The sequence below is a fragment of the Streptomyces sp. NPDC127098 genome (assembly GCF_042722465.1).
Lineage (GTDB): Bacteria > Actinomycetota > Actinomycetes > Streptomycetales > Streptomycetaceae > Streptomyces > Streptomyces millisiae.
On record NZ_JBHXFJ010000062.1, the window covers coordinates 1 to 45,761 of the forward strand.

General features: G+C 74.5%; 43 protein-coding genes and 1 riboswitch. Of the genes, 37 read left to right on the forward strand and 6 right to left on the reverse strand.

Features of this window, described 5'->3' with window-relative positions; translation table 11 throughout:
* Positions 1–91: 91 nt before the first annotated feature.
* A complete protein-coding gene (bldD, locus tag ACFWI8_RS29000; protein ID WP_113685051.1) occupies positions 92–592 on the reverse strand; it encodes a transcriptional regulator BldD in 501 nt (166 codons plus the stop codon).
* A gap of 196 nt (positions 593–788) precedes the next feature.
* Here bldD and pyrR point away from each other — a divergent pair, with 196 nt between their 5' ends.
* The 14 genes from pyrR (at position 789) to ACFWI8_RS29070 (ending at position 17,304) form a co-directional block, all read left to right on the forward strand.
* Complete coding sequence (gene pyrR, locus ACFWI8_RS29005) at positions 789–1,367, forward strand: bifunctional pyr operon transcriptional regulator/uracil phosphoribosyltransferase PyrR (protein ID WP_387097500.1); 579 nt, start codon at positions 789–791, stop codon at positions 1,365–1,367.
* Between the two features lie 87 nt (positions 1,368–1,454).
* On the forward strand, positions 1,455–2,444 hold the full coding sequence (locus tag ACFWI8_RS29010) for an aspartate carbamoyltransferase catalytic subunit (protein ID WP_387097503.1): 990 nt from the start codon (positions 1,455–1,457) through the stop codon (positions 2,442–2,444).
* On the forward strand, positions 2,441–3,739 hold the full coding sequence (locus ACFWI8_RS29015) for a dihydroorotase (RefSeq protein ID WP_387097506.1): 1,299 nt from the start codon (positions 2,441–2,443) through the stop codon (positions 3,737–3,739). The genes ACFWI8_RS29010 and ACFWI8_RS29015 overlap by 4 nt, the downstream gene beginning before the upstream one ends.
* A complete protein-coding gene (locus tag ACFWI8_RS29020) occupies positions 3,736–4,368 on the forward strand; it encodes a hypothetical protein (RefSeq protein ID WP_387097509.1) in 633 nt (210 codons plus the stop codon). Before ACFWI8_RS29015 ends, ACFWI8_RS29020 begins: the two co-directional genes overlap by 4 nt.
* A complete protein-coding gene (gene carA / locus ACFWI8_RS29025; RefSeq protein ID WP_387097511.1) occupies positions 4,365–5,507 on the forward strand; it encodes a glutamine-hydrolyzing carbamoyl-phosphate synthase small subunit in 1,143 nt (380 codons plus the stop codon). The genes ACFWI8_RS29020 and carA overlap by 4 nt, the downstream gene beginning before the upstream one ends.
* A complete protein-coding gene (gene carB, locus ACFWI8_RS29030; protein WP_387097514.1) occupies positions 5,500–8,820 on the forward strand; it encodes a carbamoyl-phosphate synthase large subunit in 3,321 nt (1,106 codons plus the stop codon). The genes carA and carB overlap by 8 nt, the downstream gene beginning before the upstream one ends.
* Positions 8,817–9,944, forward strand: a complete 1,128-nt coding sequence (locus ACFWI8_RS29035) for a quinone-dependent dihydroorotate dehydrogenase (RefSeq protein ID WP_387097517.1) — start codon at positions 8,817–8,819, stop codon at positions 9,942–9,944. Before carB ends, ACFWI8_RS29035 begins: the two co-directional genes overlap by 4 nt.
* Positions 9,941–10,798, forward strand: coding sequence for an orotidine-5'-phosphate decarboxylase (pyrF, locus tag ACFWI8_RS29040; protein ID WP_387097520.1), 858 nt, complete (start codon positions 9,941–9,943; stop codon positions 10,796–10,798). The genes ACFWI8_RS29035 and pyrF overlap by 4 nt, the downstream gene beginning before the upstream one ends.
* 229 nt (positions 10,799–11,027) lie before the next feature.
* Positions 11,028–11,348 (forward strand): integration host factor, encoded by a 321-nt coding sequence (locus ACFWI8_RS29045; protein WP_311594474.1) that lies wholly within the window; start codon positions 11,028–11,030, stop codon positions 11,346–11,348.
* Positions 11,349–11,386: 38 nt separating this feature from the next.
* Positions 11,387–11,938 carry a guanylate kinase gene (gmk, locus tag ACFWI8_RS29050; protein ID WP_387097524.1) on the forward strand — a complete coding sequence of 184 codons (552 nt, stop codon included), beginning with the start codon at positions 11,387–11,389 and terminating at the stop codon, positions 11,936–11,938.
* 55 nt (positions 11,939–11,993) lie between these two features.
* Positions 11,994–12,266 (forward strand): DNA-directed RNA polymerase subunit omega, encoded by a 273-nt coding sequence (rpoZ, locus tag ACFWI8_RS29055; protein WP_132931393.1) that lies wholly within the window; start codon positions 11,994–11,996, stop codon positions 12,264–12,266.
* 151 nt (positions 12,267–12,417) lie between these two features.
* Positions 12,418–13,623, forward strand: a complete 1,206-nt coding sequence (gene coaBC / locus ACFWI8_RS29060) for a bifunctional phosphopantothenoylcysteine decarboxylase/phosphopantothenate--cysteine ligase CoaBC (RefSeq protein ID WP_387097527.1) — start codon at positions 12,418–12,420, stop codon at positions 13,621–13,623.
* A 237-nt stretch (positions 13,624–13,860) separates the two neighbouring features.
* Positions 13,861–15,069: a methionine adenosyltransferase gene (gene metK / locus ACFWI8_RS29065; RefSeq protein WP_387097530.1), complete on the forward strand. Its 1,209-nt coding sequence runs from the start codon at positions 13,861–13,863 to the stop codon at positions 15,067–15,069.
* Between the two features lie 102 nt (positions 15,070–15,171).
* Positions 15,172–17,304 carry a primosomal protein N' gene (locus ACFWI8_RS29070; RefSeq protein WP_387097533.1) on the forward strand — a complete coding sequence of 711 codons (2,133 nt, stop codon included), beginning with the start codon at positions 15,172–15,174 and terminating at the stop codon, positions 17,302–17,304.
* A gap of 24 nt (positions 17,305–17,328) precedes the next feature.
* On the opposite strand, the gene ACFWI8_RS29075 is transcribed toward ACFWI8_RS29070, so the two are convergent.
* Complete coding sequence (locus ACFWI8_RS29075; RefSeq protein WP_311594479.1) at positions 17,329–17,859, reverse strand: hypothetical protein; 531 nt, start codon at positions 17,857–17,859, stop codon at positions 17,329–17,331.
* A gap of 248 nt (positions 17,860–18,107) precedes the next feature.
* Here ACFWI8_RS29075 and fmt point away from each other — a divergent pair, with 248 nt between their 5' ends.
* The 7 genes from fmt to ACFWI8_RS29110 all read left to right on the forward strand — a co-directional run bounded on the left by fmt (position 18,108) and on the right by ACFWI8_RS29110 (position 25,395).
* Positions 18,108–19,058, forward strand: coding sequence for a methionyl-tRNA formyltransferase (gene fmt, locus ACFWI8_RS29080; protein ID WP_387097536.1), 951 nt, complete (start codon positions 18,108–18,110; stop codon positions 19,056–19,058).
* Positions 19,059–19,124: 66 nt separating this feature from the next.
* Positions 19,125–20,549 (forward strand): RsmB/NOP family class I SAM-dependent RNA methyltransferase, encoded by a 1,425-nt coding sequence (locus ACFWI8_RS29085; RefSeq protein WP_387097539.1) that lies wholly within the window; start codon positions 19,125–19,127, stop codon positions 20,547–20,549.
* Positions 20,550–20,614: 65 nt separating this feature from the next.
* The gene (gene rpe, locus ACFWI8_RS29090; RefSeq protein WP_387097542.1) at positions 20,615–21,298 is read left to right on the forward strand and encodes a ribulose-phosphate 3-epimerase; all 684 of its coding nucleotides are present in this window, start codon (positions 20,615–20,617) and stop codon (positions 21,296–21,298) included.
* A gap of 162 nt (positions 21,299–21,460) precedes the next feature.
* Entirely contained in the window at positions 21,461–22,450 is a 990-nt protein-coding gene (locus ACFWI8_RS29095; RefSeq protein ID WP_387097545.1) for a sugar-binding transcriptional regulator, read from the forward strand.
* Between the two features lie 138 nt (positions 22,451–22,588).
* Positions 22,589–24,028: a GuaB1 family IMP dehydrogenase-related protein gene (locus ACFWI8_RS29100; RefSeq protein WP_387097547.1), complete on the forward strand. Its 1,440-nt coding sequence runs from the start codon at positions 22,589–22,591 to the stop codon at positions 24,026–24,028.
* Positions 24,029–24,086: 58 nt separating this feature from the next.
* Positions 24,087–24,779: a class I SAM-dependent methyltransferase gene (locus tag ACFWI8_RS29105; protein WP_387097550.1), complete on the forward strand. Its 693-nt coding sequence runs from the start codon at positions 24,087–24,089 to the stop codon at positions 24,777–24,779.
* Positions 24,780–24,939: 160 nt separating this feature from the next.
* On the forward strand, positions 24,940–25,395 hold the full coding sequence (locus tag ACFWI8_RS29110) for a phospholipase (protein WP_387097554.1): 456 nt from the start codon (positions 24,940–24,942) through the stop codon (positions 25,393–25,395).
* Between the two features lie 37 nt (positions 25,396–25,432).
* Here ACFWI8_RS29110 and ACFWI8_RS29115 read toward each other — a convergent pair whose 3' ends face one another.
* The gene (locus tag ACFWI8_RS29115) at positions 25,433–26,671 is read right to left on the reverse strand and encodes an MFS transporter (RefSeq protein WP_387097557.1); all 1,239 of its coding nucleotides are present in this window, start codon (positions 26,669–26,671) and stop codon (positions 25,433–25,435) included.
* Between the two features lie 141 nt (positions 26,672–26,812).
* Here ACFWI8_RS29115 and ACFWI8_RS29120 point away from each other — a divergent pair, with 141 nt between their 5' ends.
* The 9 genes from ACFWI8_RS29120 (at position 26,813) to ACFWI8_RS29160 (ending at position 34,338) form a co-directional block, all read left to right on the forward strand.
* Entirely contained in the window at positions 26,813–28,003 is a 1,191-nt protein-coding gene (locus ACFWI8_RS29120) for an ROK family transcriptional regulator (protein ID WP_387097560.1), read from the forward strand.
* Positions 28,004–28,087: 84 nt separating this feature from the next.
* A riboswitch (FMN riboswitch) is annotated at positions 28,088–28,218 on the forward strand.
* 172 nt (positions 28,219–28,390) lie between these two features.
* On the forward strand, positions 28,391–29,473 hold the full coding sequence (gene ribD / locus ACFWI8_RS29125; protein WP_387097604.1) for a bifunctional diaminohydroxyphosphoribosylaminopyrimidine deaminase/5-amino-6-(5-phosphoribosylamino)uracil reductase RibD: 1,083 nt from the start codon (positions 28,391–28,393) through the stop codon (positions 29,471–29,473).
* Positions 29,474–30,079, forward strand: a complete 606-nt coding sequence (locus tag ACFWI8_RS29130; protein ID WP_387097563.1) for a riboflavin synthase — start codon at positions 29,474–29,476, stop codon at positions 30,077–30,079.
* Complete coding sequence (locus ACFWI8_RS29135) at positions 30,076–30,738, forward strand: nicotinamide riboside transporter PnuC (RefSeq protein ID WP_387097566.1); 663 nt, start codon at positions 30,076–30,078, stop codon at positions 30,736–30,738. Before ACFWI8_RS29130 ends, ACFWI8_RS29135 begins: the two co-directional genes overlap by 4 nt.
* Positions 30,735–32,039, forward strand: coding sequence for a bifunctional 3,4-dihydroxy-2-butanone-4-phosphate synthase/GTP cyclohydrolase II (locus tag ACFWI8_RS29140; protein WP_387097569.1), 1,305 nt, complete (start codon positions 30,735–30,737; stop codon positions 32,037–32,039). Before ACFWI8_RS29135 ends, ACFWI8_RS29140 begins: the two co-directional genes overlap by 4 nt.
* Before the next feature lie 61 nt (positions 32,040–32,100).
* Complete coding sequence (ribH, locus tag ACFWI8_RS29145) at positions 32,101–32,589, forward strand: 6,7-dimethyl-8-ribityllumazine synthase (RefSeq protein ID WP_311594492.1); 489 nt, start codon at positions 32,101–32,103, stop codon at positions 32,587–32,589.
* Between the two features lie 30 nt (positions 32,590–32,619).
* A complete protein-coding gene (locus ACFWI8_RS29150; protein ID WP_311594493.1) occupies positions 32,620–32,892 on the forward strand; it encodes a phosphoribosyl-ATP diphosphatase in 273 nt (90 codons plus the stop codon).
* 67 nt (positions 32,893–32,959) lie between these two features.
* Entirely contained in the window at positions 32,960–33,814 is an 855-nt protein-coding gene (hisG, locus tag ACFWI8_RS29155) for an ATP phosphoribosyltransferase (protein ID WP_387097574.1), read from the forward strand.
* Between the two features lie 14 nt (positions 33,815–33,828).
* Positions 33,829–34,338, forward strand: a complete 510-nt coding sequence (locus ACFWI8_RS29160) for a PH domain-containing protein (RefSeq protein ID WP_387097577.1) — start codon at positions 33,829–33,831, stop codon at positions 34,336–34,338.
* Between the two features lie 41 nt (positions 34,339–34,379).
* Here ACFWI8_RS29160 and ACFWI8_RS29165 read toward each other — a convergent pair whose 3' ends face one another.
* Together ACFWI8_RS29165 and ACFWI8_RS29170 are read right to left on the reverse strand one after the other, a co-directional pair.
* The gene (locus ACFWI8_RS29165) at positions 34,380–36,257 is read right to left on the reverse strand and encodes an AAA family ATPase (protein WP_387097580.1); all 1,878 of its coding nucleotides are present in this window, start codon (positions 36,255–36,257) and stop codon (positions 34,380–34,382) included.
* 51 nt (positions 36,258–36,308) lie between these two features.
* A complete protein-coding gene (locus tag ACFWI8_RS29170; protein ID WP_387097583.1) occupies positions 36,309–36,896 on the reverse strand; it encodes a uridine kinase in 588 nt (195 codons plus the stop codon).
* A 182-nt stretch (positions 36,897–37,078) separates the two neighbouring features.
* Between ACFWI8_RS29170 and ACFWI8_RS29175 the strand changes: the two genes are divergently transcribed.
* From ACFWI8_RS29175 to ACFWI8_RS29185, 3 genes are all read left to right on the forward strand, one after another.
* Positions 37,079–38,452 (forward strand): peptidase C39 family protein, encoded by a 1,374-nt coding sequence (locus ACFWI8_RS29175; protein ID WP_387097586.1) that lies wholly within the window; start codon positions 37,079–37,081, stop codon positions 38,450–38,452.
* Positions 38,449–38,916, forward strand: a complete 468-nt coding sequence (locus ACFWI8_RS29180; protein ID WP_387097589.1) for a cupin domain-containing protein — start codon at positions 38,449–38,451, stop codon at positions 38,914–38,916. Before ACFWI8_RS29175 ends, ACFWI8_RS29180 begins: the two co-directional genes overlap by 4 nt.
* 141 nt (positions 38,917–39,057) lie before the next feature.
* Positions 39,058–40,194, forward strand: a complete 1,137-nt coding sequence (locus ACFWI8_RS29185; RefSeq protein ID WP_387097607.1) for an acyl-CoA dehydrogenase family protein — start codon at positions 39,058–39,060, stop codon at positions 40,192–40,194.
* Positions 40,195–40,201: 7 nt separating this feature from the next.
* Here ACFWI8_RS29185 and ACFWI8_RS29190 read toward each other — a convergent pair whose 3' ends face one another.
* Positions 40,202–40,606 carry a hypothetical protein gene (locus ACFWI8_RS29190; protein WP_387097592.1) on the reverse strand — a complete coding sequence of 135 codons (405 nt, stop codon included), beginning with the start codon at positions 40,604–40,606 and terminating at the stop codon, positions 40,202–40,204.
* A gap of 214 nt (positions 40,607–40,820) precedes the next feature.
* Between ACFWI8_RS29190 and ACFWI8_RS29195 the strand changes: the two genes are divergently transcribed.
* From ACFWI8_RS29195 to fxsA, 4 genes are all read left to right on the forward strand, one after another.
* Positions 40,821–41,261, forward strand: a complete 441-nt coding sequence (locus ACFWI8_RS29195; protein ID WP_311594502.1) for an Lrp/AsnC family transcriptional regulator — start codon at positions 40,821–40,823, stop codon at positions 41,259–41,261.
* A 60-nt stretch (positions 41,262–41,321) separates the two neighbouring features.
* Positions 41,322–42,962 (forward strand): amidohydrolase, encoded by a 1,641-nt coding sequence (locus ACFWI8_RS29200; RefSeq protein ID WP_387097595.1) that lies wholly within the window; start codon positions 41,322–41,324, stop codon positions 42,960–42,962.
* 465 nt (positions 42,963–43,427) lie between these two features.
* Complete coding sequence (gene lnt, locus ACFWI8_RS29205; RefSeq protein WP_387097598.1) at positions 43,428–45,146, forward strand: apolipoprotein N-acyltransferase; 1,719 nt, start codon at positions 43,428–43,430, stop codon at positions 45,144–45,146.
* On the forward strand, positions 45,143–45,739 hold the full coding sequence (gene fxsA, locus ACFWI8_RS29210) for an FxsA family membrane protein (protein ID WP_387097601.1): 597 nt from the start codon (positions 45,143–45,145) through the stop codon (positions 45,737–45,739). The genes lnt and fxsA overlap by 4 nt, the downstream gene beginning before the upstream one ends.
* Positions 45,740–45,761: the final 22 nt, after the last annotated feature.

Consider the following 45,761-nt stretch of genomic DNA (forward strand, 5'->3'; position numbering starts at 1 on the left):
GCCACCATCAGTGGTGTCACCCCGCCCGGGGCGTTGGCTCGACGGCCCGGCCGGAGCCGGCCCGGCCGTGAAGCCCCGCCGGCGCGAGGCGTCAGCTCTCCTCCGCCTGAACCGCGCGGCGCGCGTCCGCGCCGAGCACGCCCCAGCTGATCAGCTGCTCGGTCAGGACCGAGGGCGACTGGTCATAGATCACGGCCAGGGTGCGCAGGTCGTCCTGCCGGATCGAGAGCACCTTGCCGTTGTAGTCGCCGCGCTGGCTCTGGATGGTGGCCGTGTAACGCTGGAGCGGGCCCGCCTTCTCGCTGGGCACGTGGGCGAGGCGCTCCAGGTCGAGCACGAGCTTCGGCGGCGGCTCGGCGGCACCGCCGGGCGTCGAGCCGGGCAGCAGCTCCTGGACGGGGACCCCGTAGAAGTCCGCCAGCTCCGCGAGGCGCTGCACGGTCACGGCGCGGTCGCCACGCTCGTACGAGCCGACCACGACCGCCTTCCAGCGGCCCTGGGACTTCTCCTCGACCCCATGGAGCGAGAGACCCTGCTGGGTGCGGATGGCCCGGAGCTTGGCTCCGAGCTGTTTGGCGTATTCGCTGGACATGTGTCTCCCCGGGACGGCGTTCTGGTAACTCACTGTGAGGTTACGCAGCGTAATATCTCTCGTCAAGCCGAGGCGACAAGGTAGCCCCTGACCTGGGGCGATGCGGAGCGTGTCGAAGCTCCTGGTATTGTCGGCCTGGATCGACCGACGTCCTTTAAGGCCCGTCCTGTGAGGCGGGGAAGGAGGTCCTTTTCGTATGGACAACGAGAGCAACCCTGCTCCGGCCCGTTCCGTCCTGGAAGCGCCGGACATCGCGCGGGCGTTGACCCGCATCTCCCACGAGATCGTCGAGCGCGCCAAGGGCGCGGACGACGTGGTGCTCCTGGGAATCCCCACCCGAGGCGTCTTCCTGGCCCGCCGGCTCGCGGCCAACCTGCGCGAGATCACCGGGCACCCGCTCCCCGTGGGCTCGCTCGACATCACGATGTACCGGGACGACCTGCGGCTGCGCCCCGCGCGCGCCCTGGCCAGGACCGAGATCCCGGGCGACGGCGTCGACGGCCGCCTCGTCGTCCTCGTGGACGACGTGCTCTTCTCCGGCCGCACCATCAGGGCCGCGCTCGACGCGCTGGGTGACATCGGCCGGCCGCGCGCCGTGCAGCTCGCCGTCCTGGTCGACCGCGGCCACCGTGAGCTGCCGATCCGCGCCGACTACGTCGGCAAGAACATCCCGACCTCGCTGCGCGAGACCGTCCGCGTCCTCCTCCTGGAGGAGGACGGCCGCGACGGCGTGCTCCTCGGCGTGCGCGAGCACGCCCCAGCGGCCGAGCAGTAGCGCGCCGGCAGGCCCGCCGAGCCCCACCCGGGCCCCGGCATGCCGGCACGCCCGCACGCTTCCCACGAACCAGACGGAAGGCACCTGATGAAGCGTCACCTCATCTCGGCCACCGACCTCTCCCGCGACGACGCCCTCCTGGTCCTCGACACCGCCGAGGAGCTGGCCCGGGTCGCGGACCGGCCGATCAAGAAGCTCCCGACCCTGCGCGGTCGCACCGTGGTCAACCTGTTCTTCGAGGACTCCACCCGCACCCGGATCTCCTTCGAGGCGGCGGCCAAGCGGCTCTCAGCGGACGTGATCAACTTCTCCGCCAAGGGCTCCTCGGTCTCCAAGGGCGAGTCGCTCAAGGACACCGCGCTCACCCTGGAGGCGATGGGCGCCGACGCCGTCGTCATCCGGCACCACGACTCCGGCGCCCCGCACCGGCTCGCCACCTCAGGATGGATCGGGGGTTGTGTCGTCAACGCGGGCGACGGCACCCACGAGCACCCGACGCAGGCGCTGCTCGACGCGTTCACGCTGCGCCGCCGCCTGGTCGGCGGACCGGACCGCGGCCTGGGCGCCGACCTGGAGGGCCGCCGGATCACGATCGTCGGCGACATCCTGCACAGCCGGGTGGCCCGCTCCAACGTCCGGCTGCTCACCACGCTCGGCGCCGAGGTCACCGTCGTGGGACCGCCCACCCTGCTGCCGGTCGGCGTGGAGCGCTGGCCCTGCGCCGTCGACTACGACCTGGACGCGGTGCTGCCCAAGTCGGACGCCGTGATGATGCTCCGGGTGCAGCGCGAGCGGATGAACGCCGCCTTCTTCCCCACCGAGCGTGAGTACGCCCGCCGCTACGGCCTGGACGGCGACCGCATGGGCCGCATGCCCGAGCACGCCGTCGTCATGCACCCGGGCCCCATGAACCGCGGCATGGAGATCACCGCCGAGGTCGCCGACTCACCCCGCTGCACCGCCGTCGAGCAGGTGTCCGGCGGCGTCAGCGTCCGGATGGCCGTCCTGTACCTGCTGCTCGGCGGCTCGGAGCCCGCCGTCAGCGCCCGCACCACCGAGGAGAACACCCAGGCATGAGCGAGAACACCGCGCGCACCCTGATCCGCGCCGCGAGGGTACTCGGCGGCGCCCCCCAGGACGTGCTGATCGAGGGCGGGACCGTCGCCCGCGTCGGCGCAGGGCTCGACGCCGAGGGCGCGCAGGTCGTGGAGGCCGACGGGCTCGTCCTGCTGCCGGGCCTGGTCGACCTGCACACCCACCTGCGCGAGCCGGGTCGGGAGGACTCGGAGACCGTGCTCACCGGCACCAGGGCGGCGGCCGCCGGCGGCTTCACCGCCGTGCACGCCATGGCCAACACCTTCCCGGTCGCCGACACCGCCGGCGTGGTCGAGCAGGTCTGGCGCCTCGGCCGCGAGTCCGGCTACTGCGACGTGCAGCCGGTCGGCGCCGTCACCGTCGGCCTCGGCGGCCGGCAGCTGGCCGAGCTCGGCGCCATGCACGACTCGGCGGCCGGCGTCGTCGTCTTCTCCGACGACGGCAAGTGCGTGGACGACGCCGTGATCATGCGGCGCGCGCTGGAGTACGTGAAGGCATTCGACGGCGTGATCGCCCAGCACGCCCAGGAGCCCAGGCTCACCGAGGGCGCCCAGATGAACGAGGGCGCGGTCTCCGCCGAGCTGGGGCTCGGCGGCTGGCCGGCGGTGGCCGAGGAGGCGATCATCGCCCGCGACGTGCTGCTCGCCGCGCACGTCGGCTCCCGGGTGCACATCTGCCACCTCTCGACGGCCGGCTCCGTCGAACTGGTCCGCTGGGCCAAGTCCAAGGGCTGGCAGGTCACCGCCGAGGTCACCCCGCACCACCTGCTGCTCACCGACGAACTGGTCCGCTCCTACGACCCGGTCTTCAAGGTCAACCCGCCGCTGCGCACCGAGGAGGACGTGCTCGCGCTGCGCGAGGCGCTGGCCGACGGCACCATCGACTGCGTGGCCACCGACCACGCGCCGCACCCGCACGAGGACAAGGACTGCGAGTGGGGCGCGGCCGCCATGGGCATGGTCGGCCTGGAGACCGCGCTCTCCGTGGTGCAGCACACGATGGTGGACACCGGTCTCCTCGACTGGGCCGGCGTCGCCGACCGCATGTCCTTCCGGCCGGCGACCATCGGCCGGCTCGCCGGCCACGGCCGGCCCGTGGCCGAGGGCGAGCCCGCCAACCTCACCCTCGTCGACCCCGCCTACCGTGGAGAGGTGGACCCCGCCGCGTTCGCCTCCCGCAGCCGCAACACCCCCTACCGGGGGCGCGAGCTGCCGGGCCGCGTGACGCACACCTTCCTGCGGGGCCGGGCAACGCTCATGGACGGGAAGCTGGTATGAACGCCGCGCTGCGCTACGCGCTCACCACCGAGGACGGCGCGGAGACCGTCCGCAGGTCACAGGAGGTCACCGACTGGGGGGCCCGCGCCGCCTGGCTCGTCGGCCTGCTGCTCTTCGTCGCGCTGGTCTACTGGCTGATGCGGGAGGGCTGGAAGTGGCGCGCCACGCTCCAGGGCGACCTGCCCGAGCTGCCGGCACCGCCCGCCGAGCCGGGCCCCGAGCGGCTGCGGATGACCGGCCGCTACCACGGCAGCACCACCGTCGGGCAGTGGCTCGACCGGATCGCCGCGCACGGCCTCGGCGCCCGCAGCCGGGCCGAGCTGACCCTCACCGACGAGGGCGTGACCGTCATCAGGCCGGGCGCGGTGGACTTCCTGATCCCGGCCGACCGGATCCGCGGCGCGCGCCCCGAGAAGGGCATCGCCGGCAAGGTCCTCACCGAGGGCGGACTGCTGGTGATCACCTGGGAGCACGGCGAGCGGCTGCTCGACTCCGGCTTCCGCTCCGACCGGTCCGCCGAGCACGCCGCCTGGATCGAGGCCCTCGGCAGCTACTCGCCGGCCGGGCCCGCTCCCGTTCCGCACGACCAGAAGCACGAATCTCAGCACGAACAGGAAGGCGTCCGATGACCGCCACCACCCGCACCGTCGCCCCGGCGCCGGCCGTGCTCGTCCTGGAGGACGGCCGCGCCTTCCGCGGACAGGCGTACGGCGCGCGGGGCGAGACCGTCGGGGAGGCCGTCTTCTCCACCGGCATGACCGGCTACCAGGAGACCCTGACCGACCCCTCGTACCACCGCCAGCTGGTCGTGATGACGGCCCCGCACATCGGCAACACCGGCGTCAACGACGAGGACCCCGAGTCCCGCCGCATCTGGGTGGCCGGCTACGTGGTCCGGGACCCGGCGCGCCGCCACTCCAACTGGCGGGCCAGGCGCTCCCTGGAGGACGAGCTCGCCGCGCAGGGCGTCGTCGGCATCAGCGGCGTCGACACCCGCGCCCTCACCCGCCACCTGCGGGAGCGCGGCGCCATGCGCGCCGGGATCTTCTCCGGCGAGGCCGTCGCCGACAGCGCCACGCTGCTGGCCAGGGTGCGCTCCGCGCCCCAGATGTCGGGCGCCGACCTGTCGCCCGAGGTCGCCACCACCGAGCCCTACGTGGTGCCGGCCATCGGCGAGAAGCGGCTCACCGTGGCCGCGATCGACCTCGGCATCAAGGGCATGACCCCGCACCGGATGGCCGAGCGCGGCATCGAGGTGCACGTCCTGCCGGTGACCGCCACCCTGGACGAGATCTACGCCGTCGCCCCCGACGGGGTGTTCTTCTCCAACGGCCCGGGCGACCCGGCGACCGCCGACCACCCGGTCGCGCTGATGCGCGGCGTGCTGGAGCGCGGCACCCCGCTGTTCGGCATCTGCTTCGGCAACCAGATCCTCGGCCGCGCCCTGGGCTTCGGCACCTTCAAGCTCAAGTACGGCCACCGCGGCATCAACCAGCCGGTCAAGGACCTCACCACCGGCAAGGTCGAGGTGACCGCGCACAACCACGGCTTCGCCGTCGACGCCCCGCTCGACGCCGTCACCGACACCCCCTACGGCCGGGTCGAGGTCTCGCACGTCTGCCTCAACGACGACGTCGTCGAGGGACTGCGCCTGCTCGACCGGCCGGCCTTCAGCGTCCAGTACCACCCCGAAGCGGCGGCGGGTCCGCACGACGCCGCCTACCTGTTCGACCGCTTCGTCTCCCTGATGGAGGGCCAGCGTGCCTAAGCGCACCGATATCCAGTCCGTCCTGGTCATCGGCTCCGGCCCGATCGTCATCGGCCAGGCCGCCGAGTTCGACTACTCGGGCACCCAGGCCTGCCGTGTGCTCAAGGCCGAGGGTCTGCGCGTCATCCTGGTCAACTCCAACCCGGCCACGATCATGACCGACCCGGAGATCGCCGACGCGACCTACATCGAGCCGATCACCCCGGAGTTCGTCGAGCGCATCATCGCCAAGGAGCGCCCCGACGCCCTGCTGCCGACGCTCGGCGGCCAGACGGCGCTCAACACCGCGATCGCGCTCCACGAGGCCGGCGCCCTCGCCGCCCACGGCGTCGAGCTGATCGGCGCCAGCGTCGAGGCCATCGCCAAGGGCGAGGACCGCGACAAGTTCAAGGCCGTCGTCGAGGCGGTCCGCCAGACCACCGGGCACGGCGAGTCCGCCCGCTCGGTCATCTGCCACTCGATGGACGACGTGCTCGCCGGCGTCGAGCACCTCGGCGGCTACCCGGTCGTCGTCCGCCCCTCCTTCACCATGGGCGGCGCCGGCTCGGGGTTCGCCCACAACGAGGAGGAGCTGCGCCGTATCGCCGGGCAGGGCCTGGCCCTCTCGCCCACCACCGAGGTGCTCCTCGAGGAGTCCATCCTCGGCTGGAAGGAGTACGAGCTTGAGCTGATGCGCGACCGCAACGACAACGTGGTGGTCGTCTGCTCCATCGAGAACCTCGACCCGATGGGCGTGCACACCGGCGACTCGATCACCGTGGCGCCCGCGATGACCCTGACCGACCGCGAGTACCAGATCCTGCGCGACATCGGCATCGCCGTGATCCGCGAGGTCGGCGTGGACACCGGCGGCTGCAACATCCAGTTCGCCGTCAACCCGGACGACGGCCGGGTGGTCGTCATCGAGATGAACCCCCGCGTCTCCCGCTCCTCCGCGCTGGCGTCCAAGGCCACCGGGTTCCCGATCGCGAAGATCGCCGCCCGGCTCGCCATCGGCTACACGCTGGACGAGATCCCCAACGACATCACGGAGGAGACACCCGCCTCCTTCGAACCCACCCTCGACTACGTGGTGGTCAAGGTCCCCCGGTTCGCGTTCGAGAAGTTCCCGGCCGCCGACCCGAGCCTCACCACCACCATGAAGTCGGTCGGCGAGGCCATGGCCATCGGCCGCAACTTCACCGAGGCGCTGCAGAAGGCGCTGCGCTCCGTGGAGAAGAAGGGCTCCCAGTTCGACTTCGCCGGCGACCCCGGCACCGCCGAGGAGTTGGCCGGGCTGCTGACCCGCGCCGCGGTCCCCACCGACGGTCGGCTCTCCACCGTGATGGCCGCGATCCGCGCCGGCGCCACCCCCGAGCAGGTCTTCGAGGCCACCCGCATCGACCCCTGGTTCGTCGACCAGCTCTTCCTGATCAAGGAGGTCGCCGACGAGCTGGCCGCCGCCGAGCAGCTCACCCCCGAACTGCTGGCCGGCGCCAAGCGGCACGGCTTCTCCGACGCCCAGATCGCCGGCATCCGGGGCCTGCGCGAGGACGTGGTGCGCGAGGTGCGGCACGCGCTCGGCGTCCGCCCGGTCTACAAGACCGTGGACACCTGCGCCGCCGAGTTCGCCGCCCGCACCCCGTACCTCTACTCCTCCTACGACGAGGAGACCGAGGTCACCCCGCGCGAGCGGCCCGCCGTGATCATCCTGGGCTCGGGACCCAACCGGATCGGCCAGGGCATCGAGTTCGACTACTCCTGCGTCCACGCCTGCTTCGCGCTCAGCGAGGCCGGCTACGACACGGTGATGGTCAACTGCAACCCCGAGACCGTCTCCACCGACTACGACACCTCCGACCGGCTCTACTTCGAGCCGCTCACCCTGGAGGACGTGCTGGAGATCGTGCACGCCGAGACCCAGGCCGGGCCGGTCGCCGGCGTCATCGTCCAGCTCGGCGGCCAGACCCCGCTCGGCCTCGCCCAGGCGCTCAAGGACAACGGGGTGCCCATCGTCGGCACCTCGCCCGAGGCCATCAACCTGGCCGAAGAGCGCGGCGCGTTCGGCCGGGTCCTCGCCGAGGCCGGGCTGCCGGCCCCCAAGTACGGCACCGCCTTCTCCTTCGACGAGGCCAAGGCCATCGCCGCCGGCATCGGCTACCCCGTGATGGTCCGCCCCAGCTACGTGCTCGGCGGCCGCGGCATGCGGATCGTCTACGACGAGGCGGCGCTCGCCGAGTACCTGGAGCAGCACGCCGGACTGATCTCGGAGCACCCGGTGCTCGTCGACCGCTTCCTCGACGACGCCATCGAGATCGACGTGGACGCCCTCTACGACGGCACCGAGCTCTACCTCGGCGGCGTCATGGAGCACATCGAGGAGGCCGGCATCCACTCCGGCGACTCGGCCTGCGCGCTCCCGCCGATCACCCTGGGCGGCCACGACATCAAGCGGCTGCGCGCCTCCACCGAGGCCATCGCCGCCGGCGTCGGCGTCCGCGGCCTGATCAACATCCAGTTCGCGCTCGCCGGCGACATCCTCTACGTGCTGGAGGCCAACCCGCGCGCCTCCCGCACCGTTCCCTTCACCTCCAAGGCCACCGCCGTGCCCCTGGCCAAGGCGGCGGCCCGGATCTCGCTCGGCGCCAGCATCGCCGAGCTGCGCGCCGAGGGTATGCTCCCCGCCCGCGGTGACGGCGGCACCCTCCCGCTGGACGCGCCGATCTCCGTCAAGGAGGCCGTGATGCCCTGGTCCCGCTTCCGGGACGTGCACGGGCGCGGCGTGGACACCGTGCTGGGGCCCGAGATGCGCTCCACCGGCGAGGTCATGGGCATCGACTCGGCCTTCGGCACCGCCTACGCCAAGTCGCAGGCCGGCGCCTACGGCGCGCTGCCCACCAAGGGGCGGGCGTTCGTCTCGGTCGCCAACCGCGACAAGCGGGCCATGATCTTCCCGGCCCGCGCCCTGGTCGAGCACGGCTTCGAGCTGCTGGCCACCTCGGGCACCGCCGAGGTGCTCAGGCGGAACGGCATCCACGCCACCGTGGTGCGCAAGGAGTACGAGGGACAGGGCCCGAACGGCGAGCCCACCATCGTCCAGCTGATCCACGAGGGCCAGGTCGACCTCATCGTCAACACCCCCTACGGCACCGGCGGTCGGCTCGACGGCTACGACATCCGCACGGCGGCGGTGGCCCGCGGCATCCCCTGCCTGACCACCGTCCAGGCGCTGGCCGCGGCCGTCCAGGGCATCGACGCGCTCACCAAGGGGGAGGTCGGCGTCCGCGCCCTCCAGGAGCACGCCAGCCAGCTGATCGAGGCGCGGAACCGGTGACCGCCTACGGCCTCCTGTTCAACACCGTCCTCCGCCGGCTCGACGCGGAGCGCGCCCACCACCTCGCCTTCTCGCTGATCCGCCTCGTGGCGCGGGTGCCGGGGTTGCGCTCCGCGGTGCGCGCCGTCTACGTCCCGGCCCACCCCGACCTCCGGGTGCGGGCCCTGGGCCGGGAGATGCCGGGGCCCTTCGGGCTCGCCGCCGGCTTCGACAAGAACGCCGTGGGCGTGGACGGCCTGGCGATGCTGGGCTTCGACCACGTCGAGATCGGCACCGTCACCGGTCGGCCGCAGCCCGGCAACCCACCGCGGCGGCTCTTCCGGTTGCCGGCCGACCGCGCCCTGGTCAACCGGATGGGGTTCAACAACGAGGGCTCCGCCGCCGTCGCGGCCCGGCTCGCCCGGCGCGGCCGGCGGAGCCGGCCGGTCCTCGGCGTCAACATCGGCAAGACCAAGGCCGTCCCCGAATCGGAGGCCGTCGCCGACTACGTCGCCTCGACCGAGCGGCTCGCCGGGCACGCCGACTACCTGGTGGTCAACGTCTCCTCGCCCAACACCCCCGGGCTGCGCGACCTCCAGGCCGCCGAGCGGCTGCGCCCGCTGCTGACCGCCGTGCGCGAGGCGGCCGACCGCGCGGTGCCGGACCGGCGGGTGCCGTTGCTGGTCAAGATCGCCCCCGACCTCGCCGACGAGGACGTGGACGCCGTCGCCGACCTCGCACTCGACCTCGGGCTCGACGGGATCATCGCCACCAACACCACCATCGCCCGCGACGGCCTCGCCACCCCGACGGCCGACGTCGCCGCCCTGGGCGCCGGCGGCCTCTCCGGCGCCCCGCTCAGGGAGCGCTCGCTCGCCGTGCTGCGGCGGCTGCACCGCCGCGTGGGCGACCGGGTCACCCTGATCGGCGTCGGCGGCGTCGAGACCGCCGACGACGCCTGGGAGCGGTTGCTGGCCGGCGCGACCCTGGTCCAGGGGTACACCGGCTTCGTCTACGCGGGACCCGGCTGGGCCCGCGCCATCCACCGAGGGCTCGCGAGGCGCCTCGCCGCCAGCCCCTACGCGACGCTCGCCGACGCCGTCGGCGCCGGCGCGCGCGACGATGTGACGGAGGACAGGTCATGACCGCCCCCGAACCCTTCGGGACCCGGCTGTGCCGGGCCATGGACGAGCGCGGGCCGCTGTGCGTGGGCATCGATCCGCACCCCTCGCTGCTGGCGGCCTGGGGCCTCGGCGACGACGTCGGCGGCCTGGAGCGCTTCGCCGACACGGTGGTCGAGGCACTCGCCGAGCGGGTCGCCGTGCTCAAGCCGCAGTCGGCCTTCTTCGAGCGCTTCGGCTCCCGGGGCGTCGCCGTGCTCGAAAGGACCGTCGCCGAGGCGCGCTCGGCCGGCGCCCTGGTGCTGCTCGACGCCAAGCGCGGTGACATCGGCTCCACCATGGCCGCCTACGCCGCGGCCTACCTGGACGAGGGCGCCCCGCTCGCCGCCGACGCCGTCACCGTCAGCCCCTACCTGGGCTACGGCTCGCTGCGCCCGGCCCTCGACCTCGCCAGGGCCAACGGCAGGGGCGTGTTCGTGCTCGCCCTCACCTCCAACCCGGAGGGCGCCGAGGTGCAGTCCGCCGTCACCGCCGCCGGACCCACGGTCGCCCAGGGGATCCTCGACCGGCTGCGCGAGGAGAACGCGGCCGAGCTGGCCGCCGGCGCCCCGCTCGGCTCGTTCGGCGCCGTGGTCGGCGCCACCGTCGGCGAGACCGGCGCCGAACTGGCGATCGGTGGACCGCTGTTGGCGCCCGGCGTGGGCGCTCAGGGCGCCACCGCCGCGGATCTGCCCCGGGTCTTCGGCGACACCCTGGGCCAGGTCCTGCCCAACGTGGGGCGCGGGGTGCTGAAGCACGGCCCGCACGCCGCGGCACTGCGTGCCGCGGCGGAGCGGGAGGCGGCGGAGATCGCGCGATTCGTCGACTCCGGAGCGTGACCGCGCGCATCGTAGCCGCAAACTGTGCAGGGATATGTCGGAAATGCGAGGGGGGATCTCCAGCTGACCTGGACTTTTTGTCGATTCTCGCTGACTAATCGCGGTGCCGGCCGCTAGTCTCCGTCGAGAGCGGAGCCCCGAGCGCGTTGCTCGTTGCTCCGCCGGTGTGGGGCTACTAGGTTCCTCACCGTTCCGTATCCGACAGTTCGATACCCGAGGTGACGTAGGCGTGGCTCTTCCGCCCCTTACCCCTGAACAGCGCGCAGCCGCGCTTCAGAAGGCCGCCGCGGCTCGCCGGGAGCGCGCCGAGGTCAAGAATCGGCTCAAGCACTCCGGCGCCTCGCTGCACGAGGTCATCAAGCAGGGCCAGGAGAACGATGTCATCGGCAAGATGAAGGTCAGCGCACTGCTGGAGTCGATGCCGGGCGTCGGCAAGGTTCGCGCCCGCCAGATCATGGAGCGGCTCGGGATTTCCGAGAGCCGCCGGGTCCGTGGGCTCGGCTCCAACCAGATCGCCGCGCTCGAGCGCGAGTTCGGCGCCAAGGGCTGAGGTTTTCCCGACCCTCCGGGAACCGGGATAATCGCCGCATGACCGATCGTCCGCGACTGACCGTGCTCTCCGGCCCCTCCGGGGTCGGCAAGAGCACGGTCGTCGCTCATTTGCGCAAAGCCCACCCGGAAGTGTGGCTGTCCGTGTCCGCAACCACGCGGAAGCCCCGCCCCGGCGAGCGGCACGGCGTCCAGTACTACTTCGTGGACGACGAGGAGTTCGACAAGCTGGTCGCCAACGGCGAGCTGCTGGAGTGGGCCGAGTTCGCCGGCAACCGCTACGGGACCCCGCGTCGTGCCGTGCTGCACCGGCTCGAGGCGGGGGACCCCGTGCTCCTCGAGATCGACCTGCAGGGCGCCCGCCAGATCAGGGAGACCATGCCGGAGGCCCGGCTGGTGTTCCTGGCGCCGCCCAGCTGGGAGGAGCTGGTCCGCCGGCTCACCGGCCGCGGCACCGAGCCGCCCGAGGTCATCGAGCGGCGGCTCTCGGCGGCGCGCACCGAGCTCGCCGCCGAGCCCGAGTTCGACCTCACCCTGGTCAACACCTCGGTCGAGGACGTCGTGACCGAGCTGCTAGCCTTGGTCCGTTAAGAGCCCTGACCTGTCAAGAGGGGGGCCTCCCCAGATTCCCAGCGGAAGGCAGAGCGTGTCCTCTCCTATCACCACGCCCGAGGGCATCATCAACCCGCCGATCGACGAGCTGCTCGAGGCGACCGACTCGAAGTACAGCCTGGTGATCTACGCCGCCAAGCGGGCGCGCCAGATCAACGCCTACTACTCGCAGCTCGGCGAGGGCCTGCTGGAGTACGTCGGGCCGCTGGTCGACACGCACGTGCACGAGAAGCCGCTGTCGATCGCGCTGCGCGAGATCAACGCGGGCCTGCTGACCTCCGAGGCCGTCGAGGGCGCCACGGACTAGCGGGGGCGCTCGGTGTGCTCCGGGCCCGGCGGCCACCTGGCTGCCGGGCCCGTCGTCTGTCGGAGCCGTGGTGCAGGATGGAGCCACGCGGTAGTGCGAAGTGACCAGAGGGGAGCGCCGTCGCCGGCGGCGGCGCGGGAAGGGGCGAGCGATGGGTCGGCCGGAGATCGTCCTCGGGGTGGGCGGTGGCATCGCCGCCTACAAGGCCTGTGAGCTGCTGCGGCTGTTCACCGAGTCCGGGCACTCGGTCACCGTGGTGCCCACCGCGTCGGCGCTGCGCTTCGTCGGCGCCCCCACCTGGGCGGCGCTGTCCGGCGCCCCGGTGGCCACCGAGGTGTGGGAGGACGTGCACGAGGTCCCGCACGTCAGGATCGGGCAGCGGGCCGACCTGGTGGTGATCGCCCCCGCCACCGCGGACGTGCTGGCCCGCGCCGCCGGCGGCCGCGCCGACGACCTGCTGACCAACGTGCTGCTCACCGCCCGCAGTCCGGTGGTCTTCGCGCCCGCCATGCACACCGAGATGTGGGAGCACCCCGCCACCCAGGAGAACGTGGCCACGCTGCGCCGCCGCGGTGCCCTGGTGATCGAGCCCGCCGTGGGCCGGCTCACCGGCGCCGACACCGGCAGGGGCCGGCTGCCTGACCCGTCCGCGATCTTCGCCCACTGCCGTCGGGTGCTGGAGCGCGGCGCGGTGGACGAGCCGGCCGACCTGGCGGGTCGCCGGGTGGTGATCAGCGCCGGGGGCACCCGGGAGCCGCTCGACCCCGTCCGCTACCTGGGGAACCGTTCCTCGGGGAAGCAGGGCTACGCGCTGGCCCGCACCGCCGCCGCCCGGGGCGCGGCGGTCACCCTGGTCGCGGCGAACACCGCGCTGCCGGACCCGGCCGGCGTCACCGTGATCCCGGTGTCCACCACCGAGGAGCTGCGGGAGGCGGTGGTCAAGGCGGCCGCCGAGGCCGACGCGGTGGTGATGGCCGCCGCCGTCGCGGACTTCCGGCCGGCCAGCCGTGCCCCGCAGAAGATCAAGAAGCGGGACGACCGGGACCCGGAGCCCATCGCCCTGGTCCGCAACCCGGACATCCTGGCCGAGCTGGCCGCCGGCCGCCGGCCGGGGCAGCTGGTGGTCGGCTTCGCCGCCGAGACGGAGGACGTGCTGGCCAACGGCCGCGCCAAGCTGGCGCGCAAGGGCTGCGACGTCCTGGTGGTCAACCGCGTCGGCGAGGGCATCGCCTTCGGCACCGAGGAGAACGAGGCGGTGATCCTGGAGGCCGGGGGAGCGGAGACGCCCGTGCCGCACGGCCCCAAGGAGGCCCTGGCCGACCGGGTCTGGGACGCGGTGGCGCGGCGCTGGCCGTAGCGAGGCGGCAGGGGGCGCCAGGGGTCGCGCACCGGAGCGTGTCTCGCAGAGCGGTCCGCTCTCCCCGCGAGCCGGTCGCTCGGGCTAGGGTGGTCGGGCCGGAGATCGCCGCCGTCGTGGCCGAGCCTTCGGCTCATGCCGGCCCCGGGCCGGCTAGGATTGGCGCCGGCCGTCCCCCGTTCGCCGCGGGCGGCCGTCACAGTTCAGTCAGCAGCCGCTGCAACCCCAGGGAGCGATGTGTCCCGCCGTCTGTTCACCTCGGAGTCCGTGACCGAGGGTCACCCCGACAAGATCGCCGACCAGATCAGCGACGCCATCCTCGACGCCCTGCTCGCCGAGGACCCGACCTCGCGGGTGGCCGTGGAGACCATGATCACCACGGGCCTGGTGCACGTGGCCGGTGAGGTCACCACCTCGGCCTACGCCGACATCGCCTCGCTGGTCCGCAACACCATCCTCGGCATCGGCTACGACTCCTCCAAGAAGGGGTTCGACGGCGCCTCCTGCGGCGTCTCGGTGTCCATCGGCGCGCAGTCGCCCGACATCGCGCAGGGCGTGGACTCCGCCTACGAGGCCCGGGTCGAGGGCGACGAGGACGAGCTCGACCGGCAGGGCGCCGGCGACCAGGGGCTGATGTTCGGCTACGCCTGCGACGAGACGCCCGAGCTGATGCCGCTGCCGATCCGGCTGGCCCACCGGCTCTCCCACCGGCTCTCCGAGGTCCGGAAGAACGGGACCATCCCCTACCTGCGGCCGGACGGCAAGACGCAGGTCACCATCGAGTACGACGGCGACAAGGCGGTCCGCCTCGACACCGTGGTGGTCTCCTCGCAGCACGCCTCCGACATCGACCTGGACTCGCTGCTCGCCCCCGACATCCAGGAGTTCGTGGTCGAGCCGGAGCTGAAGGCCCTGCTGACCGACGGCATCAAGCTGGACACCGAGGGGTACCGGCTGCTGGTCAACCCGACCGGGCGGTTCGAGATCGGCGGCCCGATGGGCGACGCCGGCCTGACCGGCCGGAAGATCATCATCGACACCTACGGCGGCATGGCCCGGCACGGCGGCGGCGCCTTCTCCGGCAAGGACCCGTCGAAGGTGGACCGCTCGGCGGCCTACGCGATGCGCTGGGTCGCCAAGAACGTGGTGGCCGCCGGCCTGGCCACCCGCTGCGAGGTGCAGGTCGCGTACGCCATCGGCAAGGCCGAGCCGGTCGGCCTGTTCGTGGAGACCTTCGGCACCGCCACCGCCCCCGTCGAGCGCATCGAGCAGGCCATCACCGAGGTCTTCGACCTCCGCCCGGCCGCCATCATCCGCGACCTCGACCTGCTCCGCCCGATCTACGCCCAGACCGCGGCCTACGGCCACTTCGGCCGCGAACTCCCCGACTTCACCTGGGAGCGCACCGACCGCGTCGAGGCCCTCCGCGCGGCCGTCGGCGTCTAGCCACCCCGGTCCCGCGACCCTCGACATCGCCGATCCCTCGGGCCTCGGACGTCGGCCACCGGCCGCCGTCGGATGTCCGAGGGATCTGCTGTACTGGGCACCGTGAGCGAGATCGGCCCCCGGCGAGAGCAGAGCCACCAGGGCCCGGCCGGTGAGCAGCTGGCCCTGTTGCGCGGCGCGGCCCGCAAGCGCACGCCCCCGCGCACCTGGCGGGACGCGCCGCTCGCCGAGCGGCTGCCGGTCGCCCGGGTCCTGGTCGACAAGGGGCTTGTCCACCTCGACCGCTACTTCGACTACGCCGTGCCCGCCGCCATGGACGAGGAGGCCAGGCCCGGCGTCCGGGTCCGGGTCCGCTTCGGCGCCGGGCAGCGCGACGGCCGCCGCGAGGGCGGCCGCCTGATCAACGGCTTCGTGGTCGAGCGGCGCGCCGAGAGCGACTTCCCCGGGGTGCTGGCCCCCCTGGCGCAGGTGCTCTCCACCGAGCCGGTGCTCACCCCCGAGCTGCTCCGGCTCTGCCGCTCGGTCGCCGACCGCTACGCCGGCGCCCTCGCCGACGTCGTCACGCTCGCCGTCCCGCCCCGGATGGCCAGGGCCGAGCGCCAGCCCTCGCCGCCCCCCGCCGCGCCGCCACCCCCGCCCGCGCCCGGCGGCTGGACCCGCTATCCGCAGGGCCCCGCCTTCCTCCAGGCGCTGGCCGCCGGCGACGCGCCCCGGGCCGTGTGGACCGCGCTGCCCGGGCCGCACTGGCCGGACGAGCTGGCCCGCGCCCTGGCCACCACGCTGGCCGCCGGTCGCGGCGCCCTCGCCGTGCTGCCCGACGGCCGCGCGGCCGCCCGGCTCGACACCGCGCTGACCGCTCTCGTGGGCGAGGGCCATCATGTGCTGCTCACCGCCGACGCCGGACCCGAGGTCCGGTACCGGCGCTGGCTCGCGCTCAACCGCGGCTCGGTGCGCTGCGTCGTCGGCACCAGGGCCGCCATGTTCGCCCCGGTCCGCGACCTCGGCCTCGTGGCCGTCTGGGACGACGGGGACTCGTCCCACCACGAGGACCGCGCCCCGCAGCCGCACGCCCGCGAGGTACTGGTGCTGCGGGCCGTCCAGGAGGGCGCCGCCGCGCTGGTCGGCGGACACGCGCAGACCGTGGAGGCCGCCCAGCTGGTGGAGACCGGCTGGGCCCGCCCGCTGGCCGCCGACCGCCCCGCGGTCCGCGCCGCCGCGCCCCTGGTCCGCACCGTCGGGGACGAGGACTCGGCCCGCGACCCGGCGGCCCGCTCGGCCCGGCTGCCCAGCCTCGCCTGGGAGGCCCTGCGCGACGGCCTGGAGCGCGGCCCGGTGCTCGTCCAGGTGCCGCGCCGGGGGTACGCGCCCCGGCTCGCCTGCGCCCGCTGCCGCGCCCCCGCCCGCTGCGCCCGCTGCCAGGGCCCGCTCGCGGCCGCCGGCCCCGACCGGCCGCTGAGCTGCGGCTGGTGCGGCACCGAGGCCCCCGGCTGGGCCTGCGCCGAGTGCGGGGAGAGCCGGCTGCGCGCCGTCGTCATCGGGGCCCGCCGCACCGCGGAGGAGCTCGGCAGGTCGTTCCCCGCCGTGCCCGTCCGCACCTCGGGCCGCGACCACGTCCTGGACGCCGTCCCCGACCGGCCGGCGCTGGTGGTCAGCACCCCGGGGGCCGAGCCCGTCCCCGAGGGGCCCGGCTACGCGGCGGCGCTGCTGCTCGACGGCTGGGTGCTGCTCGGCCGTCCCGACCTGCGGGCCGGTGAGGAGGCCCTGCGCCACTGGCTGAACGCGGCGGCCCTGGTCCGCCCGCACGCCGACGGCGGCACCGTGGTGGTGCTCGCGGAGGCCACCCTCCGGCCCGTGCAGGCCCTGGTGCGCTGGGATCCGGCGGGCAACGCGCGGCGCGAACTCGCGGACCGGGCGTTCCTCGGCTTTCCGCCGGTCTCCAGAATGGCCGCCGTCAGCGGGCCGCCGGAGGCGGTCGAGGGGCTGCTCGACACCGCGCGGCTGCCCGCCGAGGCGGAGGTGCTCGGGCCTGTGCCGATGCCGGTCACCGAGCCGGGCCGGCCCCGGCGCATCGGGGACCCGCCGCCCGGCGAGCAGTGGCAGCGGGCGCTGGTCCGGGTGCCGCCGGGCAGCGGCGCCGCCCTCGCCGCCGCCCTCAAGACCGCGCAGGCCGCCCGGCTGGCCCGCCGCGAGGGGGCCCCGGCGCGGGTGCGCATCGACCCGGCCGACATCGGCTGAACCGGCCCCGCCGCGGCCGGCGGCTCAGCCGCTGCGCTGCCCGGGAAAGGCGCCGCTCCTGGCCTCGGAGCCGCCCGCCACCGGCTGCGCCGGCCGCCCGGGCACCGTGCGGGCCGGGGGCACTCCCGGTGCCAGCGGCCCCTCGGGACGCGCCGGCTCCCGCGGGGCCTGGGGCTGCGCGCCGGCCCCCGCGCCCGCGCTCGCCCCGGCCCGCCGGGCACCGTAACGGCGGTGCACCGCCTGCTTGGTGACGCCGAGGGCCGAACCCACCGCGTCCCAGGAGAAGCCGAGCGAACGATCGAAGTCCACCGCGGCCGTCACCAGGGCCTCCACGCTGTCCCGGAGCTCCTGGGCCAGCCGGACCGTGGGGGCGGGCGCTCGCCCGTAGACCACGAACCCGGCGGAGGGACCGGTGCGTCGCGGTCGGTATACGTTGCCCAGCTGCGCGGTGAGCGTACGCAGCGCGTCCACCTGGCGGCGGACCCGCTCGATGTCCCGCACCAGCAGATGCAGGCTGGCCCGTGCCTGAGCGTCAGGGGTGGCGTGGTCGGCCATGAACAAGCCTCTCGAACCGGCGTCAAGGAAACGGACCAGTAACCGGCCCGTGCGGTCAATCTCCCTTGACAACGCGCCACCCCGCGCCGGAGTCACGCTGCCGGCGCGCATCGTCAACCCCGTGCATCGCACACCCACTTCCGGGCCCAGGAAGAAACGTGCCACCGCGGACCCTAGACTCGTCGGGGCCGGCCTCCGTCGCCGGCCGGCACCGCAGCGGACAGCAACGGAGAGGTCGTACACGCACGATGAGGCTCGTCTTCGCCGGCACTCCAGAGGTGGCCGTCCCGGCCCTCGACGCCCTGCTCGCCTCGGACCGGCACCAGGTCGTCGCCGTCGTGACCCGCCCCGACGCCCCGGCCGGCCGGGGCCGGCGGCTCGTTCCCAGTCCGGTGGCCGAGCGCGCCGCCGAGGCCGGCATCGAGATCCTGCGCCCCCGCCGCCCCCGCGACCCCGACTTCCTCGACCGGCTGCGCGCGATCGACCCCGACTGCTGCCCGGTCGTCGCCTACGGCGCCCTGCTGCCCAGGGTCGCCCTCGACATCCCCCGGCACGGCTGGGTGAACCTGCACTTCTCGCTGCTGCCGGCCTGGCGGGGCGCCGCCCCCGTCCAGCACGCGGTGCTCGCCGGCGACGAGATCACCGGCGCCTGCACCTTCCAGATCGAGGAGGGGCTTGACTCCGGGCCCGTCTACGGAGTGCTCACCGAGGCCATCCGTCCCGAGGACACCAGTGGCGATCTGCTCACCCGGCTCGCCTTCGCCGGCGCCGGGCTGCTCGCGCACACCATGGACGGCGTCGAGGACGGCACCCTGCGCGCCGAGCCGCAGCCCGCCGAGGGGATCAGCCTCGCCCCCAAGATCACCGTCGAGGACGCGGCCGTGGACTGGTCGGCCCCCGCGCTGCGGGTGCACCGCCAGGTGCGCGCCTGCACCCCTGCCCCCGGGGCCTGGACGGTGTTCCGCGGCGAGCGGTTGAAGCTCCGTCAGGTGACCATGGTGCCGGACCGGGACGACCTGGCCCCCGGCGAGCTGGCCGCCGAGAAGCACGCCGTCCACGTCGGCACCGCCTCGCACGCCGTCGAGCTGGTCTGGGTCCAGCCGCAGGGCAAGAAGCCGATGCGCGCCGCGGACTGGGCCAGGGGCGTCCGGGTCGCCGCCGGCGAGCGGCTCGAGTCGCCCACCGTGCCCCGGCCGTAGGCTGGAGACCAGCGCCGCACCGCCGGCACCAGATCCCTTCCCCCGACACCCGGAGCACCCCTTCCCGTGAGCACCCGGCAGCGCCGACCAGCCAGGACCTACCGCCGACCCCGGAGGGATCCGGTCCGGATCCTCGCCTTCGACGCGCTGCGCGCCGTCGGCGAGCGCGGCGCCTACGCCAACCTGGTGCTCCCGCCGATGCTGACCAGGGCCAAGGAGGCCGGCGAGCTCGACGCCAGGGACGCCGCCCTGGCCACCGAGCTGGTCTACGGCACCCTGCGCCGCCAGGGCACCTACGACGCGGTGCTCGCCGCCTGCGTCGACCGGCCGCTGCGTGAGGTGGACCCGCCGGTCCTGGACGTGCTCTCGCTCGGTGCCCACCAGCTGCTCGGCACCCGGATCCCGAGCCACGCCGCGGTCAGCGCGAGCGTCGAGCTGGCCCGCTGCGTGCTCGGCGACGGCCGCGCCAAGTTCGTCAACGCGGTGCTGCGCCGGGTGGCCGCGCACGACCTCGACGGCTGGCTCGAGCGGGTCGCCCCGCCGTACGACGAGGACCCGGAGGAGCATCTGGCCCTGGCGTACGCCCACCCCCGCTGGGTGGTCTCGGCCCTGTGGGACGCGCTGGGCGGCGACCGGGCCGGCATCGAGCAGCTGCTGGCCGCCGACAACGAGCGCCCGGGGGTCACGCTGGTGGCCCGCCCCGGCCGGTCCACCGTGGAGGAGCTGCGGGCCGAGCCGGGCGCCGAGCCCGGCCGCTGGTCGCCGTACGCCGTGCGGCTGGTCGAGGGCGGCGAGCCGGGCGCGGTGGAGGCGGTCGGCGAGGGCCGGGCCGGCGTTCAGGACGAGGGCAGTCAGCTGGTCGCCCTGGCGCTGGCCAACGCGCCGCTGACCGGCCCCGACCGGCGCTGGCTGGACGGCTGCGCGGGGCCCGGCGGCAAGGCGGCGCTGCTCGGCGCCCTCGCGGCCGAGCGGGGCGCCGCGCTGGTCGCCGCCGAGCGGCAGCCGCACCGGGCCCGCCTGGTGGCCCGCGCGCTGGACGGCAACCCGGGCCCGCACCAGGTGGTGGTCGCGGACGGCACCCGCCCCGCCTGGCGTCCCGGCACCTTCGACCGGGTGCTGGTCGACGTGCCCTGCACCGGGCTCGGGGCGCTGCGCCGCCGCCCCGAGGCCCGCTGGCGCCGTCGCCCGGAGGACCTGGACGGGCTCGTCGCGCTCCAACGTGACCTGCTGCGCGGCGCGTTGACCGCCGTGCGGCCCGGCGGCGTGGTCGGCTACGCGACCTGCTCACCACATCTGGCCGAAACCCGCCTGGTCGTCGCCGACGTGCTCAAGTCCCTTGCCAGGGAGGGCGGTACGACGGTGGAGCGGATCGACGCGCGCCCGCTGCTGCCCGGCGTGCCCGAGCTCGGCGAGGGCCCCGACATCCAGCTCTGGCCGCACCGGCACGGCACCGACGCCATGTACCTGGCGCTGCTGCGCCGCACCTCGTAGGGGCCAGGTCGCCCGCCGGCCGACCGGCTGAGGGCGGCCGGCGGGCATGTTGAATACTGGGCCCCATGGCACAGATCAATCCGAGCATCCTGTCCGCTGACTTCGCCCGGCTGGCCGACGAGGCCAGGGCCGTCGAGGGCGCCGACTGGCTCCATGTCGACGTGATGGACAACCACTTCGTGCCCAACCTGACGCTCGGTGTGCCCGTCGTCGAGTCGCTGCGCAAGGCGACCGACATCCCGCTCGACTGCCACCTGATGATCGAGGACCCCGACCGCTGGGCCCCCGCCTACGTGGACGCGGGCGCCGGCTCGGTCACCTTCCACGTGGAGGCCGCGGCCGCGCCGGTCAGGCTCGCCAGGGAGATCAGGGCCAAGGGCGCGCGCGCCTCGATGGCGCTCAAGCCGGCCACCCCCATCGAGCCCTACGAGGACCTGCTGTCCGAGCTCGACATGGTGCTGGTCATGACCGTGGAGCCGGGCTTCGGCGGCCAGGCGTTCCTGGACGTCACGCTGCCCAAGATCCGCCGCACCAGGAAGCTGATCGAGCGCCACGGCCTGTCGCTCTGGCTCCAGGTGGACGGCGGCGTCTCCACCGCCACCATCGAGCGCTGCGCCGAGGCCGGGGCCGACGTCTTCGTCGCCGGTTCCGCCGTCTACGGCGCCGACGACCCGGCGGCCGCGGTGGCCGCGCTGCGCGAGCAGGCGGAGCGCGCCGGGCGCCCGGCTTCGCACACCACGTCCGGGTGAACTCCGGCCGTCCATCCGGTTCCCAGGGGTGCCGCCGACTCCGAGGGGCGATCGCGGGGTCCGTGGATCTGCGAGGATGAACCTCCAGAGGTGACCGGGGACGGGGACGGACATCAGGACAGTGAGGTGAGTGCGGTGCCGACCGGGAGGGCAGCCACAAGGATGGGGCCCGCCGAACTGATGCAGGCGGCGGCGATGGCACGCCGCTTCTATCTGGAGGGCAAGTCCAAGATCCAGATCGCCGACGAGTTCGGGGTCAGCCGCTTCAAGGTCGCTCGCGTGCTGGAGTCGGCCGTGGAGCACGACCTGGTGCGCATCGAGATCCGGGTTCCGGCCGAGCTGGACGCGGAGCGGTCGGACGCGCTGCGGGCCAGGTACGGGCTGCGGCACGTGGTGGTCGCCGAGTCGCCCTCCGACGACGCGGAGGACACGCCGGACCCGGAGCATCTGGGCGAGGTGGCCGCGGAGTTGCTCGGCGAGCTGGTGGCCGAGGGGGACGTGCTCGGGCTCGCGTGGGGGCGGTCGACGATCCACATGGCGCAGGCGCTGCGGGAGTTGCCGCCGTGCACGGTGGTGCAGCTGACCGGCGTCTACCACGCGGGCACGGCGGAGCGCGGCTCGGTGGAGGCGGTGCGGCGGGCGGCCGCGGTCTCGGGGGGCGACGCGCACCCGATCTACGCGCCGATGCTGCTGCCTGACTCGGCCACGGCGGCGGCGCTGCGCGGCCAGCCGGGGATCGCGGCGGCCTTCGAGTACTTCGACAAGGTGACGATCGCGGCGGTCTCCATCGGGTCCTGGGAGCCGGGGATCTCGACCGTTTACGACATGCTGGACAAGGAGGAGCGGGAGCACTACTCCTCGCTGGGGGTGGCGGCCGAGATGTCGGCGCACCTCTTCGCGGCCGACGGGCGCCGGGTCGGGCGGGACCTGGGGGAGCGGTGCATCACGGTGGAGGCCGAGCGGCTGCGCCGGATCCCCGAGGTGGTCGCCATCGCCGGCGGCCGTCGCAAGGCGGACGCCATCGGCGCGGTACTGCGCTCCGGACTGGTGACCAGCCTGGTCACGGACACCACCGCCGCCGACCGACTGCTGGCCCAGCCGCCGGGCGGGCGCCCGGCCCTGGAGCGGTCCGACCCCGACGAGCTCGGCTAGCCGGCGTGCGCCGGCCGGTTCGCCCGGGTCGGGTGGGCCGGCCGCTTCGTGCACGAGTGCGGTTCTCGGCCATAATGACGTAGGAGCCGCAGCTCCCCACCCGCATCGATCCACTCAGCAGCAGGTGAGAGAGCGAGCATGAAGTTCCTCAATGACGTGACGCCGTCGTACGACCTGACCTACGACGACGTCTTCATGGTTCCCAACCGTTCGGCGGTCGGCTCCCGGCAGGCGGTCGACCTGTCCACGCCCGACGGCACGGGCACCACCATCCCCCTCGTCGTCGCCAACATGACGGCCGTGGCCGGCCGCCGGATGGCGGAGACCGTGGCCCGGCGCGGCGGCCTCGTGGTCATCCCGCAGGACATCCCGCTGGACGTGGTCACCGACGTGATCGCCTGGGTCAAGCAGCGCCACCTGGTCCTCGACACGCCGATCGTGCTGGCCCCCACCCAGACCGTGGGCGACGCGCTCGCGCTGCTGCCCAAGCGGGCGCACGGCGCCGGCGTCGTGGTCAGCGCGGGCCGGCCGGTGGGGATCGTGACCGAGGCCGACCTGACGGGCGTCGACCGGTTCACCCAGCTGGGCGAGGTGATGTCGCGCGACCTGCTGGTGCTCGACGCCGGGATGGACCCGCAGGAGGCCTTCGACGTCCTGGACGGCGCGCACCGCAAGATCGCCCCCGCGGTCGGCGCCGACGGGCGCCTCGCCGGCATCCTCTCCCGCAAGGGCGCGCTGCGCGCCACGCTCTACACGCCCGCCACCGACGCCGCCGGCAGGCTGCGGGTGGCGGCCGCCGTCGGCATCAACGGGGACGTGGCCGGGCGGGCCGAGGCGCTGCTCGCGGCCGGCGTCGACACGCTGGTGGTGGACACCGCGCACGGCCACCAGGAGTCGATGGTCGCCACGCTGCGCGCCGTCCGGGCCCTGAAGCCGGCGGTGCCCGTGGTCGCGGGCAACGTGGTGTCGGCCGAGGGCACCCGGGACCTGATCGAGGCCGGCGCCGACATCGTCAAGGTGGGGGTCGGCCCCGGCGCCATGTGCACCACCCGGATGATGACGGGCGTGGGGCGGCCGCAGTTCTCGGCCGTGCTGGAGTGCGCGGCCGAGGCGGCCAGGCACGGCAAGCACGTGTGGGCCGACGGCGGGGTGCGGCATCCCCGGGACGTGGCGATGGCGCTGGCCGCCGGCGCCTCCAACGTGATGATCGGCTCCTGGTTCGCCGGCACCTACGAGTCGCCTGGCGACCTGCAGCAGGCGGCCGACGGCCGGCTGTACAAGGAGAGCTTCGGGATGGCCTCGGCCCGCGCCGTGCGCGGCCGCACCGCCGAGGACTCGGCCTACGACCGGGCGCGCAAGGGGCTCTTCGAGGAGGGGATCTCGACCTCCAGGATGTTCCTCGACCCGGCGCGTCCCGGCGTCGAGGATTTGATCGACTCGATCGTCGCGGGCGTCCGCTCGGCCTGCACCTACGCCGGGGCGGCCACGCTGACCGAGTTCACCGAGCGGGCCGTGGTGGGCGTGCAGAGCGCCGCCGGCTACGCGGAGGGCAAGCCGCTGCACGTCAGCTGGCAGTGACGCGGAGCTGGCCGAACTCGATCTGTCGCCCCCGGGGCACGGGTGCTGGGATGGGTCCATGAGCCAGCAGACGCGCGCGGGATACGGCGGCACGGGGCCGGGCCCCATCACTCCGGACGGCTGCGCCGTCGAGCACTGGCTGAGGCTGCGTCCCGGGCCGGAGCCCGGGATCATCGCCTCGGCCGTGCCCGCCGGCGCCAGCATCCTCGAACTCGGTTGCGGCGTCGGGCGGTTGACCCATCCGCTGATCGAGCGCGGATTCACCGTCACGGCCGTCGACGAGTCGCCCGAGATGCTGGCGCACGTGCGCGGCGCCCGTACCGTCCGCTCCTCGATCGAGGACCTCGAGCTGGGTGACGAGCGGTTCGACGTCGTGCTGCTCGCCTCGTTCCTGGTGCACAACGGCGACCCCGCGGTGCGCGCCGGCTTGCTGCGCGCCTGCCGGCGCCACGTCGCCGACGGGGGAGTGGTGCTGATCCAGCGCGAGGGGGCGGACTGGCACCTCCGGGTGCCCAGGGAGTCGCGTACCGAGCACGGCCTCACCCGGGTGGCGTCCGCGGAGCCGGTCGATGACAACACCTCCGCCATCCTCGTCGAATACGAGTACGACGACGCGCGGTGGACACAGCGGTTCCTCTCCTACCGCTACACCGAGGAGTCCTTCGAGGCCGCGCTGGCCGCCGCCGGCCTGGCCGTGGACACGGTGCTCACCGACGACGGCACCTGGGTGCGCGCCCGGCCGGTCCACTGAGGCGGTGGCCCGGGCGGTGGCGCCCGGAATTCCCCGACCGGTCAACTGACGTGCATGCGTCAGGTCTTGAGTAATGGCCTACCGGCCCGTAGCTTGATCTTCCGGAAACTCCCCCACCGTGCCGTCTGGTGACGGTTCGTCAGATTTCCGGAGGAACTGCATGCGTCGTCGTCGGTTCGCCACCGCCCTGTCCGCGGTCGGCCTCAGCCTGGCCGCCGTGTTCACCTCGGCCGCCCCCGCCACCGCGGCCCCGGCCGACAAGCCCCAGGTGCTCTCCAACTGGACCCAGACCAGCGCCAGCAGCTACAGCGCCTGGCTGTCCGCCCGCAACAACCAGTCGGCCTGGTCCTCCTACGGCTTCGACTGGAGCACGGACTACTGCTCGAGTTCGCCCGACAACCCCTTCGGCTTCCCGTTCGAGACCTCGTGTGCGCGGCACGACTTCGGCTACCGCAACTACAAGGCGCAGGGCACCTTCGACGCCAACAAGGCCCGGCTCGACTCCGCCTTCTACGCCGACCTCCAGCGGGTCTGCGACCGTTACTCGGGGGCCACCGCCGCCTCCTGTGACGGGCTGGCCTGGACGTACTACCAGGCCGTCCGCGCCTTCGGCTGAACCCGACGGGCCCCCGGCGACGTGCCGGGGGCCCGTTTTACGCGGATTTCCCCGCCCGGCCGCTCCGCTCGCCACGCGCCGTGGCGGGGTCGGTGGCCACCGGCTCCCGCGGCGCCCGCCCGCCCAGCACCCCGGCGCCCACCACCAGCACCGTGAGCGCGGCCGTCACCAGCGCGAACGAGGCCCGCAGCGAGGCGAGTTCGCCGATCATGCCGATCAGGGTGGGCGCGATCAGGCCGGTGGTGTAGGTGACCGTGGCCACGCCGGCGATGGCCTGACTCGGGTTGGGGCCGCTGCGTCCGGCGGCCGCGAAGGCCAACGGGATCACCACCGCTATCCCGATCCCGAGCAGCGCGAATCCCAGGATGCCCTGTGCCGGTACCCGCGCCGTCACCACGAGCACCCCGCCCGTCAGCGCCAGCAGTCCGCTGCCGCGGACCGTGCGGACCGGGCCCAGGCGCCGCACCGCCGCGTCCCCGGCGAGCCGGGCGACGGCCATGGTGCAGGCGAACGCCGTGTAGCTGGCGGCGGCCACCGCCTCCGAGGCGCCCGCGAGATCGCGCAGGTAGACGCCCGACCAGTCCATGCTGCCGCCCTCGGCGAGGATCGCGCACATGCCGACCGCGCCGATCAGCAGTGCGGAGCGCGGGGGCAGCGCGAACCGGGGCGGCGGTTCCTCCTCCGGCGTGGCCCTGACGTCCAGCAGGCCCCGGCAGACCGGCAGCGCCGCCAGGGTCAACGCCAGGGCCACCAGCGGGAGATGGGCCCGCGCGTCCACGCCGAGCCCGACCGCGCCGACGCCGACCGCGGAGCCGAGCAGCGCGCCCACCGACCACAGGCCGTGCAGTCCGGACATGATCGAGCGGCCGTGCTCGCGCTCCACGTCCACGCCCTGCGCGTTCATCGCCACGTCGGCCATGCCGGACGCGGCGCCGTAGACGAACAGCAGCCCGCACAGCGCCGGGAGGTTCGGCGCCAGCATGGGCAGGGCCAGCGCGGCGGTCCACAGCACGAGCAGCCAGCGCACGGCGGCGCGCGCGCCCAGCCGGTGCATCACGCCGCTGGCCAGCGGCATGGTCAGGGCCGCGCCGAGCGCGGGGAAGGCCAGGGCCAGGCCCAACTGCGCGGTGCTGAGGTCGAGTTGGTCCTTGAGCCAGGGGATGCGGGTCACGAAGCTGCCGCTGACCGCGCCGTGCAGCGCGAAGACGACGCTGACGGACCGGCGGGCCGTGCGGATCCGGTCCCGGTCGGTGACCAGGGGGTGTGACGTCGACATGGGCGTCCGCGTTCTCTCGTAGGTCCCGGAGGGGTGGCCGGGCCGGCGGGCCGGGCCGGGCAGTAAACTATCAGGAAGGTTACCTAATAAAAATATGGCAGGGAGCATCTCGCCCTCCACCGACTCTGCGAGGATTCCCGCATGACTGCCCGTACCGCGACGCCACGGACGGCCCGCGCCATCAACGACCGCATCGCCCTGGACCTGTTGGCCAGCGAGGGCCCCCTGACGGCGACCCGGCTGCGCGAGCTGACCGGCCTCTCCCGGCCCAGCGTCGCCGACCTGCTCGGCCGGCTGGGGCGGGACGGTCTGGTCACCGTGGTCGGCGAGGCAGGGGAGGAGCGGCGCGGCCCCAACGCCCGCCTCTACGGCCTGGTGGCCGAGCGCGCCCACGTCGCCGCGCTCGACGTCCGCACGGGCTCCGTCGCCCTCGCGCTGGCCGACCTCGCCGGCCGCACCCTCGCCGAGGAGCGGCTGCCGGCCACCGCGGGAACCGCCGACATGGTCGCCGCCACCCTCGCCGCGCTCGACCGGGCCCTCGCCCGTTCGGGCGTCGAGACCCTGCACACCGCCGTCATGGGCGCCCCCGGGCTCGTCGACCCGACCACCGGCGCCCTGCGCCCCACCGGCTCGCTGCCCTCCTGGCACACGGAGCTCCTCACCGCCCTGCGCGCCAGGCTAGAAGGCCCCGTCCTCCTGGAGAACGAGGTCAACCTGGCCGGCCTCGCGGAACACCGACACGGCGCCGTCACGGACCGCGACAGCTTCGTGCTGGTCTGGCTCGGCCACGGCGTCGGCGCCGCCGTGGTGCTCGACGGCACGCTGCGCCGCGGCGCCTCGGGCGGCGCCGGCGAACTCGGCTTCCTGCCCGTGCCCGGCACCGGCGGACTGCCCGCGGCCGAGGACTGCGACGGCGGCTTCCACGCGCTCGCGTCGAGCGGCGCGGTCTGCGCCCTGGCCGGGGCACACGGCCTGCCCGCCGACCCCGCGGGCGACGCGCCGGCGGCCGAGGCCGTGGTGCGCGCCGCCGCGACCCAACCCACGGGCGCCGCCGGCGCGTTCCTCACCGAGCTCGCCGACCGCGTCGCCGTGGCCATCGCCGGGGTGGCCGCCGTCCTCGACCCCGGCTGCGTGGTGCTCGGCGGTGAGATCGGGCGCGCCGGCGGGCCCGCGCTCGCCGAGCGCGTCGCCGACCGCCTGCGCGCCCTCTCCCCGCTGGACACCGACGTGCGCCCCGCCACCGTGGCCGGCAGCCCGGTCCTGGCCGGTGCCCTGGTCACCGCGTTGGACGCGGCCCGCCGCGACCTCTTCGGCCCCGACCTCGCGCGGTGACGCCCCCGGCCGGCCTGTGAGGCGTCCCACAGCCCGGCATGATCGACCGCCGACCGTGGCAGACTGGTGGGCGTACCAGCGACACAGCGCACTCCGGGGTCGGTGAAACTCCGAACCGGCGGTTATAGTCCGCGACCCGTCCGCCGCCAGCGGCCGGTTGACCAGGTGGAATTCCTGGACCGACGGTTAAAGTCCGGATGGGAGGCAGTGCGTGGCGGAAGCGGTGCGCGGCACACCCGTGGCCGCCGGTCCCGACCGACCGGCCATGGCCTGTCCTCGCCCCCGTGATCCGCGCTGACATCCCGCAGCCCCGGAGCCGTGCCCAAGAGGCAGGAGGATCCGGTGGCCGCCCCCGCAAGCGCGCGCGAGGCCCGTGAGGCCCAGGCGATGCGCCGCGCCATCGAGCTGGCCGCCCGCGGCCTCGGCAGCACAAGCCCCAACCCCGTCGTCGGCTGCGTCGTCCTCGACGCCGCCGGCCGCATTGTGGGTGAGGGCTGGCACCAGCGGGCCGGCGGCCCGCACGCCGAGGTCCACGCGCTGACCGCGGCCGGCCCCGCGGCGCGCGGCGGCACCGCCGTCGTCACCCTCGAACCCTGCGCCCACACCGGGCGCACCGGCCCCTGCGCCCAGGCCCTGATCGCGGCCGGCGTGGCGCGCGTCGTCTACGCCGTGGCCGACCCCAACCCGCGGGCCGCGGGCGGCGCCGCCGTGCTCGCCGCCGCCGGCGTCGAGGTCGCCGCCGGACCGCTCGCCGCCGAGGCGGCCGAGGTCAACGCGGCCTGGCTCACCGCTGTCCGGCACGGCCGCCCGCACGTCCACTGGAAGTACGCCGCCACCCTCGACGGCCGGGTCGCCGCGGCCGACGGCACCAGCCGGTGGATTACCTCGCCCGAGTCCCGCGCCGACGTGCACCGGCTGCGCGCCGAGTCCGACGCGGTGCTCGTCGGCTCGGGTACCGCCCGCGCCGACGACCCGCACCTCGCCGTCCGCGGCGTGCCGGGCGCCCGCCAGCCGCTGCGCGTCGTCCTGGACACCGAGGCGACCGCGGTCAAGCCGGGCGCCCGGGTGCTCGACGGTGCCGCCGCCACCCTGGTGGCCGTCGCCGATGACGCCCCCGCGGCCCACCTCGTCGGCCACGCCGAGGTGGTCAGGCTCCCGCGCGCCGCGCACGGCCCCGGCGTCGACCTGACCGCGCTGCTCGCCGTCCTCCACCGGCGCGGGATCCGCTCCGTGCTGCTGGAGGGCGGCCCCACCCTGGCCGGCGCCTTCGTCGCCGCCGGCCTCGTCGACCGCGTCACCGGCTACCTCGCCCCGGCCCTGCTCGGCGCCGGACCCCAGGCCCTGACCGGCGCGGGAATCACCACCATCGCGGACGCGTTGCGCCTTCGCGTCACCGGCGTCGACCGGATCGGCCCCGACCTGCGGATCAGCGCCGTTCCCGCCAACGCCCCCGTCCCCAAGGAGAGCTGAGTGTTCACCGGAATCGTCGAAGAGCAGGGCGAGGTCGTCGCGCTCGACCGCGCGGGCGACTCGGCGCGGCTGCGGCTGCGCTGCGCCGTCGTCACCGAGGGCACGGGACACGGCGGCTCCATCGCCGTCAACGGCGTCTGCCTCACCGTGATCGAGCTCGGCGAGGGCGAGTTCACCGCCGATGTGATGGCCGAGACCCTGGCCCGCTCCAACCTCGGCGGCCTCGCGCCCGGCGACCGCGTCAACCTGGAGCGCCCTATGGCGCTCGGCGACCGGCTCGGCGGACACCTCGTCCAGGGCCACGTCGACGGCACCGCCACCGTCCTGGAGCGCACGCCGGGCGACCACTGGGAGCTCGTCACCTTCACGCTGCCCGCCCCGCTCGCCCGCTACGTCGTCGACAAGGGCTCGATCACGGTCGACGGCGTCAGCCTCACCGTCGTCGAGGCCGGTGACGACCGCTTCTCCATCGGCCTGATCCCCACCACCCTCGACCTCACCACCCTGGGCGCCAAGCAGCCGGGCGACCAGGTCAACCTGGAGGTCGACATCGTCGGCAAGTACGTCGAACGCCTGCTGGGCCAGCGCGAGGTGACGCTCCGATGAGCAGCCTGGTCGACCAGCTCAACAGCACCGCCTTCACCGCCTTCGGCCAGCACGTCATCTGGTCCGACATGGTCGGCAACCTGGCCGGGCTCGCCGCCCTCGCCCTCGGCTGGCGGCGCTCCATCCTCACCTGGCCCGTCCAGCTCGTCTCCGGGCTCATCCTGATCGCCGCCTACGCCTCCGCCCAGCTCAGCGGGGGAGTGGGCAAGCAACTGCTGGTCATCGGCGTCGCCTTGTGGGGGTGGCGACAGTGGCAGCTCGGCCGGCACGGCACCGAGGAGGGGCGGATCACCGTCCGCTTCGCCTCCTGGACCGAACGCGGCGCCCTCCTCGCCGGCGCCGCCCTCGGCACCCTCGTGGTGGGCGGGGTGTTCAGCGCCTTCCCCGAGCTGTCCTGGAACCCCTGGCCGGACGCCTACATCTTCGTCGGCACCCTGGTCGCCATGGTCGCGCAGGCCCGCGGCCTGGTGGAGTTCTGGTTCGCCTGGCTGCTGGTCGACCTGGTCGGCGTCCCGCTGGCCTTCGACAGCGGCCTGCCCTTCTCCGGCCTGGTCTACGTCGTCTATCTCGTCCTCGTCCTGTGGGGCATGCGGGCCTGGTGGTTGAGCTCCCGCGAGTCCGGTGGCCGCAGGACCGTCCTGGAAGGAGCCCCCGCGTGACCGTCCCGGAGTCCCGAGCCGCCGCGCCCGTCCTCGACCCCGAGCTCGTGCTCGACCCCGTCGAGCGCGCCGTCGCCGACATCGCCCTGGGCCGGCCGGTGGTGGTCGTCGACCGCCCCGACCGGGAGAACGAGGGCGACCTGGTGGTCGCCGCCGAGCTGATCACCCCCGAGATCGTCGCCTTCATGATGAGCGAGTGCCGTGGGCTGATCTGCGCGCCCATGGAGCCCGAGGACCTGGACCGGCTCGAACTCGGCCAGATGGTCGAGAAGAACACCGAGTCGATGACCACCGCCTTCACGGTCTCAGTCGACGCCACCGCCGCGCACGGCGTCGGCACCGGCATCTCCGCCGCCGACCGCGCCACCACCATCCGGCTGCTCGCCGACCCTGCCGCGGCCCCCGCCGACCTGGCCCGCCCGGGACACGTCTTCCCGCTGCGCGCCCGCACCGGGGGCGTGCTGGTGCGCAACGGCCACACCGAGGCCGCCGTCGACCTCGCCCGGCTCGCCGGGCTGCGCCCGGCGGCCGCCATCTGCGAGATCGCCGGCGAGGACGGCACCATGCTGCGGCTGCCCGCGCTGCGCCGCTTCGCCCGCCGGCACGGCCTCGCGATCATCTCCATCGAGGACCTGGTCGCCTACCGGCGCGCCGCCGGCGAGGAGGCCCTCCCGACCGTGCGCCACGAGGCCGAGACCACCCTGCCCACCGCGCACGGCACCTTCCGCGCGCACGGCTACCGGTCCACGGCGGACGGCGTCGAGCACATCGCGCTGGTCGCCGGCGAGTTGGGCGACGGCGAGGACGTGCTGGTCAGGGTGCACTCCGAATGCCTGACCGGCGACGTGTTCGGCTCCCAGCGCTGCGACTGCGGCCCGCAGTTGCGCGCCTCCCTGGAGCGGGTCCAGGCCGAGGGCCGGGGCGTCGTCCTCTATCTGCGCGGCCACGAGGGCCGCGGCATCGGCCTGATGTCCAAGCTCCGCGCCTACCAGTTGCAGGAGCGCGGCCGGGACACCCTGGACGCCAACCTGGAGCTCGGGCTGCCGGCCGACGCCCGCGACTACGCCGCCGGCGCCCGCATCCTGGCCGACCTCGGCGTCCGCTCGCTGCGCCTGATGACCAACAACCCGGAGAAGGTCACCGCGCTCACCCGGCACGGCCTCGCCGTCACCGGCCGCGAGCCGATCCCGGTGCCTCCCGGCGAGCACAACCTGCGCTACCTGCGCACCAAGCGGGACCGGATGGGCCACGACCTGCCCTGGCTCGACCCGGGCGCCACCTCGGCCTGCGCCAACCAGTGATCCGACCGACCAGCACGACGCGATCGGCGAGAACGACGCGAACGACGAGAGGGAGAAGACAGTGAGCGGCAAGGGAGCCCCCGAGCTGACCGTGACCGGCGGCGCCGACCTGCGGGTCGCGGTGGTCGCCGCCCAGTGGCACCAGACCGTGATGGACGGGTTGCTCTCCGGCGCCCTGCGCGCGCTGAAGGACCTCGGCGTGCCGGAGCCCACCGTGGTGCGGGTGCCGGGCAGCTTCGAACTGCCCTTCGCCGCCGAGGCGCTGGCCGAGCGCGGCTACGACGCGGTCGTCGCGCTCGGCGTCGTCATCCGCGGCGGCACCCCCCACTTCGACTACGTCTGCCAGGGCGTCACCCAGGGCCTCACCCAGGTCAGCGTCGGCCACGCCATCCCCGTCGGCTTCGGCGTGCTGACCTGCGACACCGAGGAGCAGGCCGTGGACCGGGCCGGCCTGCCGGGGTCCGTCGAGGACAAGGGGCACGAGGCCGCCACCGCCGCTGTCGCGGCCGCCACCACCCTGCGTGCCGTTCCACGCCCCGCGCGTGGCTGACCAGGGGGCACGCCGTAGGGTAAGACCACCATGGCCAACAAGACATTCGACGAGCTCTTCGCCGAGCTCCAGCAGAAGGCCGCCACCGGCGACCCCAGCACCTCCCGCACCGCGGAACTGCTCGCCGACGGGGTGCACGCCATCGGCAAGAAGGTCGTCGAGGAGGCCGCCGAGGTGTGGATGGCCGCGGAACACGAGAGCGCGGACCGCACCGCAGAGGAGATCTCCCAGCTCCTCTACCACCTCCAGGTGTTGATGGTCGCCCGCGGCCTCTCGCTCTCCGACGTATACGCTCACCTCTGACGGGGGCGAGCCCCGCGCCCCGTCCACCCACCCGCGTCCCGTACTCCCGCACGAAGGAAGCCCGTCCATGTTGCGCATCGCCGTTCCCAACAAGGGGTCGCTCTCCGAGCCGGCGGCGGCCATGCTCCATGAGGCCGGCTACCGGCAGCGCAAGGACCGCCGCGAACTGGTCCTGATCGACGCGGACAACCAGGTCGAGTTCTTCTACCTGCGCCCCCGCGACATCGCCATCTACGTCGGATCCGGCCGCCTCGACATCGGCATCACGGGCCGCGACCTGCTGCTCGACTCGGGCGCCGAGGCCGAGGAGATCATGGAGCTCGGCTTCGCGGCCTCCACCCTCCGCTACGCCACCCGCCCCGGCACCGTCCGCGACGTCCGGGAGTTCGGCGGCCTCTCCATCGCCACCTCCTTCGCCGGCGTCGTCACCGCCCACCTCGCCGAGCACGGCGTGGACGCCTCGGTGGTCCACCTCGACGGGGCCGTCGAGACCGCGATCCAGCTGGGCGTCGCCGAGGTCATCGCCGATGTCGTGGAGACCGGGACCACGCTGCGCAACGCGGGGCTCGAGATCATCGGCGAGCCGATCCTCGAGTCGGAGGCCGTGGTCATCAGGCGCGCCGGCGAGGACGGCGAGGAGGAGGACCCCAAGGTCCGCCAGTTCCTGCGGCGCCTCCAGGGCGTGCTGGTGGCCCGCCGCTACGTGATGATGGACTACGACATCAGGGCCGAGCTCGTCGACAAGGCGGTGTCGCTCACCCCGGGCCTCGAGTCCCCGACCGTCTCCCCGCTGCACGACCAGGGGTGGGTCGCCGTCCGTTCCATGGTGCCGGTGCAGGACGCCCAGCGGATCATGGACGAGCTGTACGAGCTCGGCGCCCGCGCCATCCTCAGCACCGGCATCCACGCCGCCCGCCTCTGACCCGGGAGGGCAGGATGACCAGCGAGACCACCACGGGCCGGACGCAGCCGCCGCTGCCCGCCCTTCCGGTCACCTACCGGCCGGTGCTCACCAGGCTCGTGCTGCTGACCATCGGCTCGGTGGTGCTCGGCGTGCTGTCGCTCATCGCCGTGGTGCTGCCCGAGGGGCTCACGGCCACCGGCACGCTCAGCGACCGCCTCACGCTCGCCGGCTGCGGCGCCGCGGTGTTCGGGCTGACGGCCCTGCTCAGCCGCCCCAAGGTCACCGCCGACGCCGAGGGCCTCACCGTCGTCAACCTCACCACCAGGCGGCGGCTCGCCTGGGCCCAGGTGGTGCGGGTCACCCTCAGGCCGGGCGACCCGTGGGTCTCGCTCGACCTCGCCGACGGCACCGTGCTCGCCGTGATGGCCATCCAGCCCGGCGTCTCCAAGCAGCGCGCGCTGGCCGACGCCCGCGCGCTCCGCGCACTCGCCGAGGCGCACGGCACCGCGAGCGCCGAGGCCGACGGCCCCGCCGGCCGCTGAGGCGCTCCGAACCGCCGACCGTCGATCCGTCGAACCGCCTGTCAGTCCCGCGGGATGCCGCGGGACGACAGCACCTCGCCGTACGCCTGCATCAGGTCCGGGAGCCGCAGCGTGGCCAGCTCCTGCCGGGTCGGCGCCGCACCCGACTCCGACAGCCGGACGTCCCGGAAGGAGCAGGCCGACTCGTAGAGCGTGCGCAGGAAGCGGCCGTTGCCCAGCTCGTCGATCCACCCCTCGCTCACCACGTGCCGGGAGATGCTGCGCAGCTCGTCCAGCGCCTCCGGGTCCCACCCGTCCCCCTGCTCGGCGGCCAGCAGCTCGCCGATGGCCGTGAGCTCCTCGGGCGAGTAGCTGGGGAACTCGATCCGGGCGGCGAACCGCGAGCCGAGCCCTGGATTGGCCGCCAACAGCCGGTCCATACCGGCCGGATAGCCCGCGAGGATCACCACCAGGTGCTCCCTGCTGTCCTCCGCGCGCTTCAAGAGGACCTGCAGGGCCTCGTCGCCGTAGGCGTCCCCCTTGCTGTAACCGGTGTGGACCAGGCTGTACGCCTCGTCGATGAACAGCACCCCGCCGAGCGCCGAGTCGATCAGCCGGTTGGCCTTCACCGCCGTCTGCCCGAGGAACTCCCCGACGAGGTCGGCCCGTTGCGCCTCCACCAGCCGGTCGTGGCTGAGTAAGCCCAGCGCGTGGAAGACGCGGCCGAGGATCCTGGCCACCGTCGTCTTGCCGGTGCCGGACGGCCCCGAGAACACGAAGTGCCGCTTCGGGGGCTGCACCGGCAGGCCCTGCCCGGAGCGCAGCCGCGCCATCCGCAGCTGCGCCGACATCGCCCGCACCTGCTCCTTCACCGGCTCCAGACCCACCATCCGGTCGAGCTCGGCCAGCGTGCTGGCCAGCAGCGTCGGGTCCGGCGCCGGCGGCGCCCCGGCGGTGACCCCGCCCTGACCGGCGTGCGCGTGGCCCGCCGGGCCCGGCCAGGCGACGGACCCCGCCGGACGAGGCCCGCCGGTCGGCGCGGTGGGTGACGGAATCCGCCGGCCGAGCCCGCCCTCCTCCTGGAGCGCTTCCAGGGCGCCGCGCAGGCCGGCCGGCAGGGGGCCGGTGAGCACCTCGCCCGAGGCCCCCGTGAAGTGGGCCGCCTCCGGGTCCTCCACGCCGAGCGCGGTCAGCCGCACCGCGGTGTCCATGAACTCCGGGTCGGCCTCGTGCACCGCCCGGTACAGCGGTATGGCCGCCGCGCTGCGCCCGCTGCCCTCCCTGGCCCGCGCCAGCCAGTAGCGCAGCTCCTTGCGCTGCGGCTGCTCGCTGCGGCAGCGCATCAGCGCCGCCGCGAGCAGCGGTTCCGCCTGGTCGTACATCTCCAGCCTGACCCGCGCCATGCCCGCGAAGAGGCCGGCCTCGACACCCAGTTGGGGATCCTCGGTGAGGTTGGCCGTGTACCGGTAGAGCCCCTCCCAGTCCTTCGAGAGATAGCACCGGCAGGCGTGCAGGAACCGCGCGTGCGGATCGCTCTCCGGCGCCGGGCACTGGGCGAGCGCCCGGTCCAACTCGGCCAGCCGGCGGCCGTCGAGGAGGTGCGACGCGTGGGCGAGCAGCAGGTCCCGCTCGGTCTCGAGCACCGGCTGCACCCACCAGCCGAGCCAGTACCAGGAGCTCAACGGGCGCCCGTGGCGGGCGCGTTGCTCGCCGAAGCGGCTCCGGTTGCGGAACATCTGCCGCAGCGCGGCCGGCACGTCGGTGCGCAGCGCGTGCAGCCCGAGCCAGGCGTCGGCCATCCCCGGGTCCTCGCGGACCGCCGCCCTGAACTCCTCCTCGGCCTCGGGGTAGGCCGCCGCCGCGTAGGCGTCGACCCCCCGCAGCCAGGCCAGGTCCGCCCCGCTCGGCGGTCCCTGCGCGCCGCGTGTGCCAGCGTTCATGACGACCCCCACAACGGGTTACCGCTGCCTGCCCCCGGAGCCCGGAGGGCCTCACGCGCGGGCTTCATAGGTGTCACCCCTCGGTGTCATCAGGATATCCGCATGGGGCCTGGAGGGATCTTCGGCGAAGTGCCGCCGCTCCGCCGCGACCCATTCCCGCCAGAATCCGGCCTGTTCGGGACCGTCGCGGCGCCGCCCGCGCGCCCAGGCGGTCTCGGCTGACACCGCGAGCCAGACGAGGAACGCCAGGTGGGGCCGCAGCGCCCGCCGGCCCGCGCCCACCCCCTCCAGGAGCACCACGGGCGCCGGTGGGACGGACACCGTGCCGGCGAAGGCGCGGCGCTCCCAGTCGTAGGCCGGGTACTCGGCCGGCTCACCGCGCGTGAGCGGGTCGAGCACCCCGGTGGTCAGCCGGCCCGTCCAGTCGAAGAACGCGTCGTGGCTGGCGAGGTCGTCGAGGCGCACCACCGGCGCCCCGTCGAGCGCGGCGGAGAGCCGGCCGGCCAGGGTGCTCTTGCCGGAGCCGGCGTGCCCGTCGATCGCGACCAGCCGCACCGGGCCGCAGCTCGGCGGCAGGGCCCGCAGCCTGGCCGGCAGCCCGGCGAGCCCGTCGCGGGTGGGGGAGGCGGGGGAGAACATCACGAAGAGCCTAACGAAGCCCGGCCGGCCGGTCGGCGTCACAGGTCGACACCAATATTGTTTCCGCGCGTTCGCGGGGAATGGCTGGCCGTCACGTCCCGCAGCCGGGATAGTGGTGACCTGCCGCGCCTGAGTCGCTGCGTTCCGCACACGTTCGGAGACGACCCCGGGAGACAAGCACCGTGACCACCACGCCACGCCGAACCGTTCTCGCCGCCGCAGTCGCCGCGGCCGTCGGTACCACCGCCAGCCTCGCCACCGGCTCCGCGACCGCCACCACGCCCGCGGCCCCCGCCCGCGGCGGCCGCCGCGCCGACCCGGAGTCGGGGATCGAGTACCGGGGCTGGGTCTCGGCCGCCGACTGGGCCTCGGGCACCGCCCAGGGCGTCGGAGTGGTGACCACCGGGCGCGCCGGCGTGGTGCTCCGCCAGGCCCGCGGCACCGTCGACTACGCCGACCCGCACACCGGCACCACCAGGGCCTACGAGTACGCCACCTGGCTGTCGCCCACGCACCGCGCGGCCACCCCGGCCACCGAGCTCATCGCCTCGTGGAACGCGCGCACCCCGGCCGGCACCTTCATCCGCGTCGAGGTGCTCGCCACCTACTCGGACGGCACCACCAGCCCCTGGTACACCCTGGGCGTCTGGGCCTCGGGCGACGGCGACATCCGCCGCACCTCGGTCGACGACCAGGAGGACGGCAAGTCCACGGTCTGGACCGACACCCTCGCCATCGACGACGCGGCCAGCGGGCTGCGGCTCGTCTCCTACCGGCTGCGGCTGACCCTCTACCGGACGCCCGGCGGCGCGGCCCCGACCGTCTGGCGGGTGGGCGCCATGACCTCCGCGGTGCCCGACCGCTTCGAGGTCCCCGCCACCACCCCGGGCGTGGCCGCCGGCGTCGAGCTGACCGTGCCGAGCTACTCGCAGAACGTCCACATCGGCCGGTACCCGGAGTACGACAACGGCGGACAGGCCTGGTGCAGCCCCACCTCCTCGCAGATGATCATCGAGTCCTGGGGCCGCCGCCCCACGGCCGAGCAACTGGCCTGGGTGAACCCCGACTTCAGCGACCCGCAGGTCTGCCACGCGGCCCGCTTCACCTACGACTACCAGTACGGCGGCTGCGGCAACTGGCCGTTCAACGCCGCCTACGCGGCCACCTACCCGGACCTGCAGGGCGTGGTCACCAGGATCGCCACGCTCGACGGCGCCGAGCGGCTGATCGCGGCCGGCATCCCGGTGATAACGTCCCAGTCCTTCATCGCCAGCGACCTCGACGGTGTCGGCTACGGCACCTCGGGCCACCTGATGACGGTGGTCGGCTTCACCGCGGAGGGCGACGTCATCGCCAACGACCCCAACGCCGACGACAACGCCGGCGTGCGCCGGGTCTACCGGCGGCGGCAGTTCGAGAACGTGTGGCTGCGCACCAAGCGCTACGACGCCAACGGCGTCGTGCGGAGCGGCTCGGGCGGCGTCTGCTACCTCTACTTCCCGGCCACGCCCACGGCCGCCCAGCGGCGCGCGCTGGCCAGCGTGGGCGTCAGGTGACGGCCGACCGCGGGCGGCGGGCGCGGCTCCGGCTCGCCGCCCTCGGCGTGGCGGCCCTGACCCTGGTGCCGGGCGGGGCCGCGGCCACGCCCGGCGAGGGGGTGACCGCCGAGACGCTGGCCACCGGCACCTCGGCCGGGGCGCTGGACCTGCGCACCCGGGGGGCCACCGACGTCACCATGCGGGTGATCACCATCGAGCCGGGCGGCTCCACCGGTTGGCACTATCACCCGGGCGGGCTGCTGGCCGTCGTCGCCTCCGGCACGCTGACCCGCGTCGTCGACGGCTGCGCGGTGGAGGTCTCCACGGCCGGGGACGCCGTCCTCGAGCCCGCCGGGGCCGACCACGTGCACATCGGGCGCAACCTCGGGAGCGAGCCGGTCGTTCTCTACGCGACCTACCTCGTACCCGAGGGGAGCCCACTGGCGGTCGACGCCGAGGACCCGGGCTGCGAAGCCCCCTGACCACCGACCCTCTCACCGCCGTCCCCGACGCGGGCCGCCGAGACCCGGCGACACCTCCGCGTCACCTGCCGACCACTCGCAGGAGGAAGCGCGATGACGCTCGCCCAACCGCCCGTGGCGCCGGCGCCGGTGCCACGCCGGATGCCCGCCCCCGAGTCCCACGAGCTGCTCGGCCTCGTCAGGGACCTGATCCGACGGGAGATCAGGCCGGTGGCCGCCGAGGAGGAGGCGGCGGGGACCTTCCCCCGGGAGCTCTTCTCCCGGCTCTCCGCCACCGGGCTGCTGGCACTGCCCTACCCGGAGCGGTTCGGCGGCGGCGACCAGCCCTACGAGGTCTATCTCCAGGTGCTGGAGGAGCTCGGCGCGGCCCGGCTGACCGTGGGCCTCGGCGTCAGCGTGCACACCCTCGCCTGCCACGCGCTGGCCGCCTTCGGCACCGACGCGCAGCGCGCCTGGCACCTGCCGCAGATGCTGGGCGGCGGGCTGCTGGGCGCCTACTGCCTCTCCGAGCCGCAGTCCGGGTCCGACGCGGCCGGTCTGCGCACCCGCGCCCGTCGGGAGGGCGACGAGTGGGTGCTCTCCGGCACCAAGGCGTGGATCACCCACGGCGGGATCGCCGACTTCTACACCGTGCTGGCGCGCACCGGCGGCGAGGGACCGCGCGGCGTCACGGCCTTCCTGGTACCCGGCGGGGCCCGCGGGCTCACCGCCGAGGCTCCCGAGCGGAAGATGGGGATGGGCGGATCGCCCACCGCCCAGCTGCACTTCGACGAGGTGCGCGTCGCGGACGCGCGCCGCATCGGCGAGGAGGGGCAGGGCTTCGCCATCGCCATGGCGGCCCTGGACTCGGGGCGGCTCGGCATCGCCGCCTGCGCCGTGGGCGTGGCACAGGCGGCGTTGGACGAGGCGCTGGTCTTCACCACGGGGCGCCGCCAGTTCGGCCGGCCGGTCGCCGACTTCCAGGGGCTCCGCTTCATGCTGGCCGACATGGCCACCCAGATCGAGGCCGGCCGGGCTCTCTACCTGGCCGCGGCCCGCCTGCGGGACGCCGGCGAGCCGTTCGGCCAACAGGCCGCCATGGCCAAGCTGTTCTGCACGGACGTGGCCATGCGGGTCACGACCGACGCCGTGCAGCTGCTCGGTGGCTACGGCTACACGGCGGACTTCCCGGTCGAGCGCTATCTGCGCGAGGCCAAGGTGCTGCAGATCGTGGAGGGCACGAACCAGATCCAGCGGGCGGTCATCGCCCGCCATCTGGTCGGGCCCGAGCACCGCTGACTTCTCGTCAGGCGGCCCGCTCGAGCGGCGGCACGGCGGCCGGGCGGACACCGGGCCCCGCGGCGTGGGAGAACGGCTGGAGCCGCCAGTCGAGGCCCTCGGGGAGCGCCGCGTCGGCGGCGCTCTCGGGGAGGAGCGTCGTGAGTGGCAGGGGCGTCAGCCCGTCCTCGTCGGCGAGGCGCCCCGAGCCGGGGCAGATGGTCAGCCCGAACGGGTTCCACGGCGTCGGGCAGAGCGCGTGCTGCGGCAGCGGCTCGCCCAGACCCCCGAGGGCGATGGGCCGCGAGCAGTCGGGGCAGACGACGCGGTACAGCTCGACGTCCGCCGGATCCTCCCCGTAGTCCTGGTCGTCGTCCTCGAACTCCGGCGGTCCGCCGGCCGGTTCGGAACGGAGTGGCTTCACTGAGCGCATGTACATCCCCCTAGGACGGCGCAGTGGCGTTGGCCACAGCAAGCACTTCCCGCGCCGTTCGACGAATAATCGTGCAGGCGAACCGCAGGTGGGCGGCCCTTTGTGTCGTTCGTCACACAAGTGTTGTGGAAATGTGGCCCGTCGCGCGCCCCCTTTGGCACCCCGGGCGTCGCGCGTCTCCGGGCGGGCGCCGTTCCGGGTAGGTTACGGGACCGTGGAGGAACTTGACCGGCGCATCGTGGAACTGCTCGTCAAGGACGGGCGGATGAGCTACACCGACCTGGGCAAGGCCACCGGCCTTTCCACCTCGGCGGTCCACCAGCGGGTACGCCGCCTCGAACAGCGCGGCGTCATCCGCGGCTACGCGGCGATCGTCTCGCCCGAGGCCGTCGGCCTGCCGCTCACGGCCTTCATCTCGGTGAAGCCCTTCGACCCCAGCGCCCCCGACGACATCGCCGAGCGCCTCGCCGGCGTCGCCGAGATCGAGGCCTGTCACAGCGTGGCGGGCGACGAGAACTACATCCTCAAGGTCCGGGTGGCCGCCCCCGCCGACCTCGAACACCTGCTGGCCCGCATCCGCTCGCTGGCCGGCGTCTCGACCCGTACCACCGTCGTCCTCTCCACCCCCTACGAGGCGCGCCCGCCGCGGGTCTGAGCGGCCCCTCCCCGGCACCCCGGGCCAGCACGGGTGCCGGGGAGCCGGAAGACTAGGGGCATGACCGAAAGCACCGCCCCACACCGGCCGCCGCGCACCGTCCTGCTGCGCCGCGGCGAGGTCCACAGCCCGGCCGACCCCTTCGCCACGGCCATGGCCGTCCAGGGGGACCGCATCGCCTGGATCGGCTCGGAGAGCGCCGCCGACTCACTGGCCGCCACCGCCGACGAGATCGTGGACCTCGACGGGGCGCTGGTCACCCCCGCGTTCACCGACGCGCACACGCACGCCACCGCCACCGGCCTCGCCCTGACCGGACTCGACCTCGCCCCGGCCGCCGACCTGCCTGCCGCCCTCGCCCTCATCCGCGCCCACGCGGCGGCCGCCCCGCCCGGCGGCATGCTCCTCGGACACGGCTGGGACGCCACCCGCTGGCCCGAGCGCAGGACCCCCACCCGCGCCGAGCTCGACGAGGCCGCCGGCGGCCGTCCCCTCTACCTCAGCCGCGTCGACGTGCACTCCGCGCTCGTCACCACCGCGCTGCTCGACCGGGTACCGGGGATCACCACGCTGCGCGGCTACGCCCCCGAGGGGCCGCTCACCACCGACGCCCACCACGCCGCCCGGCGCGCCGCGCACGCCACCGTCACCGCCGAGCAGCGCACGGCCGCCCAGCGGGCCGCGCTGCGCCGCGCCGCGGCGCTCGGCATCGGCTCGCTGCACGAGTGCGGCGGCCCCGACATCTCCAGCGAGGACGACCTCACCGGGCTGCTCGCGCTGGCCGACGCCGAGCCTGGCCCGCGGGTCTTCGGCTACTGGGGCGCGCTGGTCACCGGCGTCAAGGAGGCCGAGGCGGTCCGCGAACTCGGCGCGGTGGGCGCCGGCGGCGACCTGTTCGTCGACGGCTCCCTCGGCTCGCACACCGCGCACCTGCACGCGCCCTACGCCGACGCCGACCACACCGGGGCCGAGCACCTGACCGTGGACGAGGTGGCGGCCCACGTCGCCGCCTGCACCGAGGCCGGCCTCCAGGCCGGCTTCCACGCCATCGGGGACGCGGCGATCGACGGGGTCGTGGCGGGCGTGCGGGCGGCGGCCGAGCGCGTCGGGCTCGACCGGGTGCGGGCGCTGCGGCACCGGGTCGAACACGCGGAGCTGATCACCGAGCAGGCCGTCGAGGACTTCGCCGAACTGGCCCTCACCGCCTCCGTGCAGCCCGCCTTCGACGCCGCCTGGGGCGGCCCGGACGGCATGTACGCGCGGCGGCTCGGTGCCGAGCGGGCGGCGGCCCTCAACCCGTTCGCCGCCCTGCTGCGGGCCGGTGTGCCGCTGGCCTTCGGCTCCGACGCGCCGGTCACCCCGCTCGATCCCTGGGGCACCCTGCGGGCCGCCGCCTTCCACCGCACCGAGCGGCACCGGATCTCGGTGCGCGCCGGCTTCGCCGCGCACACCAGGGGCGGCTGGCGCGCCGTCGGCCGCGACGACGCCGGCGTGCTGGCGCCGGGAGCCCCCGCCGACTACGCGATCTGGCGCACCGGTGAGCTGATCGTCCAGGCGCCGGACAGCCGGATCGTCCGCTGGTCGACCGACCCCCGCTCGGGCACTCCGGGGCTGCCCGACCTGACCCCCGGGTCGCCGCTGCCCGAGTGCCTGCGCACCGTGGTCGCCGGCCGCACGGTATACGACCGGCTGAACGAGTGATCCACCGGCCCCGGATACCGCCGAACGACGTGCGCTCCGCCTGTCGAACTCCCGCGCCCACTCCGCACTGACCTGGCCCTTTGAGGAAAACGCCGAGGTCAGAGGGCTGTTGACAGGCGGCGGTTGTCGAAGGGTAGGTTCGGCCGGGTCCACCACAGGACGTCCGGTCGGCGCTCCTCCGCGCAGTCGACGAACGCCGCTGGGCCAGAGGGCGGGGTGCCGGACCGGCGCTTCGCCAGCGGGAGCCAGGTCCAGCGGGTCCGCGGCACGGGGGCGGAAGGCTTCGTCCGTCCGGCTGGTGCGACCCGGGCGGGGCCCGGACGCTCAGTAGACAACGGCTTTCGGTCGACCCGCAGCCAGCGGGTCCCGGGTCGGACCGAAGGGCGCCGGGTCCCGATCCGCCGCTGTTCGCCCTTTCGGGGTACGGTCGTTCATCATCGCCCGCTCAGCAGAGAGGCCACGACCGTGCCATCGGGCCCAGACGCGACCACGGCCAGCGAGACCGAAGGCGGGGGACCCGAGGGCGCGGCCCCGGCGGCCGGCGAGGCACCGCGGTCCGGGGCGGGCGCGGCGGCCGCCCCCCGTCGCCCGGGCCGGCTGCGGAGGCTCGCGGGCGGGGCGCGCCGCCACTGGCGGGCCGGCGTGGCGGCCGCGGTGGCCGGACTCGGTCTTGCGCTCGCCTTCCCGCCGTTCGACCTGTGGCCGCTCTCGGTGCCGGCCGTCGCCGCGTTCTCCCTCCTCACCCACGGCCGCACCGGCCGCCAGGGCGCCTGGCTGGGGCTCGCCTTCGGCTGGCCGTTCTTCCTCCTGCTGCTGAGCTGGCTGCGGGTCATCGGCTGGGACGTCACGGTCGGGCTCGCCCTCGTCGAGTCGCTGTTCGTGGTGGCGCTCGGCGCCGGGCTCGCCCGCACCTCCCGACTGCGGGCGTGGCCGCTGTGGGCCGCCTGTCTTTGGGTGGCCCAGGAGTGGGCGAGGGATCGCGTCCCGTTCGGCGGCTTCCCGTGGGGCCGCCTCGCCTTCGCCAACACCGGCAGCCCGTTCACGCCGCTGGCCGCGCTCGGCGGCGCGCCCCTGGTCACCTTCGCCGTCGCGCTCAGCGGCGCCCTGCTGGCCTGGGCGGCGCTGCGGCTGCTCGCCGTCCGGCGCGCCTCCGAGGCCGCCGAGCGCGCCCCCGGGGCCCGGCTGCCGGCGCTCGGCGCGGTCGGCCTGGCGGCGTCGGTCGCCGTCGCCGGCTACGCGGTGCCCGTGCCCACCGGCGCCGACGACACCGTCTCCATCGCGGTCGTCCAGGGCAACGTGCAGCAGCCGGGCATGGACTTCCTCGGCCGCCCGATGTTGATCCTCAACAACCACGTGGCGGCCACCCTCGACCTGGCCACCGAGATCGACGCCGGCCGCGTCGAGCGGCCCGATCTCGTGATCTGGCCGGAAAACGCCTCCGACCTCGACCCGTTCCGGAACGACGAGGCCCGCGCCGCCATCGAGCGGGCGGTCCAGGCCGTGGACGTGCCAATCCTGGTGGGGGCGCTGGTCGAGCACCCCACCAGGGAGGGCTACGTCGAGAACCAGGGCATCGTCTGGGACCCGGAGACCGGCCCCGGCGCCTCCTACACCAAGCAGCACCCGGTGCCGTTCGGCGAGTACGTGCCCTTCCGCGAGCAGTTGAGCACCTTCATCACCCGCCTCGAACGGGTGCCGCGCGACTTCTACCCCGGGGACTCCACCGGCGTCCTCGACGTCGGGCCCGCCCGCCTCGGGGACGTCATCTGCTTCGAGGTCGCCTACGACGGGATCGTCAGGGACACCGTCAACGACGGCGCCCGGGCCCTGGTCGTGCAGACCAACAACGCCACATACGGCAACACCGGCCAGCCCGAACAGCAGCTGGCCATGTCCAGGCTGCGGGCCGTCGAGCACGGTCGGGCCGTCGTCACCGCCGCCACCAGCGGGATCAGCGCCGTCGTGGCCCCGGACGGCCGGGTCGAGCAGCGCACCGAGGAGTTCACCAGGGACGTGCTCACCGCCGTGCTGCCGCTGCGCGACGACCGCACCGTCGCGGACCGCGTCGGCGCGGCACCCGAGTGGGTGCTGGCCGGGCTCGGGCTCGTCGCCTGGGGTCTCGCCGCGCGGCTCCGGCCGGTGCGTTTCGGGAAGGCGCGCAGGCCAGGCACACTTGATCCATGACGACCGGCAGGCCGAATCCGTACGGCATCCAGGGAGCGACCAGCGTCCGCCCCGTTCGCAGGCGGCGGACGCGGCCGCTGCTGCCGCTCGGCGTGGCGGCCTGGGCGCTGCTCGAGATCTATCTGCTCACCCTGCTAGGCCGGCTGGCCGGCGGGCTCACCGTCTTCCTGGTCCTGGTGGCCGGCGTGCTGCTCGGCGCGCTGGTGATCAAGCGCGCCGGCAGCCGCGCGTGGCAGCGTCTCGTGGCCAGCATGCGCCCGGAGGGCGCCCCCACGGAGGACCGCGGGGGCAACGGCCTCGCGATGCTGGGCGGCCTGCTGCTGATGGTGCCGGGGCTCGCCTCGGACGTCGTCGGCCTGCTCTGCCTGTTCCCGCCCACGGCGGCGCTGCTGCGCAAGGGCGCGGGCCGCTACGTGCGCCGGCGCGGCGGGCCCTTCGGCGAGGCGTTCCAGGAGGCCAGGGCGGCCCAGGAGCGCATGCGGATGCGGCGGCCCGACGGCAAGGTGGTGCCGGGCGAGGTGGTGTCCGAGGAGGACGAGGAGGACAAGGGCCCGGCCGAGGGCCGCGAGCGGCGGGACGGCGGGGACGACTGACCGAATGCCGCGGCCCGCCCCT

Bases quoted from the DNA above. Each gene is read 5' to 3' on its own strand.
- pyrR (WP_387097500.1), top strand. From the start codon at position 789: ATGGACAACGAGAGCAACCCTGCTCCGGCCCGTTCCGTCCTGGAAGCG.
- ACFWI8_RS29120 (WP_387097560.1), top strand. From the start codon at position 26,813: ATGACTGCCCGTACCGCGACGCCACGGACGGCCCGCGCCATCAACGAC.
- ACFWI8_RS29110 (WP_387097554.1), top strand. From the start codon at position 24,940: ATGCGTCGTCGTCGGTTCGCCACCGCCCTGTCCGCGGTCGGCCTCAGC.
- fxsA (WP_387097601.1), top strand. From the start codon at position 45,143: ATGACGACCGGCAGGCCGAATCCGTACGGCATCCAGGGAGCGACCAGC.
- ACFWI8_RS29165 (WP_387097580.1), bottom strand. From the start codon at position 36,257: ATGAACGCTGGCACACGCGGCGCGCAGGGACCGCCGAGCGGGGCGGAC.
- ACFWI8_RS29105 (WP_387097550.1), top strand. From the start codon at position 24,087: ATGAGCCAGCAGACGCGCGCGGGATACGGCGGCACGGGGCCGGGCCCC.
- ACFWI8_RS29150 (WP_311594493.1), top strand. From the start codon at position 32,620: ATGGCCAACAAGACATTCGACGAGCTCTTCGCCGAGCTCCAGCAGAAG.
- ACFWI8_RS29015 (WP_387097506.1), top strand. From the start codon at position 2,441: ATGAGCGAGAACACCGCGCGCACCCTGATCCGCGCCGCGAGGGTACTC.
- pyrF (WP_387097520.1), top strand. From the start codon at position 9,941: ATGACCGCCCCCGAACCCTTCGGGACCCGGCTGTGCCGGGCCATGGAC.
- ACFWI8_RS29095 (WP_387097545.1), top strand. From the start codon at position 21,461: ATGGGGCCCGCCGAACTGATGCAGGCGGCGGCGATGGCACGCCGCTTC.
- bldD (WP_113685051.1), bottom strand. From the start codon at position 592: ATGTCCAGCGAATACGCCAAACAGCTCGGAGCCAAGCTCCGGGCCATC.
- ACFWI8_RS29010 (WP_387097503.1), top strand. From the start codon at position 1,455: ATGAAGCGTCACCTCATCTCGGCCACCGACCTCTCCCGCGACGACGCC.
- ACFWI8_RS29115 (WP_387097557.1), bottom strand. From the start codon at position 26,671: ATGTCGACGTCACACCCCCTGGTCACCGACCGGGACCGGATCCGCACG.
- hisG (WP_387097574.1), top strand. From the start codon at position 32,960: ATGTTGCGCATCGCCGTTCCCAACAAGGGGTCGCTCTCCGAGCCGGCG.
- ACFWI8_RS29075 (WP_311594479.1), bottom strand. From the start codon at position 17,859: ATGGCCGACCACGCCACCCCTGACGCTCAGGCACGGGCCAGCCTGCAT.
- ribD (WP_387097604.1), top strand. From the start codon at position 28,391: ATGCGCCGCGCCATCGAGCTGGCCGCCCGCGGCCTCGGCAGCACAAGC.
- fmt (WP_387097536.1), top strand. From the start codon at position 18,108: ATGAGGCTCGTCTTCGCCGGCACTCCAGAGGTGGCCGTCCCGGCCCTC.
- gmk (WP_387097524.1), top strand. From the start codon at position 11,387: ATGACCGATCGTCCGCGACTGACCGTGCTCTCCGGCCCCTCCGGGGTC.
- ACFWI8_RS29160 (WP_387097577.1), top strand. From the start codon at position 33,829: ATGACCAGCGAGACCACCACGGGCCGGACGCAGCCGCCGCTGCCCGCC.
- ACFWI8_RS29190 (WP_387097592.1), bottom strand. From the start codon at position 40,606: ATGCGCTCAGTGAAGCCACTCCGTTCCGAACCGGCCGGCGGACCGCCG.
- carA (WP_387097511.1), top strand. From the start codon at position 4,365: ATGACCGCCACCACCCGCACCGTCGCCCCGGCGCCGGCCGTGCTCGTC.
- ACFWI8_RS29185 (WP_387097607.1), top strand. From the start codon at position 39,058: ATGCCCGCCCCCGAGTCCCACGAGCTGCTCGGCCTCGTCAGGGACCTG.
- ACFWI8_RS29135 (WP_387097566.1), top strand. From the start codon at position 30,076: ATGAGCAGCCTGGTCGACCAGCTCAACAGCACCGCCTTCACCGCCTTC.
- ACFWI8_RS29100 (WP_387097547.1), top strand. From the start codon at position 22,589: ATGAAGTTCCTCAATGACGTGACGCCGTCGTACGACCTGACCTACGAC.
- coaBC (WP_387097527.1), top strand. From the start codon at position 12,418: ATGGGTCGGCCGGAGATCGTCCTCGGGGTGGGCGGTGGCATCGCCGCC.
- ACFWI8_RS29170 (WP_387097583.1), bottom strand. From the start codon at position 36,896: ATGTTCTCCCCCGCCTCCCCCACCCGCGACGGGCTCGCCGGGCTGCCG.
- ACFWI8_RS29020 (WP_387097509.1), top strand. From the start codon at position 3,736: ATGAACGCCGCGCTGCGCTACGCGCTCACCACCGAGGACGGCGCGGAG.
- rpe (WP_387097542.1), top strand. From the start codon at position 20,615: ATGGCACAGATCAATCCGAGCATCCTGTCCGCTGACTTCGCCCGGCTG.
- ACFWI8_RS29200 (WP_387097595.1), top strand. From the start codon at position 41,322: ATGACCGAAAGCACCGCCCCACACCGGCCGCCGCGCACCGTCCTGCTG.